Source organism: Pseudoalteromonas sp. TP27, from assembly GCF_056470645.1.
The window spans coordinates 1-57,671 of record NZ_JARDAK010000017.1; the positions used below are offsets into that span (position 1 = coordinate 1).

Annotated in this window: 53 protein-coding genes, 1 tRNA gene and 1 pseudogene (1 of these 55 running past the window's edge); 28 read left to right on the forward strand and 27 right to left on the reverse strand. The window is 37.3% G+C overall.

Going from position 1 to position 57,671, the window contains the following annotated elements; genetic code table 11:
- Positions 1-134 precede the first annotated feature (134 nt).
- The gene (locus PX700_RS16725; protein ID WP_479521338.1) at positions 135-2,657 is read right to left on the reverse strand and encodes a P-loop NTPase fold protein; all 2,523 of its coding nucleotides are present in this window, start codon (positions 2,655-2,657) and stop codon (positions 135-137) included.
- A 1,029-nt stretch (positions 2,658-3,686) separates the two neighbouring features.
- On the opposite strand from PX700_RS16725, the gene PX700_RS16730 reads away from it, so the two are divergent.
- The 3 genes from PX700_RS16730 to PX700_RS16740 all read left to right on the forward strand — a co-directional run bounded on the left by PX700_RS16730 (position 3,687) and on the right by PX700_RS16740 (position 5,499).
- Positions 3,687-4,208 carry a hypothetical protein gene (locus PX700_RS16730; RefSeq protein ID WP_479521339.1) on the forward strand — a complete coding sequence of 174 codons (522 nt, stop codon included), beginning with the start codon at positions 3,687-3,689 and terminating at the stop codon, positions 4,206-4,208.
- 154 nt (positions 4,209-4,362) lie between these two features.
- Entirely contained in the window at positions 4,363-5,004 is a 642-nt protein-coding gene (locus tag PX700_RS16735; RefSeq protein ID WP_479521340.1) for a hypothetical protein, read from the forward strand.
- A 153-nt stretch (positions 5,005-5,157) separates the two neighbouring features.
- Positions 5,158-5,499 carry a hypothetical protein gene (locus tag PX700_RS16740; RefSeq protein WP_479521341.1) on the forward strand — a complete coding sequence of 114 codons (342 nt, stop codon included), beginning with the start codon at positions 5,158-5,160 and terminating at the stop codon, positions 5,497-5,499.
- Positions 5,500-5,749: 250 nt separating this feature from the next.
- On the opposite strand, the gene PX700_RS16745 is transcribed toward PX700_RS16740, so the two are convergent.
- From PX700_RS16745 to PX700_RS16760, 4 genes are all read right to left on the reverse strand, one after another.
- Positions 5,750-6,898 (reverse strand): hypothetical protein, encoded by a 1,149-nt coding sequence (locus PX700_RS16745; protein ID WP_479521342.1) that lies wholly within the window; start codon positions 6,896-6,898, stop codon positions 5,750-5,752.
- A 279-nt stretch (positions 6,899-7,177) separates the two neighbouring features.
- Positions 7,178-7,486 carry a hypothetical protein gene (locus tag PX700_RS16750; RefSeq protein WP_479521343.1) on the reverse strand — a complete coding sequence of 103 codons (309 nt, stop codon included), beginning with the start codon at positions 7,484-7,486 and terminating at the stop codon, positions 7,178-7,180.
- 389 nt (positions 7,487-7,875) lie between these two features.
- Positions 7,876-8,121: a DUF4235 domain-containing protein gene (locus tag PX700_RS16755; protein WP_024593336.1), complete on the reverse strand. Its 246-nt coding sequence runs from the start codon at positions 8,119-8,121 to the stop codon at positions 7,876-7,878.
- A gap of 242 nt (positions 8,122-8,363) precedes the next feature.
- Positions 8,364-8,747, reverse strand: a complete 384-nt coding sequence (locus PX700_RS16760) for a hypothetical protein (protein WP_479521344.1) — start codon at positions 8,745-8,747, stop codon at positions 8,364-8,366.
- Between the two features lie 459 nt (positions 8,748-9,206).
- On the opposite strand from PX700_RS16760, the gene PX700_RS16765 reads away from it, so the two are divergent.
- From PX700_RS16765 to PX700_RS16780, 4 genes are all read left to right on the forward strand, one after another.
- On the forward strand, positions 9,207-9,512 hold the full coding sequence (locus PX700_RS16765) for a helix-turn-helix domain-containing protein (protein ID WP_166377973.1): 306 nt from the start codon (positions 9,207-9,209) through the stop codon (positions 9,510-9,512).
- Positions 9,502-10,812 (forward strand): type II toxin-antitoxin system HipA family toxin, encoded by a 1,311-nt coding sequence (locus PX700_RS16770; RefSeq protein WP_415636654.1) that lies wholly within the window; start codon positions 9,502-9,504, stop codon positions 10,810-10,812. The genes PX700_RS16765 and PX700_RS16770 overlap by 11 nt, the downstream gene beginning before the upstream one ends.
- Positions 10,813-11,066: 254 nt before the next feature.
- Entirely contained in the window at positions 11,067-11,561 is a 495-nt protein-coding gene (locus tag PX700_RS16775; protein ID WP_166377977.1) for a hypothetical protein, read from the forward strand.
- Positions 11,562-11,725: 164 nt separating this feature from the next.
- The gene (locus tag PX700_RS16780) at positions 11,726-12,322 is read left to right on the forward strand and encodes an acyl carrier protein phosphodiesterase (protein ID WP_415636653.1); all 597 of its coding nucleotides are present in this window, start codon (positions 11,726-11,728) and stop codon (positions 12,320-12,322) included.
- A 409-nt stretch (positions 12,323-12,731) separates the two neighbouring features.
- Here PX700_RS16780 and PX700_RS16785 read toward each other — a convergent pair whose 3' ends face one another.
- On the reverse strand, positions 12,732-13,208 hold the full coding sequence (locus PX700_RS16785; RefSeq protein WP_007581432.1) for a YqhA family protein: 477 nt from the start codon (positions 13,206-13,208) through the stop codon (positions 12,732-12,734).
- Positions 13,209-13,352: 144 nt separating this feature from the next.
- Between PX700_RS16785 and PX700_RS16790 the strand changes: the two genes are divergently transcribed.
- Positions 13,353-13,694 (forward strand): YajD family HNH nuclease, encoded by a 342-nt coding sequence (locus PX700_RS16790; protein WP_166421284.1) that lies wholly within the window; start codon positions 13,353-13,355, stop codon positions 13,692-13,694.
- A gap of 70 nt (positions 13,695-13,764) precedes the next feature.
- On the opposite strand, the gene PX700_RS16795 is transcribed toward PX700_RS16790, so the two are convergent.
- The gene (locus PX700_RS16795) at positions 13,765-15,123 is read right to left on the reverse strand and encodes a serine hydrolase domain-containing protein (protein WP_479521345.1); all 1,359 of its coding nucleotides are present in this window, start codon (positions 15,121-15,123) and stop codon (positions 13,765-13,767) included.
- 209 nt (positions 15,124-15,332) lie between these two features.
- Positions 15,333-17,513, reverse strand: coding sequence for a GAF domain-containing hybrid sensor histidine kinase/response regulator (locus PX700_RS16800; RefSeq protein ID WP_479521346.1), 2,181 nt, complete (start codon positions 17,511-17,513; stop codon positions 15,333-15,335).
- 374 nt (positions 17,514-17,887) lie between these two features.
- Between PX700_RS16800 and PX700_RS16805 the strand changes: the two genes are divergently transcribed.
- Positions 17,888-18,565 (forward strand): glutathione S-transferase family protein, encoded by a 678-nt coding sequence (locus PX700_RS16805; protein WP_479521347.1) that lies wholly within the window; start codon positions 17,888-17,890, stop codon positions 18,563-18,565.
- 215 nt (positions 18,566-18,780) lie between these two features.
- On the opposite strand, the gene PX700_RS16810 is transcribed toward PX700_RS16805, so the two are convergent.
- The gene (locus PX700_RS16810) at positions 18,781-20,520 is read right to left on the reverse strand and encodes a SulP family inorganic anion transporter (RefSeq protein ID WP_479521348.1); all 1,740 of its coding nucleotides are present in this window, start codon (positions 20,518-20,520) and stop codon (positions 18,781-18,783) included.
- A 585-nt stretch (positions 20,521-21,105) separates the two neighbouring features.
- Between PX700_RS16810 and PX700_RS16815 the strand changes: the two genes are divergently transcribed.
- The gene (locus tag PX700_RS16815) at positions 21,106-21,672 is read left to right on the forward strand and encodes a DUF4879 domain-containing protein (RefSeq protein ID WP_479521349.1); all 567 of its coding nucleotides are present in this window, start codon (positions 21,106-21,108) and stop codon (positions 21,670-21,672) included.
- Between the two features lie 36 nt (positions 21,673-21,708).
- Here the strand turns inward: PX700_RS16815 and PX700_RS16820 are convergent, their stop codons facing one another.
- A complete protein-coding gene (locus PX700_RS16820; protein ID WP_415636646.1) occupies positions 21,709-22,110 on the reverse strand; it encodes a hypothetical protein in 402 nt (133 codons plus the stop codon).
- A gap of 104 nt (positions 22,111-22,214) precedes the next feature.
- Positions 22,215-22,592: a hypothetical protein gene (locus tag PX700_RS16825; RefSeq protein ID WP_479521350.1), complete on the reverse strand. Its 378-nt coding sequence runs from the start codon at positions 22,590-22,592 to the stop codon at positions 22,215-22,217.
- Positions 22,593-22,868: 276 nt separating this feature from the next.
- Between PX700_RS16825 and PX700_RS16830 the strand changes: the two genes are divergently transcribed.
- Positions 22,869-23,111 carry a type II toxin-antitoxin system RelB/DinJ family antitoxin gene (locus PX700_RS16830; RefSeq protein ID WP_479521351.1) on the forward strand — a complete coding sequence of 81 codons (243 nt, stop codon included), beginning with the start codon at positions 22,869-22,871 and terminating at the stop codon, positions 23,109-23,111.
- Complete coding sequence (locus tag PX700_RS16835) at positions 23,101-23,385, forward strand: type II toxin-antitoxin system RelE family toxin (RefSeq protein WP_479521352.1); 285 nt, start codon at positions 23,101-23,103, stop codon at positions 23,383-23,385. The genes PX700_RS16830 and PX700_RS16835 overlap by 11 nt, the downstream gene beginning before the upstream one ends.
- Here PX700_RS16835 and PX700_RS16840 read toward each other — a convergent pair whose 3' ends face one another.
- From PX700_RS16840 to dps, 3 genes are all read right to left on the reverse strand, one after another.
- Complete coding sequence (locus PX700_RS16840; protein WP_479521353.1) at positions 23,386-24,099, reverse strand: replication initiation protein; 714 nt, start codon at positions 24,097-24,099, stop codon at positions 23,386-23,388.
- Between the two features lie 444 nt (positions 24,100-24,543).
- Positions 24,544-27,483, reverse strand: coding sequence for a TonB-dependent receptor (locus PX700_RS16845; RefSeq protein WP_479521354.1), 2,940 nt, complete (start codon positions 27,481-27,483; stop codon positions 24,544-24,546).
- 623 nt (positions 27,484-28,106) lie between these two features.
- Positions 28,107-28,622, reverse strand: a complete 516-nt coding sequence (gene dps / locus PX700_RS16850) for a DNA starvation/stationary phase protection protein Dps (protein WP_415636642.1) — start codon at positions 28,620-28,622, stop codon at positions 28,107-28,109.
- Between the two features lie 366 nt (positions 28,623-28,988).
- Here dps and PX700_RS16855 point away from each other — a divergent pair, with 366 nt between their 5' ends.
- Positions 28,989-29,768 (forward strand): nucleoside-binding protein, encoded by a 780-nt coding sequence (locus tag PX700_RS16855; protein ID WP_479521355.1) that lies wholly within the window; start codon positions 28,989-28,991, stop codon positions 29,766-29,768.
- Positions 29,769-29,819: 51 nt separating this feature from the next.
- Here PX700_RS16855 and PX700_RS16860 read toward each other — a convergent pair whose 3' ends face one another.
- Positions 29,820-29,990, reverse strand: coding sequence for a hypothetical protein (locus PX700_RS16860; protein ID WP_415636640.1), 171 nt, complete (start codon positions 29,988-29,990; stop codon positions 29,820-29,822).
- 366 nt (positions 29,991-30,356) lie between these two features.
- On the opposite strand from PX700_RS16860, the gene PX700_RS16865 reads away from it, so the two are divergent.
- Positions 30,357-32,423 carry a catalase gene (locus PX700_RS16865; RefSeq protein WP_479521356.1) on the forward strand — a complete coding sequence of 689 codons (2,067 nt, stop codon included), beginning with the start codon at positions 30,357-30,359 and terminating at the stop codon, positions 32,421-32,423.
- Positions 32,424-32,534: 111 nt separating this feature from the next.
- Here the strand turns inward: PX700_RS16865 and PX700_RS16870 are convergent, their stop codons facing one another.
- On the reverse strand, positions 32,535-34,130 hold the full coding sequence (locus PX700_RS16870) for a nicotinate phosphoribosyltransferase (protein ID WP_415636638.1): 1,596 nt from the start codon (positions 34,128-34,130) through the stop codon (positions 32,535-32,537).
- 10 nt (positions 34,131-34,140) lie between these two features.
- Positions 34,141-34,995 (reverse strand): ribose-phosphate diphosphokinase, encoded by an 855-nt coding sequence (prs, locus tag PX700_RS16875; protein ID WP_479521357.1) that lies wholly within the window; start codon positions 34,993-34,995, stop codon positions 34,141-34,143.
- Between the two features lie 186 nt (positions 34,996-35,181).
- Here prs and PX700_RS16880 point away from each other — a divergent pair, with 186 nt between their 5' ends.
- The 3 genes from PX700_RS16880 to PX700_RS16890 all read left to right on the forward strand — a co-directional run bounded on the left by PX700_RS16880 (position 35,182) and on the right by PX700_RS16890 (position 39,295).
- Entirely contained in the window at positions 35,182-35,880 is a 699-nt protein-coding gene (locus tag PX700_RS16880; protein WP_479521358.1) for an NUDIX domain-containing protein, read from the forward strand.
- Positions 35,881-35,899: 19 nt separating this feature from the next.
- Complete coding sequence (locus PX700_RS16885) at positions 35,900-38,596, forward strand: DEAD/DEAH box helicase (RefSeq protein WP_479521359.1); 2,697 nt, start codon at positions 35,900-35,902, stop codon at positions 38,594-38,596.
- A gap of 228 nt (positions 38,597-38,824) precedes the next feature.
- Positions 38,825-39,295, forward strand: coding sequence for a GFA family protein (locus tag PX700_RS16890; protein ID WP_197179329.1), 471 nt, complete (start codon positions 38,825-38,827; stop codon positions 39,293-39,295).
- 300 nt (positions 39,296-39,595) lie between these two features.
- Here the strand turns inward: PX700_RS16890 and PX700_RS16895 are convergent.
- A tRNA-Leu gene (locus tag PX700_RS16895) sits at positions 39,596-39,680 on the reverse strand.
- Positions 39,681-40,070: 390 nt separating this feature from the next.
- On the opposite strand from PX700_RS16895, the gene PX700_RS16900 reads away from it, so the two are divergent.
- The 3 genes from PX700_RS16900 to PX700_RS16910 all read left to right on the forward strand — a co-directional run bounded on the left by PX700_RS16900 (position 40,071) and on the right by PX700_RS16910 (position 42,088).
- Complete coding sequence (locus PX700_RS16900) at positions 40,071-41,060, forward strand: fatty acid desaturase (protein WP_479521360.1); 990 nt, start codon at positions 40,071-40,073, stop codon at positions 41,058-41,060.
- A gap of 283 nt (positions 41,061-41,343) precedes the next feature.
- The gene (locus PX700_RS16905; protein ID WP_479521361.1) at positions 41,344-41,757 is read left to right on the forward strand and encodes a GFA family protein; all 414 of its coding nucleotides are present in this window, start codon (positions 41,344-41,346) and stop codon (positions 41,755-41,757) included.
- A 109-nt stretch (positions 41,758-41,866) separates the two neighbouring features.
- Positions 41,867-42,088, forward strand: coding sequence for a hypothetical protein (locus PX700_RS16910; RefSeq protein WP_479521362.1), 222 nt, complete (start codon positions 41,867-41,869; stop codon positions 42,086-42,088).
- Here the strand turns inward: PX700_RS16910 and PX700_RS16915 are convergent.
- Positions 42,077-43,273, reverse strand: a complete 1,197-nt coding sequence (locus tag PX700_RS16915; protein WP_479521363.1) for an MFS transporter — start codon at positions 43,271-43,273, stop codon at positions 42,077-42,079. The genes PX700_RS16910 and PX700_RS16915 overlap by 12 nt on opposite strands.
- 117 nt (positions 43,274-43,390) lie before the next feature.
- On the opposite strand from PX700_RS16915, the gene PX700_RS16920 reads away from it, so the two are divergent.
- Positions 43,391-44,173, forward strand: a complete 783-nt coding sequence (locus PX700_RS16920) for an AraC family transcriptional regulator (RefSeq protein WP_479521364.1) — start codon at positions 43,391-43,393, stop codon at positions 44,171-44,173.
- Positions 44,174-44,225: 52 nt separating this feature from the next.
- Here the strand turns inward: PX700_RS16920 and PX700_RS16925 are convergent, their stop codons facing one another.
- From PX700_RS16925 to PX700_RS16935, 3 genes are all read right to left on the reverse strand, one after another.
- On the reverse strand, positions 44,226-46,286 hold the full coding sequence (locus tag PX700_RS16925; RefSeq protein ID WP_479521365.1) for a TonB-dependent receptor: 2,061 nt from the start codon (positions 46,284-46,286) through the stop codon (positions 44,226-44,228).
- Positions 46,287-46,360: 74 nt separating this feature from the next.
- Entirely contained in the window at positions 46,361-47,017 is a 657-nt protein-coding gene (locus PX700_RS16930) for a YoaK family protein (protein ID WP_479521366.1), read from the reverse strand.
- Between the two features lie 28 nt (positions 47,018-47,045).
- Complete coding sequence (locus tag PX700_RS16935; protein WP_479521396.1) at positions 47,046-47,732, reverse strand: substrate-binding periplasmic protein; 687 nt, start codon at positions 47,730-47,732, stop codon at positions 47,046-47,048.
- 123 nt (positions 47,733-47,855) lie between these two features.
- Between PX700_RS16935 and PX700_RS16940 the strand changes: the two genes are divergently transcribed.
- The 3 genes and pseudogenes from PX700_RS16940 (at position 47,856) to PX700_RS16950 (ending at position 49,644) form a co-directional block, all read left to right on the forward strand.
- Positions 47,856-48,104, forward strand: coding sequence for a TIGR03643 family protein (locus tag PX700_RS16940; protein ID WP_024612353.1), 249 nt, complete (start codon positions 47,856-47,858; stop codon positions 48,102-48,104).
- Positions 48,105-48,175: 71 nt separating this feature from the next.
- Positions 48,176-48,538 (forward strand): annotated as a pseudogene (locus tag PX700_RS16945) (hypothetical protein).
- 23 nt (positions 48,539-48,561) lie between these two features.
- On the forward strand, positions 48,562-49,644 hold the full coding sequence (locus PX700_RS16950) for an endonuclease/exonuclease/phosphatase family protein (RefSeq protein ID WP_479521367.1): 1,083 nt from the start codon (positions 48,562-48,564) through the stop codon (positions 49,642-49,644).
- Between the two features lie 196 nt (positions 49,645-49,840).
- On the opposite strand, the gene PX700_RS16955 is transcribed toward PX700_RS16950, so the two are convergent.
- The 3 genes from PX700_RS16955 to PX700_RS16965 all read right to left on the reverse strand — a co-directional run bounded on the left by PX700_RS16955 (position 49,841) and on the right by PX700_RS16965 (position 52,162).
- A complete protein-coding gene (locus PX700_RS16955; RefSeq protein WP_479521368.1) occupies positions 49,841-50,740 on the reverse strand; it encodes a radical SAM family protein in 900 nt (299 codons plus the stop codon).
- Positions 50,741-51,463, reverse strand: a complete 723-nt coding sequence (locus PX700_RS16960; protein WP_213608934.1) for a hypothetical protein — start codon at positions 51,461-51,463, stop codon at positions 50,741-50,743. It lies immediately after the preceding gene.
- A 111-nt stretch (positions 51,464-51,574) separates the two neighbouring features.
- Complete coding sequence (locus PX700_RS16965) at positions 51,575-52,162, reverse strand: SLATT domain-containing protein (protein WP_290172017.1); 588 nt, start codon at positions 52,160-52,162, stop codon at positions 51,575-51,577.
- Positions 52,163-52,519: 357 nt separating this feature from the next.
- Between PX700_RS16965 and PX700_RS16970 the strand changes: the two genes are divergently transcribed.
- Complete coding sequence (locus PX700_RS16970; protein ID WP_165727630.1) at positions 52,520-52,867, forward strand: hypothetical protein; 348 nt, start codon at positions 52,520-52,522, stop codon at positions 52,865-52,867.
- A 152-nt stretch (positions 52,868-53,019) separates the two neighbouring features.
- Here the strand turns inward: PX700_RS16970 and PX700_RS16975 are convergent, their stop codons facing one another.
- Complete coding sequence (locus PX700_RS16975) at positions 53,020-54,396, reverse strand: NAD-dependent succinate-semialdehyde dehydrogenase (protein ID WP_415636622.1); 1,377 nt, start codon at positions 54,394-54,396, stop codon at positions 53,020-53,022.
- Between the two features lie 364 nt (positions 54,397-54,760).
- Here PX700_RS16975 and PX700_RS16980 point away from each other — a divergent pair, with 364 nt between their 5' ends.
- Both PX700_RS16980 and PX700_RS16985 read left to right on the forward strand, forming a co-directional pair.
- On the forward strand, positions 54,761-55,327 hold the full coding sequence (locus PX700_RS16980; RefSeq protein WP_479521369.1) for a Crp/Fnr family transcriptional regulator: 567 nt from the start codon (positions 54,761-54,763) through the stop codon (positions 55,325-55,327).
- 49 nt (positions 55,328-55,376) lie between these two features.
- Complete coding sequence (locus PX700_RS16985; RefSeq protein WP_415636620.1) at positions 55,377-55,871, forward strand: YgjV family protein; 495 nt, start codon at positions 55,377-55,379, stop codon at positions 55,869-55,871.
- A 39-nt stretch (positions 55,872-55,910) separates the two neighbouring features.
- Here PX700_RS16985 and PX700_RS16990 read toward each other — a convergent pair whose 3' ends face one another.
- Positions 55,911-56,426: an NUDIX hydrolase gene (locus PX700_RS16990; RefSeq protein WP_165727626.1), complete on the reverse strand. Its 516-nt coding sequence runs from the start codon at positions 56,424-56,426 to the stop codon at positions 55,911-55,913.
- Between the two features lie 232 nt (positions 56,427-56,658).
- Between PX700_RS16990 and PX700_RS16995 the strand changes: the two genes are divergently transcribed.
- Positions 56,659-57,671 carry the 5' portion of a sigma-54-dependent transcriptional regulator gene (locus PX700_RS16995; RefSeq protein WP_479521370.1) on the forward strand. Its footprint extends 328 nt past the window's final position, so only the first 1,013 of its 1,341 coding nucleotides appear in the window; it begins with the start codon at positions 56,659-56,661; its stop codon lies beyond the right edge, outside the window.

Sequence of the window (57,671 nt, forward strand, 5' to 3'; positions counted from 1 at the left end):
AACGCGAGGTTATAGATTTTCAGACTTAACTCTGCTGCAAGTAATCCATCTTTGAAGCTGGGTTACTCTCGGCATCCATGTCTTCACTTCCTCATACTGCGAAGCTGCGCTTATATTTTTAATTATACCTGTACTTACTTTTTTGAAGGATTAAAAACTAACTCGGCATTCTGAATTGCTTGTTTCTTTTCTTTATTAAAGCTGATTCGTATGTTTTGCATTAGATTAATTATTTCAGAATTAAAGATATCTTTTCTTTCTCTGAAACTAAGATTTTGAAATTCAGAATATAAGTAGTCTAGAAAAGATTCAGTTAGCTCGATCCTTTTTTTAACTCTGTTATATCTATCCTGTGGTGTTTTACCCAAAATTTTATTTAATTCTCCGTATAGACGATTCATTTTATCAAAGCTTTTCTTGTTACCAATTGGTGTATCGTAGAGTACTATTTCTAAGTATGGAAAAGTCATAACTAGATTTTCTAAATAGTATTTACCGGAACTTGTAACTCGGACATATTTGCTACTTTTCGTATCATCTTTTATTGAGGTTTCAGTTTCTATTATCCTTCTACGATTTAAATTACTAGTAATAGATAAAACAGTATCAGGTAATAAGCCTACAGAAGAGCAGTCACTGACCAAGTCCTCAATAGCTATATAACCTATGCCTACTTGTGATTTGATGCTTTTAGCATGAAGAATCCTACCTAATACAATAATCCTGTTGAAATTGGTTGTATCCGCAGATCCTGCAGTGTTAAATAAATTTAAAACATCACAGTTAGCTTCTGAGTAAGTTTCATGCTCCCGTAGTATTATTGCATTCAAAAATTCATGAAATGGAACGGGGAAATTACTTGGTTGGGGTTTTCTTTCATCCCTAATTATAGCAGCTAAGTTTGTATGGCCTGATACCATGAAAGCTGCGACCGTATCCAATGCTCTCCTTGTATCTCTTGCTGACATTGAGTCAATATAGTTAATGTAGCGCTTATCAGTTCCTAGTAAAGTCGCGACTAAGCGGTCAAAAACCCTTAATAATTCAACTTTAGATACTTCAAAGTCAGTGCTAATTGACGATAAGATGTTTTTAAAGTCAACTTCTTCCAGTAAGTTTCTAGCATATTTAAATCTTTTCGATAGTACTTGCTCGAAAGTCGCAGGTTGCACATTATAGGCAGTTGTATGGAATGCATTTAAAGGGCCTGCATCTCTGGTTTTCCAGTAACTTTCTTCACGCATTGAAAGCAATGCATAACACCCTATTTCTGTAGAGAGCTTTTCTGAAATTAAGAAGATATCATTTTGAGTTTCAGGGTTTAGTTGATCGGCATTGTCAAAAATTAAAAAAACACTTCTGTTCAATCTATTAGAAGCTGTTTTTAGTAATTTTATTAAATGATTACCTGGTACTGAGGACATCCATTCATCAACTTTATCACCAAATTTTAGGTCGAATTCATTTTCATCTTTATTGAATAAAGGTGCGAATCGGCCTTTTTTCATTTTATTATATTCAGAATGATATACTTGCTTGAGAAATGTCCAATCATGTATTTCTAGATGATCATAATCTTCATTTAATGATTCTTCTATTTGTTTAAATACGAAATCGTCTAACGTTTCTCCAGTATCACTAAAGTGTTTAAAGTTTATATAAATCCATATTCCCTTGTCATCAATTTCCGATTTAGCTAACACCTTTCTAAACCTTTGGATAAAAGTGCTTTTTCCTACACCAACACTTCCCAATAGCAAGATTATCTCTTTATGATTAGTTTTACCTACTTGTAGTGATGTTAGAATTCTTTTTTGAAAATCACCAGCTTCTTTCTTACTAACAATGAGCGGTGATGTTTGAATATCAATAAATGGCGATTTTTTGTCTTGTTTTTTTGGTGAATCTACATAGCAATGTTCTAATATTTCTGAATCAGCTGTCTCTGATGCTAGATCTTGAAATACACGGTAAACAACCTCGCTTATGTAAGGATAAAGCGGGTTTCTATTTATATTTCTAGCTAGAGTTAAATGGTTAACATTTAAAGTATTGAAAGCTGAGGCTGAATCATGATCTTTTTTTGTAAGTCTCAAAGTTTCTTGTAGCTTGCCATTTTCGGAGCTTTCTTTTGATAGCAAACTACAGAAAAAATCAAAGTCTTTTTTTATGTCCTCAATCCCTCTAAAGATAATAGCTGAATGATCAATCCACTCAACACCTTGCTGGTTTTGAGAACGAAAGAAAACAAACTCTCTCCCATTAGTAACACAACAAAAGGATATACCTTTTGAAATTGCGTAATTTTTGGCTTGCAGCATAGCATCGACTAAAACCTTACAATTAGCTAATACCCCCCCAACTTTAAAGTATTTTTGAGATGTTGATTTAGGTAACTCAAATTTTATTGAGGACTTTTTAGCTTCAATTATCATAACCGGTAAATTGGTAGACAATTTATAATCAAGGTACGTACCCGATTCTCTGCAGCACTCTTCACGTTTTATATTTTCTTCTGACCATCCAAGGATGTCGATTAAGAGTCTATCTATGAGTTTGCTTCTTGTATCTGATTCAGATAGGTTTTCTAAATCACATTTAAAATCCATTTTCTTAAGTCGCGTTAATGCTGTATCTAAGTTCCATTTATTACTCATAACTTCTCTTATAGTATTGAAATAAAATAATATTTATAACTTAAACTAAAAGTTTTATTTAGGATAGTATTTAACCGAAAAAACTAGAAGAAAGAGGGTTAACCGAAGAAAACATCGTTTCAATATTGAAGGAGAACCAAAGGGGTCACCCATTAGAAAGTGCCGGTCAAGCAGAACGCTTTTTTCTTAATCTTTTTATTCAAAAACCAAGTGTTCTTATTATTTAACTCAATTTAAATATGACTATGCACCTAGTAATAACGTCGATTGATGTGAATATACACCATGGCTTGAATAAAGAACGCCATATGAGTTTAAGCGTTTTAATTGAGCATCATTGATGTTTAATTAAGGCTCTTGGCTTGCGTCTCGGTCATCGTTTAGCGCCAATACCAGCCTAAACTACAAATATCTTGAAATTATACTTTTAAGCTCTATAATTACGCGTAACAACACCCCTCCCGCTACCCGTAAGCTCAGCGCCCTGCGAGGGGTTAATTATTTCTATAGCATGATAAAAGGATTTAGCCTTCATGCAGTTCCCTAAAGCCCCCATAATAACTGTGCAGCAAGTCGACTTTCTATTAGAACCAAAGGCACTAAATTTTTATTACACATCAAATACCTAGCTTTTTAGTTTATTGTTCATAGAGTTAATTACTGTATCTAGACCACGGCGAATAGAATATGAGAATGCGTTTACCATGTGATTAACCGTGGGAGAGTGCGTGAGAAAATAAAGGGCAATGTTATTGCCCTTTTTTATGCGCTTAAATTGGTAGTTATAAACTATAGGGAAACCAAAGGGGTCACCCCCCTGTTGATTTTCTGACGAATCCAAGCATAAGATTATTTTCCTAGGATAAAAGATACTAGATGTGGCATAGGCTTTTTTTATGAGTTATTTACGTGTACTAGGTTATTAGGTACACTAATGTTGTATAAAAAATTAGCTGTCTGACCTAATGTAAATACCTCTATTTAGGTCTCAGGAAAATAAAATTATAAGTAAATGGAGTTTAAGTTCATATGGAAGTTCATTTTTATCCAGGTCAGGACCTTTTGGTTATAAAGCAAAATGGTTTGAAATTCGCTCAATTTGAAGCGATGGGAGGCCCTCCACAAATTGGTAATGATCCCAATATGGCCGAAGAGCCGACTACGGCAGGTCATTATATAATAGACAAAACAGAAGCTTATAGAACACCTACTTGGCCTACATCAAAACTAACTTGGGGTACTAAGTTGAAAGATATGCCTGCAAAAGGAGATATTTGGTATGCCTTACCAAGTGGTAAGTGGGGAAGTCTAAATCAGTTATATAAACTACCTGTACGTAGTGCGATTATGGAAATGCATAAAGAATTGTATGGAGAAGAGGTGGTACCTGACAAGTGGGTGTTCAATGATTTCGGGCCTACTGCTATTCGTTGGTTTAAAGATATTAATGGGAATAAAATACTTGATGGAAAAGAGCGTCTATCAGGGCAAATGTTTCACACTACGCCAGAGAACGAAGCCGAAAAAATAACAGGTTCAACAGTTCGATAGGTACCTTCACATGGGTGTATTCATTTAAAACCTAACGATAGAGATCGCTTATTCACCATAGGTGCTTTTAAAAGAGGCACTTCATTTACGGTACATAAATATCATGAACGTTATAAATCAAATTAATAAAAGTATCTGCATTTTATCAGTGACGATGAGTGCTTTTTTTTTATTTAGTAATAACCTGCTTGCTGCAAGTATGTACTTGCTGCCTAACGGTAATGAAGTATCTATTGAACTTGATAGCGTATCTACCGTTTTTGACTCAGATAATGGCTGGTTACTTGGAGGTTATAAAATAATAAATGGTAGTAACGCTTCATATGTAAGTTTTATTCCCTATAACAAGGATCCAATAAAATACTGGCCTTTAATAAGGGGTTATGTATCACAATTTTTCAAAGCTAATAATAACTTTTATGTTATTAGTTCAGCAGGAGATGCTCTTCAAATTGAAGACGATGGTCTAACCTCAACAGACTTTAAAGTTAAGCCTAAGTCTACAGTGGTAGCTGTAAAACCTTATTTAATTGCTTGCCATCCACGCGGGTGGGCAAAGCTTAGCTCTATGAATACAGGTAGTTGCTATAGGCTGGATGGTACATGGGACATTGAATTATCGTGGACTCAAATAAATATTCCACCAAAGCTGTGTAAGGGGAACTTAAAAGTATTAATAACAACCAATAAAAACCAAAATTGGGATGTTATAACCCTTGATACAGAAACAGGAAAAACGCTAACAAGTAAAAAAATAGCAAAACCAAAACATGAAATGTCGTTGTGTGAGCTATAGAAGTTAATAGGTTAAAATACTGTATCTATTTTTAATGACCTAATTATCTTGGATTTTGGCGTATTGAGCCCTTTGCTTTATGCGGGTTATAAAAAGGGCAATGTTATTGCCCTTTTTATGCCCTTTAACCCTATATTTAAAAAGGAATTTTAAATGATGCTTAGCTTTTTTCTAATCGCTTCGCTAAGTGCTGACTTTCATCTTGCTGGAAAAACTTCGGCAGGTTTAATACTTTGTGAAAATTTAAATAATAAAGCCACCCTCGAAAAAATAAAAGAATATAGCAAGTTACATAATGAGCTCAATAGTTATTTAAGCTCTGAGTTGGAGTCAAACTCTGATTTAAGTAATCGATTTTATAGTGCGCAGGTTGATTTTATTAATTCATTTGAAAATGCAGATAAAGATAAATCTTTAGATGAAAGCTTATTAACTAAAGAAAAGTGCCAAATACATATAAATAATGCAAATCAGTTGATAAGAAAGTTTCAGTGAAATGTTTTATCTCAGGCTTTTAATTCGATTATGAGTAATTATAGCATTCGGCAGAGGTCTTTCTTTCTGCTTTTTGTGATTAAGGAAAAATGCAAAACCAGCCGCTAGTAACTTTGTTTAAAAAAGAATTTGATGAAGAAGCTAAAAAGAGTATTTCTCCATCTAACTACCTAAAAGCTGATTTTCAGCTGGTTATAATAAAGGGCAATGTTATTGCCCTTTATTATGCGCTTAAATTGGTAGTTATAAACTATAGCGCCACTAAGCTTTGCTCTAGCATTGCCTTTATTTGTTTTACTATTTTAGCTTCTGTTTCAGGTTCGAATTGTTGTATACGTGGGGTATGAATATGTCCTGTAGGTATACTTGAATTAAGCGCATCGCGCAGGCGAATACTTCGGTACGATATTTCGTTAGACAAGTAACCACCGCCGCCGCCATTTACCGCAATACTATTTTTAAGCTCGCCGTACGAAGGCGCTTTATAGGTTTTTTCAAGCGTGGTGACTTCGTGATTGTCGATAACTTTATAAGGGCCTTTGGCTTGTTGCATGTAACTTACAGGCAAGCTAAATTTTACAAACTCGTTGCCCGGGAGTGGTCGGCCATTAAGCTTTGGTATTACTGGGCTTGTTTGCGTTCCACCAAACACAATATTGGCATTATCGGGGGCGGTTACACTGCGACGTTTACCCGGGAAGTGCTCTAAATCAAATTCTGTTCTGCCCATACTTACGGTTACTACCATGTCTACATTATTAAGTGCGTAGTAGGGGGCAAGTAGTGACTCTATTATACCTTGATCGAAGTCTTCGTAGCGTACAGGCACCATAACGGTATTAATTTCTGCGCTCACGCCGTTGTAATTAACAACTTGGCCGTCGAGTAATAATGCTGCAACACCTGAGGGGTTACTTTGGTTTATGTTTCTATCGAGTAAAAATGGGTCAAAGCCCGTAAGTAATATTTTTTTAGTGCTACCTGATGAAAAAGCAAGGTCGGTACGGCCTCTGCTGCCTTCCTCAAGTAGGGTTAGTAAAGTATTTAGTTGAGCCGGCGTAATTGAAAATTTAGGCGATGTTGTGCGTATTACTTTACTCGAAAGCAGGCGTGCCCAGTAAAGCTCTCGGTCGTCGTAGTTACTGGTTTTTACAATGCGTTGTTTTGCGTTTTCCCACAGTTCAAAGCTAAAGCTTTGTACTAATATTTTTGCACTTTTAAAGTCGTTTAATTCTTTAAATTGTTGCTCAAAAGCTGATACTTGTGGGGTGAATGCATTTAAAATATTTGGCATTGCCGATTGGGCTTTGTTGATACGCTGTTCTTCAACAGTTAAAGGATTACTTAAAGCAGCGAATGAAGAGGCAATTAAGCTGGTCGCTAATAATACTTTGATCATAATATTCCTAATATAGGGCTATTTTTTATATGTAATTTACTATCCTACGATTGTTAACTTAGAGCAACCAATTAACGTTGAATCGACTGATATTTGCTTTTGCCGAGTATTGGTATTGTTTAACAGGCCAATTAGCATTATCGGCTAATAAAAATCCCTGAGTCTAAATTGATCTTTATGGGTTCTACTTTAAGTTTTAATAAAAAGTAAAAAGCCGTAGCAGCAATGCAACGGCTTTTTTATGGCGTTAGCCCGAAGTAACCTTTGAACACCTTCGCTTTATTCATCAGGCCCTTTGAGCGTAAATTTTAAATGTTTACGCATATCTTTTAAAATAACGCCTTTTTTAAGCATTGCGCCGCTTAAACGCTTTTGCCATTTTAATAAATCAGGCTCTGCGGCTGCTAAGGCTTGCTCGTTTTCAAACTGAAAGCACAGCAGTAGTGTACTTGGAAATAAGTGATATTGAACATCAAACCAGCATTGCAGCATACCTGAGAGCTCAGCGCGGCCTTGTTCTTCTAATTTTTCAGCAGTATTGAGTACAAGTGCTTGCTGCTTTATTTGCACTGCAGAGAGTTTTTTCATTATTAAAATCCAAGTTAGCGGCTAATAAATGCAGCCGGAATGCAGGCATTATACGCAAGCTTGTGTGCAGGCAACAACTTTGAAAGGGAGTTAATGTTTAATAGAGTGTATCTGCTTAAAATTTAGGAGTGCATGCCGCAAGGCGCCTTGGCTTTTCTAACTTACGTAGGTCGGATAAGCGGCGCAGCCGTGCCATCCGACATTTCAAATTTTATTACAGAGCCTTAATTTGGATATTAATACTAACGTGTTTTTACTCAATGGTTAAATAACCTTGTTTGAGGTTTTTTTAAGTTGCTTGCGACAACTAAGGAGTAGCTGTCGCAAGCCATCTTTTGAGCCTCATCGTATTACGTTTAATACTTATAAGAGGTATCAATCGGGACGGTTTATTTAGATCGGCGCTTGTCTAGTACATAACGAACGGCCATTCTTGCAGCGCCCGCACCAATGCCCGAAACTACCGCCCATGTAACGGCCTCTTTAAGATCTGTTTCTTCGCTTGGTCTATCTTTTGGGGCTGGTTCGTTGGTAACCTTTTCCCACGATTTTTGTAAAGTTTTCCTTGTTAACATACCTGCAGATGCAGCGGCGAGACCTATACCTATCGTCGTAATTAGCTGTTTATTACTCATAATGTTCTCCTTTTTATAAATAACGGCAGCGTTATTTATGTGTAACTCTTTAAGTAAGAACAGTAGTACCAGCAATTTATATACCGATAGATGTTTGGGTAATAAGCACAGCTATATAAAAAACTCACTCAAAGTTTTACAAATTTAAGCGTAAAACTTTAAGCATAAAAATCTGAGTAAGATTACGGCAAGAGTCAGAGCGTTTAACTGAAAGAGTATTCGACTCACGCTTAGGAAGTTTATTAAGCGTGTGCTTCATTTCCTAGTAAGGCGTCAATGTAGGCGAGTTCTTCGCTAAAAATACCGTTCAAAAGAGCATTTTGCTCAATTATTACAGCGTCATTAGGTTGGGCTTTGTATTCTTGTTGGCATCTTGCAAGCTCGGTGGCTAGCCATTGGCAGGCGTTGTTAACTGTGTTTATTGCTGTTTTTAAGAATGATGACCATTTTATTTTTTGTAAATTAAAGCGATAAAGCGCGACAGCAATAATACTATAAGCCTGCTGCTCAGGTGTTGGCATGTTGTCAGAATTTATTGAAGTGCTGTTTAAAAGCTTGGTATTGACCATCGCTTGTTGCAGTGCAGCTTGCTGTGATTGACATAGAAAGTAGTTTTCGTAATCCATGGGTGGCCTATATCTGCTGATAGCAGGGCAATATAAAAAGGAAATTTAGCACAGTGTTTTACGATTCATGCGCACCGAAAAATGAGCCGTAGTGATAACAAAATTAGACTGACTCTTTACTGAATTAATAAAACACAATTGTAACTGGGTAGGGGGTTGAAGAGGGCAAGCGTCTTTGTTTTAACCTTTAAAGCACATGAAAAATAATGCTCTGTTGGTGTTTTTAATTTTTAGCCTTATTTTTAATGTTAGTTTGCTTTGGCATACTTTTTTTGATTAAGTTTGCTATTGTATACTTTGATTGTGGTTTTAATAGCTTATTTTACATTTGCATACTTTTTCTCATTTAAGTTTATTACAGTGTACTTTTTTGGTTTTCTATTTACTTTAGTGTATTATAATATACTTATTGTTATTTTAGTTCGCTTTAGCGAACTTGTGATTTAAGAGCTGAGTATAATGAGCAACTTATATAATTTGAAACAACAGGTTTTAACACTCTTAAAAGAAATAGAGCGGATAGAGTCCTTACAATCGAGCGATAGTGAAACCTTTCCTTTATCTGAGTTAAAGCAGCGTGTACATCAATATTGCAAAGAGAATGGCATCACTATAGATACTTTTTGCGAGCTTGCCACTATTAGTAAAGCGACGCTTTATAAAGCATATAACAGTCCAAAGTCGGCCAAGCGATCAACTATTGAATCTATTCTTAGCGTATTAGGAGACTATCAGTTACTGGTAGCAAGATGTAATGGAAATTAATCGTAGGGCGACAGTTTTTGCAAACAGTATTAGGGCAGGAGATCTGATTGAATATAGAGATCAGAGCCTATCGGGTAAAGAAGAATATATTTTTATTTACGATAGAAACTACCTCATTAGTGGCGATCCAATAGGGCATCACTTTCCACTAAAAAGTGAACCATTTAGTTTTGATATTTTGCCTCCATTTTTTACAAACTTATTATCTGAAGGCTGGTTGCGTAAACATCATGCAGAAAAATCAAGGCTAGATAAAAATGATGAATTTGGTTTATTGTGCGCTAATGGTAACGAGTTAATAGGAGCCATTTCCGTTGTTGCAGGTAAAGTAGCTACTTTAACAGGCCGTCAACCGGTTGCCGTTCCTATTCCTGCCTCTAAAACGCTGGTACAACAAGGGGTGACTATTATTGGCTCCCCTGATGACTTTAACGAATACGCTGTTGATCATGCTAATGGACAGTCGATATCGGGTGTGCAGCGTAAGCTACTCATGAAGTTAGAAGGTAAGCAGCTCATTCCTACTGGATCTGGAGGACAATATATTGTTAAACCAGCGCCAGAAGTTGCTCCTCATCTACCAGAAAACGAGTTTTTTATTATGCAATTAGCTAAAAAAGTTGGCTTTGATGTTGCCGATTGCGGACTTATTCCTTTTGAGTCTGGAGAGCTTGCGTATATAACTAAGCGCTTTGATATTATTGATGAACAGCAGCGTTATTTTATTGAAGATGGAGCGTCGCTATATCAAGTTCATCCGAAAAACAAAGATAGTGATGCATTGAGTTACGAGAACGTACTATTGAAGTTATCTCGTTGTGCAGGTAACAGTAAAGCCGTCACGCTCAAATTGTTTCTACAAGTTGTATTCAGTCACATTGTCGGTAACAACGATTTGCATTTAAAAAACTTTTCTATGCAAAGAAAACTTCATAAAAGTAATCGCATTATGGACTTAGTTACGCCCATGTACGATATGCTGAGCTTAGCACCTTACTCTACATTCGACAGAGCATGTTTTATGTCTTTTGGGGTACTTGCTATAGAAGAGGGTGACGAAGGTGACTTTAGTGATGCTTATAATATATTTGGATTTTATACTAAAGAAGATTTCGTTCAGCTTGGTGTAAATATAGGCTTACCTAAATTAATGGTTGAAAAGCAGATACAAGTGCTTAAAAGTAAAGTGCTTAAGGTAATCGAAGATGGCTTTCGTACGCAGATGCCTGAGCATATATATGAAGCTATTGTTAAACGTATTCGCGAGCGTTGTCGTACGTTAGAGTTGAGCTACCCTTAACTATTATTTTTAATTTTTTTGGTAAACACGGTAATAACCATTAACAAGAGGGTGATAAAAATCTCCCTTTATTTCGCAAGGCATTTTGTTTTTTGCAGGTAGGAGTTTTTTACAAAATTTAGCAACTTTTACTCTAATAATAAAAGGATTAGTTAGAGATTTTGTTTTATCTTATTGATTTAAGTTAATAATTTTTTTGGTTTGAGTTTTGCTTAGTAGTAAGTGTATTTTCTTAAATAAATAAAGGAGTTATTATGAGTACCGTTATTACTGGGTTATTCGAAAGTGCATCACAAGCAACACTCGCAATTTATAGATTAGAAGCTTTAGGTATTAATGAAGCTGATATAAGCATTGTAGCCAACGACTCATACGCAAAGGAAGATTTTGCTGTAGACGAAGGTACTAAAGCTTCTGAAGGCGGCCTTATTGGCGCGGCTTCGGGTGGTATTCTTGCTGCAATTATTGGCGGTTTCACTGCCGTAGGGACTGTAGCAACAGGCGGTACGGGCTTATTAGTTGCCGGACCATTAGTCGCTGCATTTGCTGCTGGTGGCGCAGGCGCTGCAGTAGGTGGTACTTTAGGTGCTGCAATTGGTGCGTTTATCCCTGAGCACGAAATTAAGTATTATGAAGATGCCATTGAAAAAGGCTCTATATTAGTTGGTGTTAAGTACGATAGTGATAATAAAAACGCTATTGAAGAAATACTTAACAACGCAGGCGCAAGTAACGTTTCTACGGCGTAGCACCGGCTAGTTAATTAAAAACTATTTATTAGTTAATAAAAAAGGTGAAACTTAGTTTCACCTTTTTTATGCTATTTTTTTGATTAGGCATAAAATCTAACTTTAAGTAGCGCTTACAATTAAGTTATTATTTTAACTGTATTAATACCAAACCCGAGAATACTTTGAATTATTTAGCTCACCTTTATTTAGCACAACCTACAGCCGATTCTCACTTTGGGAACTTGTTGGGTGACTTTGGTGGTAAAAGGCACGTAGATCAATTGCCAAATGCGGTTATAAATGGGCTCGATAACCATTATTTAGTCGATAGATTTACCGACTCCCACCGCGCAGTAAAACACGCTAAACAGTACTTTTCACCCGAGCGTAAGCGCTTTGCTGCTGTGGCTATTGATGTGGTGTTTGATCATTTTTTAATTGTGCATTGGCAACGATTTAGCAAGCAACCTTTAAGTGATTTTAAGTACAGCAGTTATCAGCTTTTAAATAACCGTATACCTGTTATGCCACAACGAATGCAGCATGTTGTAACAAGCATGACTAAAAACGATTGGTTTAAAGAATACGAAACCGTTGAGGGAATAGGGTTAGCGCTCGATAACATAGCCAAGCGCATTCGCTTTGCTAACACTTTTGCGGGCGCTGCTGATGATATAGCGCGCAACTACGACGAACTAGAGGCTACTTTTTTAGAATTCTTCCCAGAGCTAGTTAAGCATGTAAGTGAGTTTGCTCTTGAAGGTAGTAACAAAGGTTAGGGTAGAAGTATTGTTTGGTGTCTATATATATCTTTTTATAGTTTGGAGGTTAAGTAATTATAACCGCTTATAATTACTTAAAATCAATATGTTTAGTTAGGGCGTGTTGATCTTTGGTGGGTGAACTTGCAGCAGTATGTTTGGTTTTTAGGCAAGGCGGAGCCTATGTAGTGTGGTTATTCCCCATGAATAGGCGATAACGCAGCATAAATACCAAACATGCGCTGCCCTTTGGGTTCTTTCTAGGGACGATTAACTCTTTGTTGCCTACATGGATGTCGGTAAGGGGCGTGAGCAGGACGCGGAAGCTTTGCTCGGTTTTTACTTAGCCCACTAGGTTACAAACCTCGCGCCGCGATTAAATCGCCCCTAGATTGAACAAATTTCAATCCACAAAGATCAACACGCCCTAGTCTTTCATTGAGCGCCATGCAAATGTAGATGCTGCAATAACGATCGCAATGGCAATACCTAAATAGAGTGTCTCTATTGTGCCGCCGAACTCAACTGCGTGCTCTAAAAACAATATTACCAGTACCACTGAGGTTACTTGTACTAGGGTTATTTTTAAATCGTGAAAGTCTTTAATATTAAAAGCAGCTAAAAATTTACTTTCCTCAGGCTTAGATGGTGTTATAAATAGTCGGTACAAGCTAATAGCAATCACTTGTAAGGTAATTCCGATTAGTAGCAAATCAAGAATTTTCAGTAGTTCAACTATTAGGGCTTTACCGGCTTTAGCTGAATCAGGCAGGTCAAATAGCGTTGTTATTACTATATTAGCTACAATATTAATGCATGAAACATAAACGAGTAATGATGATATTGCAGCGGTAATAACGGCGATTACAACCAAAAACCGACTTGTTTGGAATATATTTTCCATGTTGCTCAACTTTATAATTAGACCTGACTTATACGAAACGTAGCTTAAGTTAGATCCCTTACGAACTTTTTACTTTTATATTTGCTTTAACATATTGGCTATTTACTTGTTAAGCATAGAAATAACAAATTTAACTGGAATATTATGAGTAAGAATCTTAATGAACCTCAGGCTTACGTGAAGCAAGAAGAAGGTTACCGAATAAAAGCTTTAAGACTGTACCCTTGGGTATGTGGGCGTTGTGCTCGTGAATTTGAGTACTCTAATTTGCGTGAGTTAACGGTGCATCATGTTGATCACAATCACAGTAATAATCCTGAGGATGGCAGTAACTGGGAATTATTGTGTATTTATTGCCACGATAATGAGCACAATAAATATCACGAACACATTATGTATGGCGGGTCGACCACAGAGCGAAAAGTAGAGGCTGCAACGCATTCTCCATTTGCCGATTTAAAAGCAATGCTAAATAAATCAAAGTGATGCTTGAGCTAGCTTTATAATAAGACCGAAGTACTTAGTATTTCGGTCTTGAATTTATATAAATCTATTACTAAATTTTAATCGCCTCAGTAGGGATTATTGATAACCCACTAAAGTACTTCATTACTAATTGCCCTTGGCTGTTTTTTTCTATTATTAAGTAGTCATTTGAATTTGTGTAGTAAAAGCTATTTTTAGACATCGTAATAAGTTTTGTTTTATCGCCACCAGTGCGCTGTGAGTACAAAGTATTATTTTCAAAAATTAGGCTGCGTAAAGTGCTTTTATCAATTCGGTAATCTCCTAATACAGGTGTGAGTTGTTGCGCTGTTACATCGGCTTTTTTAAACTCAGGCAGTGCAATACCAAGCGCTTTAGCGGTGAGTTTTTCGTTGATAAAAATAGGGTTTATGTGGTTTGAATTAGCCAGTACAGCTACATATAGCTTTTGCTCTGGAATATAGCGTGCGTGCGCTAAAAAGCCATTTATTCCACCTGTGTGTTTAATTACAGTGTATTCATTCAAAGGCTTAATAATTAATCCATAACCGTAGGATGAAAAGCTGCCGTCGTTGAGTTTAAAAGAGCTGATCATTTTTTCATAACTTGGTTTACTAATTAGCTTGCCAGATGATAACGCACTAAACCAAATGTTTAAGTCGGTTGGGGTAGATATAAGCGCCCCTGCGGCATAGGGCCAATCCATATTAATGTAGCTGGTGTTGATAAAACCTTGCTCTGTTTGCTCATACCCTGATGCACGATGGGCAACAAGTTCTTGTCCTTCGTAACTGCTTTGAGTCATCCCTAGTTTTTTAAATATATTTTGTTCAATAAAGTCTTTATAAGATTGCCCACTCGCTACTTCAATTATTTTACCAAGCAGTGAATAACCGGTATTTGAATAAGCCATCGCTTCGCCAGGTTTAAATACCATTGGGTGCTTGGCAAAACGCGCTAGTGTATCGTCAACGCTGGTGGGTACTTGTATTTCTTTATCGAATAGGTCGTCGTCATCTGTGTAGTTGGCTATGCCCGATGTATGGGTTAATAAGTTTTCGATAGTGACAAGGTTGCCCTCAGTAGGAAAGCTTGCAACATATTTATGAATATCATCTGAGATTGATAACTTACCTTGCTCTTGTAGCATCATAATTGCAGCGGCAGTAAATTGCTTTGAAATAGAACCTAAACGTAAAACGCTGTGCTCGTTAAGTGCAATATTATGCTCAAGGTTGGCAAGCCCGCGCGATCCTTTAAAAAGTACTTTGCCATTTTTGCTAATAATTACCGATACCCCTGGCTCGTTTTCAGCAAGGTTATCGTTAAGAATTTGCTGATACTGCAAAGCTGTTGGCTCTGCTTTTACAAAGTTAGGTATTAATAGCGAGAGGGCTAACAAACAGCTAGCGTAAAATGGCTTAATCATATTCATCCTTTCATTTTACCAAACCGATGAATTGGCTTAGTGTCCCTTATGTATAAAGCGAGTAGCAACTTTAGCTAATATGGCTCTTCATTGGCTTAATATTACACAGCCTAAAAGTAAACGCAATGGATGTGAATAACTGCAAGAAGGCTGAATTTATTTAGGTGCATTTAAATAGCAAGTTAATGCTTTGGCTTATATTTTAGTCGCTACGATGATTTAAGCTGCTTAGATAAAAATAAGGTTGTTACATCAGCTATTTTAATAAGTGACTGTTTATCTGCGTGGCTCCAAGATACTTTGGAGCTTACCCTCTCGCAGCAAATAACCCCTAACGGTTTATTATTAATGAAGTAAATATAATCAAGCAAAGAGTAAATGTTTGAAGGTTCAAAATATACTTTAGTGAAGTCTTTAGTGATTTCATGGTTTCTTGCATCGGATGCATCTAATACTTTGTTATCTAAAATGTAGTTAAAGTACGCTGGAAAATCTTCAGTTTTTAAAACTGAACCATTTATTATTTTATCGTTTTCATCAAGGCAAATTAAACTATTTATGGCTGTAAAGTCGTGGTTAAATAACCAAAGGCTTACACGATTTGCATGCGGAATTAATTTTTTCAGCTCAGTACATATTTGTTTTAATTTATCCTCACTTGTAATATTGGGATTACTTATTTTAGCTGCTAAATTTGTAAGGTTTGTATTTTTTGGATTGTAAACATTAAGCAAACTATTTAAATATTCTTTATTAAAGGGCTTAGTTAAATAGCCATCCATACCAATGTCTAAATAATGCTCAATATCCTCTTTCATGGTGTTGGCTGTCATGGCAATAATAGGTGTTAGCTTACCATTTTGTTGTGATCTAATTATTTTTGTGGCTTGAACCCCATCCATTACTGGCATTTGAATATCCATAAAAACTAAATCAACAGAGTGAGCGTTAAAGTAATTAACGCACTCTTTACCATTTTTAGTAAGTACCACGCGTACATTATGTACTTGTAGCATTTTACTTATTACGAGTTGATTTACTTGGTTATCTTCAGCAATCAAAATAGTACAGCCTTGTAAATCAGTGATTTCTTTCTCTTGCTTTACTAATCCACCGACGACTGATGTTTCAAAGCTTTGTTGGTAAGTAAATATAGAGCCTTCGGCTTCTTTACTTGAGAAGTTAATTTTGCCATTCATCAATTCACTTAGCTTAGTACAAATAGAGAGACCAAGGCCGGTGCCTCCATATTTTCGCGATGTAGACGAGTCGGCTTGATGAAATTCTTGAAATAACTTGCGTTGTGCAGCTTTGCTAATGCCAATACCTGTGTCAATAACCTCAAACACAATATGTTGCGTATTTAGGGAGCAACTTTGCACGGTAACATTGAGTTCTACTCGACCTTGCGGTGTAAATTTAATCGCATTCGAACATAAATTATTTAAGATTTGAGCGATTCTGACCGGATCACCTTTCAAGGCTGTAGCTATTTTTTTGTCTATAGATGAAATAAATATTATGTTTTTATTTGAGGCTTGCTTTATAAGAGGGGCAATTACATTGTTAATGGTTTCAGTTAGGCTAAAGTCAATATTCTCGATATTTAATTTACCAGCTTCAATTTTAGAAAAGTCTAAAATGTCATTTACAATATTTGAAAGCATATCTGCAGAGGTTAAAATACTTTTTAAGGCTTTGTCTTTTTCTATATTTGAGGTTTCTGTTAATCCAAGCTCGGCCAAGTTTAAAATCCCATGCAATGGGGTTCTTAACTCGTGCGACATATTGGCTAAAAAACGACCCTTTAGAGTATTGGCCGTATCAGCTTCTTTTTTTAGTTCTTCGAGTTTTTTATTATGTATTTTTTGTCGTTCTAATGCGGCGGTCAGTCTTCTATTGTTTAATCTAAGTTCGAGCTGTGCGATAACTTCTTTACCAAGTATGGTCAGCGCATTTATTTGTCTTTGAGTTAGTTTTTTTTGTTTATCGCTAATAACACATAATGTACCAATAGTGCTGCCATCAGGTGTTATTAAAGGCGTGCCTGCATAAAATCGAATATTAGGATTGTCAGTTACTAAAGGGTTATCATAAAATCGCTCATCAAGAAGTGCGTTTTGTATTTCAAACACGTGGTCTTGAAGTATTGCATGAGAGCAAAATGCGATATCTCTGTTGGTGTAGTCTACATCAATGCCATACTTCGACTTGAACCATTGCCTTTGTGGATCAATTAGGCTTATAAGCGATATGGGGGCTTCACAAATATCAGAGGCAAGTTGAGTTAAATCATCAAATACTTTTTCGGTTTTAGTATCCAGTATCTCATACTCATACAAAGCTTTTAATCTAGACTCTTCGTCTTCTGGAATTTGTGCTTTTATCATAGTATCTCTCAATATTTATATAGGTTTACTATAAGAGTTATTCAATAATTATAGCAACTTTTTGTATATATTATTTTTAGAAATAGACTGCGTCTTCTTTGTTTTGTTTATTACCTATTATTTAGCGTATATTGTTGAATTTTTTAATATCAGTAGTGTATTTAATACAATTTTTATATCGGTTATCGTTATTTTAAACAACCTTAGTAGAGCCGTGAGATAGCCGGTATATAGATGTATTGCTTTTTCTCATGCTAATGCGAAAAGCCAAAACTATAATTGTAAGTAACTACTCACGTTACTTATTCAAGGCTTAATTTGAACGTCTGCTCAAGCTGTGCTTTAATCATGTTTCAATTATAGAGGAACGCTACATGATTAAATTTTATTTTCACCATACTCCTAACCCAATGAAGGTTGCACTTTTTTTAGAAGAAACAGGCTTGCCGTTTGAACTAGTTCCTCTCGATACTTTAAAAGGTGAGCAACATACACCTGAATTTAAAGCAATTAACCCAAACGCTAAAGCGCCAGCCATTGTTGATGGTGAAACGCGTGTATTCGATTCGAATGCTATTTTAATGTACCTTTCTGAAAAATATGGAAAGCTTGAAGGAAAACCAGATGACCGCGCTGAAATGTTGTCGTGGTTAATGTTTATCGCATCTGGTTTGGGGCCGTATTCAGGGCAAAGTGTACACTTTAGACACATGGCGCCAGAAGGGCTTGATTACGCAGTTAATCGTTATTTACGTGAAGCGCAGCGCCATTACGAAGTACTTGATACGCACCTTGAAGGTCGTGACTTTATTGTGGGTGATACGTATACCATTACTGATGTTTCTGCTTGGGGCTGGATTGATAAAGCACCGGTTGTATTAGGTGAAGAGGGCTTAGCGCCTTACCCAAATCTTAAGCGTTGGTTTGAAAGCATTAATAACCGCCCAGCAGTTGCACGTGCACGCGCAATTGGCACTGACATCGAATTTAAAAAAGAGTTTGATGAAGACGCTAAAAAAGCGTTTTTCCCTTCAAACTATCCAAAAGTATAAAAGCACTCAATACTAATACCAATTCCATTAAGTATGTGATCTAAATTTTACACCGAAAAAATAATTCAGTTCTAGGCGTAAATTGATGTAAATGGTTGTTCCCTTTGCGAAATTTACAACAAAGAAATGGGTTGTTTTAGCAAGTAAAATAGATCAGCTATTTATTGGAATTGGTATAAACAGCAGATCAGTTAGCTGATCTGCTGTTTAGTATTTTATTGCTGTGTTAGCACTTCTTTATTTTCATCTGCCACGAATAAATTAACTTCCTCTGTGTGCTGGCTTACGCTATTTCTTTTTAGGGCGATGTATAGGTCTGAGTGAATGTATATACCCTCTGTTCCTGACTTCATTCCTGCAATATCAAACCATGAGAGCAGCTGGCGTTTTCTGCCTGCAAGTTCAAGCCTTATATCGCGCTTTTTAAATATAACGTCGAGATCGGCAAGCATGGCCATTACACTTAAATCTAAGTGAGTAAAGCAGGGCACAGCGTCAATTATTACACATTGTGTATCGTCTTTTTGTCTTGCGTATTGTTCTAGTAATCTGCGTTTAAAATAGCTGGCATTAAAGTAAGTTAAAGGTGAATTAAAGCGGTAAATAAACACGCCTTGCACTGCTTTTGCTTTATCTGTGGCGTCTAAACTTCTTACTACGCCTTTAATATCTACGCCGAGAATATTGTCGGTTGGGCGCATAACAGTGCGAATAAATTGAAATAACCCTAGTAATACAGCAAGTGTGATCCCTGGTATAACGCCAATAAATAACACCGCAAGTAAGGTGGCTGAGGCGAGATAAAATGCCTGTTTATCTTTTCGTTTTAATTGCCAAACCGCTTTTAAATCGAGTAAGTGTACAGAGGCAATAATAAGTACAACACCTAGCGCGGCACTTGGAATAAATTCAAGGGGGGCTGTTAAAAATACAGCTATGACCGCAATAATAGATGCTGCTATTATTGATACTAACTGCGTTTTACCACCTGTTGCATCGTTAACAGCGGTGCGTGAGTCGGCGCCACTGACTGCAAAACCTTGCGAAAGAGCTGATGCTATATTTGCTATACCTAACGCTCTAAATTCTTTATCGGCGTCTATGTCGTAGCCATTTTTAGCGGCAAAACTGCGCGCTGTTAGCATCATACTTACAAAGCTAACAATGGCTAAGTTAAGTGCGGGTACTACTAGCTCTCGAATAATCCCTAAGTCAAAAACAGGGGTATTAAAAACAGGAAGCCCGCCAGTTACGGTGCCAATGGTTTTTATATCAAGCTGTTTTAAATCAAAAATCCATACCAAAAGCGCACCAAAGGCAATGGCGAACATAGACGCAGGCCACGTGGGTCTTATGCGTTTCATGGCAAAATAGACCGCCAGTGTAAACAAAGCCATGAGTAAGGTTGGGACATGTGTTTGCGCTAGGTATGTGGGCACACCACCTAGGCGTTCAAGTAAGTAGCGCTCGTCAAAAGTAAAGCCAAATACTTTAGAAAATTGACTCACAATAATAGTAATGGCTACGCCGTTTAGTAATCCCATTAAAATAGGTTTAGATAAAAAGTCGGCTAATACACCTAGCTTAAATTTACTGGCTATAAAGCACCAAAAGCCGGTCATAGCGGTCATGGTGACAACAAGTTGCCAATGTTTAAAACTGTCACCTGCAGCAAGAGGTGTTACTACTGCTGCAATAACGGCGCAGGTGGCGGCATCAGGGCCGACTATTAACTGTTTTGAAGTGCCAAAAAGTGCATATAACATCATTGGCAATATGCAAGAATATAACCCTACGGCAGCATTAACACCGGTTAGCTGTGCGTAAGCAATGGCAACAGGTAAAGCTACGGCAGCTACCGATAGCGCTGCTCTTACATCATCAGCAAACCATTGTCGCTCATAGTGCAGCAATGTATCTAAACCCGGCATAAAATTATATAAACGCGACAGCACTTCAGTATCCTTGCTAATAGTTACAACGTTTTGATAGTAAATTTAATATTCAAATAAGTATAGCTAGGTGGGAGTGTTTTTTACGTAATACCCACTGTATTGAATTAGTTATTTACTATAGCGATGGAAGGTTATTTAACTCGGTAGACGACCACCTTTAACTCGGTAGGCGACCACCTTTCAAATTTATTATTTATAATTTACAATTGCTTAACTAACATCCTAAGTCTTTTAAGTTATACATAAAGTCTTTAAAGGTAAAAGTAGAAGGAAAGTTTTCTATTAATTTAACTTCCCTAATTGCTGTAACCCAATTGATTATAAGTTTAATGAGTTAAGGTAGGGGAGTATTGCAGGATAGGGGCTTGCACCGTAACTGTGATACACCCTAATAGGAAACAATAAACTTTAGCGACTAAAATAAAGTTTCACCGGTGAAACTCAGTCGCTGGATGAAGGTCTTGTGTTCTATTTTCTGCTATCAGTTAATAAATATTAATTATTTATCACTACACTTTCGTTTTTCGATAATTCTAAAGTGTTGAGCTATAAATGCTTTTCAATTGATATTAAAAGGGAAATTAAATGACTTTAAAAACAACACTTCTTTCAACCATTCTTTTATCTACGTCTACCTTCTCAGGTCTCGCTTTAGCCGCTGATGTTGAAGCCGGTGTAGTTAAAAATGTAGTGAGCATTAGTGAGTATGATTCATTTGCTGCTAATCACCCTCTCGACTTATCTCAGCTCAGCATACACAAACAAACCGTTAAAGCTGCCGCTTCCGGTATTCAGTATTTTGAGGTGTACGCTGTTGGTTCAACTAATAAGGGTTTTGAGGATGATATACTTCCTAATCAAACAACTACGAATGAAGATCATGGAGGCTCTCAAATTAGAGTTGCGGTAATTCAATATGGTTATGGAAATATCAACAATGCTACATTTGGCGGGCAAAGTAAGTCTTTTACAGAGTCAGTATATCTATGCGGTACTTTAGGCGTTGATGTACATAACTGCAATCCGGGTGAAACAGTTACCGGTTGGCTTTATTATTTTGATTTTTATGGCCCACAACAAGGTAGTTTCTCAGTTTCATCAAACTCAACTTCGTCTCCTAGCTACTGGAGTGATTCAATTTATATTCAATAAATTTATAATGTTAAAGCATAAAGTAATACACTGTATTTATGCTTTAACATTGATTTTAGGAGACAATTGATACCCATCATATTCATGAAGTACATCAAGGAAGTCTGACCATTGTTTTTCTGATTTTGTATCTCCTATACTTTTTGCAAAATCTCGACTGTTTTTTATTTGAGCAATAAAGTCTTTACTCTCCACGCCAACGAATGAGCCGTTTTCAAATTTAAAGCTATCATATGGGAGAACAAGTAATCGACCATCACCAGTTTCTTTGATAAGTGCATTTAATTCATCCATGCCAATGTTGTGCATGTCTACAGTTCTTGATTCTGTATTTTTTCCTGTAACATCAGGCAATTCATTGCCGTCTTTTTGATTTTCTTTAGGTTGTTGAACTGATTGGTATTGACTGTAAATAGCTGTTTGATTGCCGATAATCATGATGAACATCCCTTTGCTAGTTTTAAGTGTATAAAGTAAGCAATAAAGATGCCGCTTTACAAAGGAAGGAGGTACATTAGAGTGTTCTAACTTATGATCTGAAGTTAAAATAAGGCTTTTAAATAAGTAATATTAAAATGAAATATAGGTATCGAGATTGATACAAAGATGAGGGATATAGAAATTAATATCCATTTCAATTTTTTGAGTTCTTTTAAGTGATTTGCATTTTTAAGCGACTCATTTAGCCGCTGAATATTTAGTTCAACTTCGCGCACTGTCTCCTGAGAGACGTGAGCTAAATTTTCAATACTAGCAACAGAGCTTTTTAAATTTCTCTCTGTTGCTAGTATGTGGGTATCAACGTTCTTACTTTCCAGTGATTTCTTCACATATTCAGATAAAGAAATACCTTCCTTTTGCGCTTCACTATTTAAAGACTCTTTTAATTTATCGTCAATTCGGATGCTTAGAATAGCCATTCTAAAATACCTCGGGTGTATACGGGTGTAAACAAAGCGTATACGCCTATTTTAAAAGGCGCAACAGGTTATTTTAGATGAAAACTGTGTATGACAAAATGAGATAATAGGCACGCCGTCGACTGTCGACAAATTACTACGTAATTTTCTACAGTCGCGTGCAAAGGGGATACCCCTTCAACCCCTTTTAAGCATTAGAATAAAAATAATAGCCCTTGCACTTTTATCTCAATTGAATACAATTAATGTATATACAATTGTAATTACAGGTGTGCTATGGGTACTATTAATATTCGTGTTGATGATGATTTGAAAGTGCGTTCTTATGCAGCATTAGAAAAGTTAGGTATAACTCCCTCTGAACTATTAAGACAAACATTAGAATATGTTGCACAAAGAGAAGCTTTACCATTCAAATCTGTGCTATTAACTAGTGACGACGAGGCGCTAATTGCTGTTGCAAAAGCCCGTTTAGCTGAACCAAAAATAGGGGTAAAGGTTTCGCTAAATGACCTATGAGTTAGAATTTGACCCTCGATCGCTCAAGGAGTGGCATAAATTAGGTGCAACCGTACGTGATCAATTCAAAAAGAAGTTGTCAGAAGTCTTAAAGCACCCTTGGATTGAAGCTAACCGACTAAGAGAGCTGCCAGATTGCTACAAAATTAAGCTGCGTAAAGCAGGGTATCGCTTGATATATCAAGTACAGGATGGAAAGGTTTTGATTCTTGTTTTGGCTATAGGGAAAAGAAACAAGTCAGAAGCTTACAACGATGCAGAGAAACGAGTTTAGCTAAAATCCCTCAAATTTCATTTGGTCATCTACTCGATAAGAGAACCTTAGCTTAGTTGCTTTACGTTGCTTCCTCTCGATGATTTCAACGCTTATATTCTTTATTTCGGTAGTGTCTTTAATCGTCTCTATACTTCGCTTTATGACAAGTTTATTCAAGTCTTTAAATAGAGGGTATGAGTAAAATTTTTCCTTGTTTTTTGTTGTGTATAGTCCTAGTTCGTCTTTTAGCTCATCGACACCTATTTCAAAATAGCGGTCTTTCTTTTCGCTTATTTTCTGGCGTAGGAGTTGATATAAGTTACTTGCGTTTGTGTCTTTTAGCCGTGTGCTCGAGATTAAAACTTGGGTGGTATATTTGCCCTCTATCATGCAAATATACGGCTTCATTTGACGGCTAAAGTTAATGTCTACGTAACCGTCACCGTCCTCATAGTCGCAGTATTCAGTGACGTTAAGCATACGAATACCTTTGCCGCTAGGTTTCCTCCAAGGCTTATCTCCAGAGCGTGGTATGGGTGGTAAAAGCTGATCTTTCGGAATCCCTATTATCTGTTTTTGTAAGTCCAGAGTCGCGGATTTTAGTTGCTCATAGGCTGTGTTCATTTCTAGCTTGGCTATTTTCGCGTATTCACTAGCATAAATTCGGAATACTTGGCCTTGCTTTACTATTTTTTTAGAGTCCAGATGAGCTATGGCCGTAAATAATACCAATCTGCTTATATACGGGGTCTATTTAACGTTAAGAAAATTACGCTAGAACTAGGCAAAAATTTTTGTATCTAGTTGTTCTAAATAAAAAATTTTTAACGACGTTATAGTGAAATTTAATTCGTTAAATTGATCAAAGATTTATGCAGATTGGTATAAAACACGCCTAGATGACAAGGGCATCTTAGTGTTTTGTTGATATCGGTCTTATGCCGAACTTTCGTTTTACTAGATGTGTTTACTAATTCCATAAGGGGTTTTCTTTATTTTTTGCGACCTCCTACAAGTTAAGGGATGGTTTACTTTTAGTTAATACCACCTTTATATTTTTATCCACAAGACTCGGTAGAATAATCATGTTTTTAATAAGGTTTGTATAATATAAAGCTACTTTATTATAGGCGTAAAAAAGCCTGCATAAAAGCAGGCTTTAGTGTCTAGGGGAAATTAAAATTTAGCGCGAATACCAAAACTGAAACGGCGATCAGCTTCAGTGTATTTCCAAGCTCCATCTAGTTCTGATAGGTAAATAGATGGCTCGCCTGTTAAGTTAGTTGCGTTACCTACAAGTGTAACGTTTTCGTTGATATCCCAGCTTGCAGAGAAATCTAACTGGCCTCTGTCGTCACGGTAGTTATTACCGTAAACAGTGCCTTCTGCTGAAATACTGCCGTCTGAGTTAATATTTTCTACGCGTTTTTCGTTTTCAGTATCTAAGAAACTGTCACGGTAGTTATAAGCGATACGAGTAGAGAACCCTTCGTATTCCCAAAATACTTGTAAGTTATATGTATTTTTAGAAATGTCTAATAGTGGGTTGCCGTTTGGTTGTTCGCTGTCTGCATACGTGTAGTTTGCATTAACACCTAAGCCAGAAAATGCACCAGGTAAACTTGTGAAGAACTGTTGGTAGCCCACTTCAAAACCTTGTACTGAGCCGTTTTCACCATTTACATTTTTAACTGTATCGATACCCGTTAGTCCTGCATCGCGCAGACCTGCAACATGGTTAAAGCCATCTGCATCTACTGGGTAGTCAGTCGCATCAGAGTAAACTAGGTTGTCTTGTGAAACACCTGCAACGTCAAGCTGACATACTTGGTTCCATTGAGTTACGTTTTGACCAGTTGAAGTGCTTGAAGAAGCCTGACAGCTGCTTTCGTTACTTAAGAAAGACTCAACATCTTTATAAAATACAGCAAAAGATAGTACGTTACCTTCATCAAAGTAATGCTCTACAGATAAGTCGTATTGTGTTGCGCGGTATGGTTCTAAATCAATAGAGCCTTGCGTTGCGCCTGTAATATCGTTATTAACGTCAAACGCAGGGCTTAGCTCGCTAAAGTCAGCGCGACGCATAACTTTTGCAGCAGCAAAGCGGAATAATGTTTCGTCTGAGTAGTTATACGTAACGTTTAAGCTTGGTAAAAAGTCGCTGTAGTCATTGTCGCCAGTTACTTTTTCGCCGTTAAGGAACACGCTTGATTCTAAATCTGTAGTCACATAACGACCACCCACAATCGCAGTGATGTTATCAAAGTCTAAGTAAGCCGACACATATACAGCGGCTGTATCTTCAACTACGTTACGGTATGCACTTTCTTGAAACTCTTGATTGTCTGAAAGACTCCCTGTTGACGCTAAGTTAGTACCTGCAAGTAACTGCTGAAGTTGAGCATAAGTATTTGCAGGGTTAGATAAACCGTTATAGCTTAAAAATGTCAGTAGATCGTTTTGACCCGAAGTACCTAATTGGTCAAAAGAGTTGTCGTGGCTAACGGTTGTAAAGCTATCTGGAAATGCAGCATTAAAATCATCAACCCATAAAGTAGCTAATGAGCCATCTGAGTCATTAAATGCATTTTTGTAAATGTCTTTAATTTCTACCTTGTATTGCTCGTATTCGTAATCGCGGTTAGTAACACGTACACCTGCTTTTACTTTAGATACCCAGCTTAAGCTGCTGAGAGGTTCAAACATTTCAACATCAAAACGAATAGCCGTTTCGTCATTGTCTGTTCTTTTGTCTTCACTTTTAAACGTACGTAGTGCTAAGTTTTGTGGGTCAGTAAATGCATTTGGATCTGAATGAATGATGCTTGGTAATTTATTACCGTCTTGTGAAAATACACCATCGTATAAATGGTTTACTAAATCAACGCCACCACTTGCTTCAAATGTTGATTTTTCAATTGGACGTAAAGTAAATTCAGAATCAGGTCTAACGCTTTCTGACGACGCAACAGCAATTTCACCAGAGATTTTAATGTTATCAGTCAGGTTCCATTCGGCCCCAAGTGCATTTGAGAACGAGTCAGTTTCGCGAAAGTCACTGTACGTTTTAGGGATACCAAATTCGTTTGTTAGCGTGTAATTATTGACGCCGTTAGCATCTTGAGTTGTATTTGCATCTGTTGATAATGAACCTGCTACACCTAAAATAGAATTACCACTTTGATTACCTGAGCGTTTAGTGCCACTTAAATCAAGATACACCATGCCATTACCAGATTGCGGTGCCCACTGAAGAGATAAATTTACAGCAGTACGCTCACGTTCTTCTACGTATTGTTCAACGCTATGTTCATCACGCACAATAGCATTACCGCTTGAGGTATTGCCTTCTTGACCGTTAATCTCGATGTCTTGAGGTTTTACACGACTAGATGTTTCATCTTGGCGAAGTTCACGATCTTGATATGAAAGCATAACAATGGCACCAAAGGTTCCCATTTCATCAAAATCCCAGTTGTTGCCAATTGAACCACTAAAAATAGGCGCTACGTTTTCAGTTTTATCAGCGTATTCTGCATCTATTGACATGGCTGCCGTTAGTTTATCTAATTCTAATGGGCGGACTGTTCTTAAGCTTACAGTACCGCCTAATGCGCCTTCGATCATATCGGCAGTAGGTGATTTAACAACTTCTACCGTTTTTAAGAAACTTGATGGGAAATCTTGAAGGCTTATACCATCGCGAGAGTCACCAATGGTAGAACGACCATTTAATTCAACACGGTTTTGCGGTAAGCCACGAATAGAAACACTGTCACCCACACCAAAATCAGAGTTAATAGATACACCGGTAATACGTTGTAGCGCTTCTGCAATATTATTATCCGGTAATTTACCTATATCCTCAGCAACAACAGCATCAACAATACGACCATCAGTACGTTTAAGCATTGCTGCTGCTTTCATACTGTTAAGAATGCCTTTTACTTCAATAACTTCTATATTGTCATCAGCTGCGGTTGCAGTGTTTTCTGCTTCTTGCGCAGCTAAAGTAGAAGAAGCCATTAATAAAAGGGCTGCAGCACTGATTGTTGTAGAGCTACTTCTTTTGTGTTTATTAATTAATGTTGAAGTAATTTGATTGAGTTTCATGTATCTCTCCCGTTTGGGTACGACTTACGTCATTGTGTGTATTGTTATCTGGCTTGGTTAACCAATTCAGCTTCTTTTTTCTGCATTGTGTAATACAGGTGGTATGGTTGAAATTAGTCCAATTCAGCTTTTATTACAACCTTTGTTTACCAAAAGTTCACAACTTGTATTACAAAATGCTGTTTTATTTTTCTTATATTTAATAATTTTAATGACTTAGGTTGCTTTTTATTTTTTTGTATTTTGAATGAATTTTATTAAAGTATCTTTACCAAAGGTGTTTTTTTATATTATTTGTACTATTTAATGCGGGTTTAGATGCTATTTTGAGCTTTTGCGATGTAATTTTATACATGTTTAGTTTGCTTTTTAAGTGATGTTAAAAATAATGAGGTATTCATTAAAGGTTGGGTATGGCTTGTAAACTTGCGATGTAGTGAGGAGTATAAAGTCATTCAATTTTATTTTGGTTACTTTTTTGGTAATACCAATTTTCTATTGTTTTTATATGAACTTTGTATTAGAGCTTACTGATACACATCTATATATCATTATAAATAGAGTGATTTTTACGCAAAAAAAAGCCCAGCATATTAATGCTGGGCTTTCTTAGATTAAATATATTAGCTTTTTAGCTCGCCTGTAGATGATTCTAAGTGAGCGCGAATAAACCACTGAAATTGCTCTAAATCGGCTAATTGGCTGGTGATCATATCTTCAGACACCGGATCTAGTTCAGAAAGAGTTTCAATTGCTTTGCGGTGATCGGCATTAACGCCGTTGTATACTTTATCAAGCGCAGCTAAATGTTCGGTTACTAAACCTTTACCTACAGAGTATTCTTTCCATGTGCGGCGATCGACAATTGATTTAGGCGTACCAACGGGCACTCCACCAAGAGTCGCAATTCGCTCTGCAATTGTATCTGTCATTTCGCGAACAATATCAACCTGAGGGTCTATCATTTCGTGCACGCCAATAAAGTTAGGGCCAACTACATTCCAGTGAATATGCTTTAAAGTAAGTTGCAAATCGATTAACGCAACCATGCGATTATCGAGAGTTTCAATAGTGCTTTGCGCGGCTTCATTGTCCATACCTGGTGCAGTAAATTCGGCTACTTTATTTGTATTACTCATAATGTCTCCTGTTATGTGATTTTGTGCCTGTAGTTGAAATAACTCTACAAACATAACTTGAGCTATATAAAGCAATGCTTGTGCCGAATACTGTAATTTAACCTGTAAGCCTTTATTTAAAGGGGATGGCTAAACTCAAGCCCTATTAATTTAAGTACTATCCTGGTTTTTTTTATGAAAAATATGCATTTAATTGTAAAATTTGCACAGAGTCTCATGCTATTAATGGATGGTAAATTTCGATTGATTTTATTTATTTAATTAATTTATTAAAAATCACTCTTTTTAATAACGCCCACTCTTTAGTTAGTAAATGCTCACTGGTATACTCCTGCCGCATTTTAACTGGAGTTATGTTAGCAACTTATGAAATTTATAAACACACTGTTTACTGCATACATACTGCTTTTGTCTCACTCTGTAGTGGCACAAAATTGGAGCGTTACGCAACTGCACACAAATTTTGGCGATGCTTTAAATCCTTTCACAGGGGAGTCGTCTTTTACACGTACTTATACTTTAGAGCATGCATCTGAGCATGACTTAGGCGACAACTACTTTTTTATAGACTTTTTAAACGATAGCCTTACCGATGGTTTTCAAGATACGGGTATTTATGGCGAGTGGTACACAACACTTAGTTTATCTAAAGCACTTGATACTTCATTAAGTTATGGCCCAATAAAAGATACAGGTTTAGTGTTTGGTATTAATGCAGGCGAAGAAGGCTTAATGAAATACACGCCAGGTGTAAAACTAAGTTGGGATGCCCCTGGGTTTGATTTTTTAACCACTACTTTTGCAGGGTACATTGATGCTAACGGCGGTGTACAAAAAGATCAGCTAGCTAAACAAGATAATAGCCTTTTTATAGACCTTGCATGGGGCGCACCTTTTTCGTTTGGTAGCCAAGCATTTTATTTTACCGGCCACGTTGAATATATTTCGGGTCGCGATGATGAGCTTGGTAATAGTGTAAATGAATGGCTTTTAGCGCAACCTGCAGTGCATTGGGATGTAGGGCAAAACCTTAACTTAAACCCACGCGAATTAATGGTGGGGATAGAGTGGCGCTACTGGTATAACAAGCTCGGTACTGAAGAAATTGAAAATCAGCCTTTTTTACACGCTATTTGGGTGTTTTAATACTATTAAAGTGAATAATATCTAAGGCTAGGGCCTGCTTATCTTTCGATATTAGCTTACATGGTTTGAATATAGTGCATTAATTAGCGCTGCTAGGCGTATCGAAGCGATCATTATAATAAGTAGTAATATTGCAAAGCTCCATTCGTTAGCAGTGATTCTAAACATCGACTCGAGTGAATAGGCAAGTGTTGGTTTGTATCCTTTTTTGATCTCCCGCACTACATTGTATAAGCCATAGGCAAACGCTAGGCTGATTGATACAAAGTAACGGTGGCAGGTAGAATAACTAAATTGGTATGAGTACCAGCAAATATAGCGCTATAAACAACAGCGACAGAAATTAAAGTAAAGATTAATCATTTAAATTAAAGGTACTTTTTAAAGCGTCCTTTTTATGATCTTGAAAAACTTACAAGGCTCTGTAAGTTTTTCTATTTTTGACACCACTTATTACTCACTTTTTTACCGTGAATCGCTGTTTTTACTGGCTTGATTAGCTGGTCTTTATTTTGCATTTAGTGAAATTGCTTTTAGCTGTTTAAGCAAAAATTTATCCACTAACTAATTTGTAATGAAGGACTAAACATGGCTGAATCATTTAAATACGCAGGTAATAAAGGAAAAGGCGGCGAGCTACATCAAAGCGCATCAGATGGCTACCCAACAATGACTACAGCGCAAGGTTGCCCTGTGAGCGACGATCAAAACTCGTTAAAGGTAGGTAAGCGTGGCCCAGGTTTAATGGAAGATCAGGTACTTCGCGAAAAGCTTTTTCATTTTGACCACGAGCGCATTCCAGAGCGAGTAGTTCATGCACGAGGTTACGGGGCACATGGGTACTTTGAAACCTATGATTCTCTAGAGGAATTAACTAGCGCCGATATTTTTAAACGTAAAGGTGAAAAAACACCTGTGTTTACGCGCTTTTCTACTGTTGCCGGTAACAAGGGCTCTCCGGATTTAGCACGTGATGTACGCGGTTTTGCCGTTAAATTTTATACTCAAGAAGGTAACTGGGATTTAGTGGGTAACAATATTCCGGTGTTTTTTATTCAAGATGCTATGAAATTTCCTGATTTGGTTCATTCGGCTAAAGCTGAGCCCGACCGAGGCTTTCCGCAAGCGCAAACCGCACACGATAACTTTTGGGATTTTGTAAGTTTATCGCCAGAATCAATGCACATGGTTACATGGGCAATGTCTGATAGGGCTATTCCGCGTTCGTTGCGATTTATGGAAGGTTTTGGGGTTCATACATTTAAGTTTATTAATGGCGAAGGTGATGAAAAATACGTGAAGTTTCATTGGAAACCAAAAGGCGGTATGCAGTCAGTTGTGTGGAACGAGGCACTTAAATTAAATGGCGCAGATCCTGATTTTCATCGCCGCGACATGTGGGAGTCCATTGGTAATGGTGACTACCCAGAGTGGGAATTAGGTGTTCAAGTATTTGATCAGCAGTTTGCTGATGAGTTTGAATTTGATGTGTTCGATGCCACTAAACTCATACCAGAAGAGCAAGTACCCGTTAAAATAGTGGGGAAAATGGTGCTTAACCGTGTAGTTGATAACTTTTTTGCAGAAACAGAGCAAGTTGCATTTTGTACTCAAAACATTGTGCCAGGGCTCGACTTTACTCCAGATCCTCTTTTACAAGGGCGTAATTTTTCATACCTTGATACGCAAACAAAGCGCCTTGGTGGCCCTAACTTTACACAGATCCCGGTTAATGCACCTAAGTGCCCAATGAGACATTTTCAGCAAGATGGTCACATGGCAATGCAAAACCCTAAAGGACGTGTTAATTACGAACCTAACTCATGGAGCGCAAGCGAAAATAATCCTCGTGAATGCCCTGCACATGGGTTCAAAAGTTCATCAGAACAAATGAGTGGTGACAAGCTACGCTATCGCTCAGACACATTTAGTGATCACTACAGTCAAGCTCGTCAGTTTTACTTAAGCCAAACAGAGGTAGAGCAAGTACATATTCAATCTGCGTACGTGTTTGAGCTTTCTAAAGTTGAGCATGTACCAATACGAGAGCGTTTGGTATCGCATTTATTAAATATTGACGAAACCCTCGCAAACAAAGTTGCCGAAGGGCTTGGTTTACAAGAAATGCCAGACCCAGCTGAAGCTGCTATGCCCACACGTAAAGACCTACCTGTATCTGACGCGTTAAGTATTTTGAAAAATGCGCCAAATACATTTAAGGGCCGCAAATTAGGTATTTTAGTGAGTGATGGCTTTAATGCAGAAATTTTTGAATCGGTTACTAATACACTTAAAAGCGAAGGCGCAAACTTTGAAATTATTGCCCCACAAGTTGGCGGTGCTAAATGCAGCAAGGGTAAGCACTTTGAAGCCGATCAGGTTATAAATGGTGGACCATCGGTTTTATACGATGCGGTACTTGTACTCACCACTGAAGAGGGAGCTGAAAAACTAGCAGCTATTGCAGAAGCTAAAGACTTTGTAAGTGATGCGTACGCACATATGAAATATATAGGCTTTACAAGTGAAGCTAAGCCATTATTTAAAGCAGCAGGCCTTGATGGAAAAGCGGATGATGGTTGGATTGATTTAGCTAAAATATCGGGTGAGACATTTATTGAGTCACTACGTAATCTACGTTTTTGGCAGCGATAAGTATTTATTCGGAATATTATTTCTAAATCTATCTAGCGTTAATTTACTCTTAAAATTAAAAGCCGTTGTATTGCTACAACGGCTTTCATTTATTGTGCCAATAGATAAGCTTTAAATTTGCTTATCTATTACGCTTCTTATTTCACTTAGCGTGGTTTCTTTAATTATTTTACCATCTTCAAAAACAACTTCTAATAGACCTTGTGCTTCTTCTTGCTCGGTTACGTCATCAAATAAAGTGAGTTCGCCATTTACTCTGTCTATTTTTAAGAGTCCTTTAGCTGATTTTTTCTTTGAATCAGTTTTTGGGTCTTTAAAAATAGCTAAACGTTCACCCGCTTTAACTACACTTGTTGCTTTTACTGCTGAGCCGTGAGTATCACGCGTTACATATTGATAGCTGTATGAACCAATACCAAGTACTACTTTTGAAGCGAAGCCTTTATCCATTAAGCGTTGTAAAATTTGGCGTTGGCGAGTTAGTGTTATTGCGTCACCATAAATAGCACCAATATGATCATCAAGCAGTTTATAGCCTTTAGATGTTGTTGTGCCGCCAAATGTTTCCCAAAGACATTCTATAAGCCCTTTAACTTCACATTCCATCAGTTCAATAGTGTTGTTATCTTCAAATCCAAAACATTGACCGTTAAAGTAATACGCTTCATAACCTTTATTAATAACGTCAGCTTGAGCTTCTTTTTGTGTTTCAAATAACTCATTGTAATCAGATACCGGTGAAACTTTGTAACCTGTTAATACTTTAACAGGGTCGCCTGAGTCGGGGCGTATAACTAAGGTGCCATCGCGCGCCATTATTTCGCTTTTTAACTGAGGTAAGTAGTCAGTAACAAGTGTCCAAAAGTCCCATGTGTCAGACACAACACTTAAAATCCCTTTCGGTGATTGCTCTTTCATTAAGTATTTAAAAAACTCAATTTCACCTTCCATTATCCATGAGCAAGTTACTGAGTGTTCAGTTGCATCTACAGAGCAACCAACAAGTTCGTTATCTACATTTGCCCCATAATATTTTTCAGCAAATAAAACAGCAGGAATGGTATCTGTGCCTACGAGCCCTGATGCTAAGTGGCCAAAACCACTCATTGCTGCAGCATGTTTGCCAAACATACCTCTAAAGCTAAAGTCATGTCCCTGAAATGGTACAAACTCCATAGGCATCCCTGTTTTTTGTGCAAATTCTTTGAATACTTTTAAATATGCAACAGAGGTTGTAGTGCTGGTTTGTATTGGCCAGTTTTCGCAGCTCAATACAGTTTCAATCATATTCGTTAGCCATTGAAAGCCAGCTTTAGTATTTACTATCGTCATAGGCGGAACTAAATAAGGGACTAATGTTCCTTCTGGCAACGCTTTAATTTTTAACGGTAAGTAACCTAAATCATGTAAGTCTTCTAAATACTTCACATCAACTGTATAGCCAAGCATTGAGCTCATTATACGTTTATGGTTAGCAACGGCAGTTGCTTTATCTACTTTAAAAAACTCATCCCATTCTTCTAAAAGGTAGCTTTTAATAAAGTATTGAAGGCCAACAAATGCTACTTTATTGTTGTTTTCTATGTTGCTAAGTTTTCCGCTTCTTGATGTAAAGTTCGCATATACTTCACTTACATCAGGGTGATAAGCACGGCTATGAAATTCTTTATAAACATCTTTTTGCATACTTGCAGCTGTAATAGTCATGGTGTTTTCCTTACATCTCAATTATTTGTAAATTAATGGTGTTACTACTTTTAAACTCGTTAGCCGGTTTAAACGAATCAGTTGTATAAATACGCTCTATTAGGCCTTCAAAAACATCAAGCCCCTTTGAAAAAATGCCATGAGTTATAAAAAGAGAAATTTCAGCAGCGCCGTTGCTTTTTAGTACCTTCGCAAGTTCGATAAACGTTCTGCCGCCATCACAAATGTCATCAGCAATAAGTACGTTTTTGCCTTTAACATCGCCAATAATTTCTGTTTTTATTATTTCGCCTGTTTTTAAGTTTCTTACTTTTTGAGCTTGAATAACGTTAGGTACACCATTGAATTTTTCTGAAATTTTAATCGTTTTTTTACTTGCCCCAGCGTCAGGAGAAATAAGCGTTAGTTCGCCTTTTGCTAAACGTTGGCTAAGCTCTTCACAGCGTCCAAGTAATGAAATTTGCTCAATATTAGTTACTCTATTAATTAAAGCAGGGGATACATCACTATGCGCATCCCAAATAGTTACTTTTGAAAAGTGTAAGCTATTAATAAAGTTTGCCATAACAGCTGCGCCTAACGCTTCTCCTTCAACGCATACTCGGTCTTGGCGTGCGTAAGGAAAATAAGGAATAACAAGTTCGATTGGCGTACTTTCATTTGTTAATCTTTTTAACGCATCAACAGCAATCATTAATCTAACCATTTTTGAAGAATTGGTTAGTCGTTCAAAAATCTCTATTTTGATAGAGTCTGAAAAATTAGCAGTGTTGAATCTGACATGCTCTTCACCACCTGAAAAAGCAAAGTGATCATAATCAACTAACGATTTACTTCCTGTTGAGTCATAGCTAAATACTTTCATTTTTTGTCCTTTTAATGTTTGTGTCCTAGTGACACAATTAAGTTATCAAATGTACCTATAGTAATCAAGCTATTTTTTAAACTAACTCACTGAACTTATGTAATGTCTGTAATTTTACTGTAGGTTGAAATTGAGATGTGTTTAATTTATTGTGTCATTAAGACCTTAACTTAATGTGAGAACGCTGTGACTAACCATTACGATATTACTGAATACAAAAACCCATTATTTACAGTCGATAGTGTGTTATTTACTGTTAAGAACGATGCTCTAAAAGTACTGATGGTTAAGCGTGCAAATGAGCCATTTAAAGGTCGTTGGGGGCTACCTGGTGGGTTTGTTGATGTAGATATTGACGATAGCGTAAGTATGACGGCGCTTAGAAAGCTTAAAGAGAAAACCAGTGTTGCGCCTCACTATTTAGAGCAGTTGCAAACATACTCAGGTATTAATCGTGATCCGCGAGGGTTTAGTGTCACTTTAGTGTACTTTGCATTAATAGCAGAGGCACAAGTATCAACCCATATAGAAACGGTTGATGATGCAAAGTGGATAGATATAGATGAAGTAAATAATTTGCCTGTGGCTTTTGATCACAAGTATATTATTGAACAAGCTAAAGCGCGTTTAAAACAAAAAGCGTTGTACTCAATGGCGCCGGTTTATTGTTTGCCAGAGCATTTTACCGTAGGGCAATTTAAGTCAGTCATTGAAACCATTATAGGTAAACCTGTTCAGCGTAAAAGTATAATAAGGCGCATTGAAGCTGCTGATATGTTTGAAAAATTAGATAAAAAAGTTAAATCTGGCGGTCGCTTAGCACAGTTATACAAAGTAAAAGCCGGCGTTGATATTGTAAATTTCGAACGTAATTTAAGTGTCTAACTTTAAATGGAATTAAATTTTGAGTAGTAAAAACGTCCTGTCGTATTATCGCGATTGCTACAAAGAAGATAGCGCGGATTTAAATTTATGGAATTTAAATAAATTAAAAAAAGAGGATCGCCTAGTACTTGAAGGGCGAGATGATTTAGGCTCAGGTTTTTTACCACGCACTCCAATCCCAACAGAATTTGCTGAGCAAATGATGAAACGCGTTGAGGTGTATCAGCGAGAACGAGTATTACTTTATGCTCGCTTTATGTTCGTTGGCAACATAGAAGTTAAAGGTGAGGTAAAACAGGTTGTTTCGCCTATTTTATTTAATGAAGCCGTTATTGAAAAAGATCAGGGTGATTATTATTTTTCACTACATCAGCCACATCCTGATATTAATGAATCACTTACTCAACTTTTAATGCCAGAGGTTAATAAGCTTGCAAATATTGATGAAACGACTGATATTCAGTCAGCTTATTTTTGGACTTCACTATTAAAAGAAAGCCCGTTAGGGCTCAATGTATTTGAGCTTTTAAACTACCCTGAACTTGCTAATTATAACGAAATAAAAAAAGCCTTAAAAAGTAAAACCCCAACACTTTTACCTGCTTCTATGCTGGTTTTTGTTGAGCGCTCAAATAGTAGCCGAGGTGTTCTGCATGAGCTAGAAGAAATCATTGAATCAGATGAACTATCACCGCCTATTAACGGTTTAATTGACACTTTGAAGCCTTCAATTAAAAATAAAAACTTGAAGTACGATTATTTGCCTGGGCTATTATCAGCTTCGCAAAAGAAAGTTATCTCAATTGCCGCAAATATTAATTTAGGCTGTGTTTCTGGGCCGCCAGGTACGGGGAAAAGCTACACCATTGCAGCGATTGCAGCCGAGCATATGGCCCGAGGAGAGTCGGTGCTTATTGTTGCAAACAACAACCCGGCACTTGATGTAATAGTTGATAAACTTGATGAAAACTTTGGGCTAAGTGACGTATCTATACGCGCCGGACAAAAAGAATTCTTAAAAAATTTAAAAGACTATATTGCTGATTTATTAGCTGGATATTTAGCTGACGAACACGACAACTCTGTGCTTATTGAGTCTGAGCTAAACAAGCTAAATACCTCATTAAATGAATTAGAGTTACGTTTTAGCCAATTTTGTCAACGAGCAATAATCAGAGGGAAAAGGCTCAAGAATCTCGAAGAGAAAGAGATTAGATGGCTTACAAATTTATATATTCGGTTTGCGCGACGCGGTATTCAAAAATTAGCAAAGCAATGGTCTTCGTTAGAGCAAATAAATACGCAGCAAATTAAAAGGGAAAAGCTGGCGAGTAGTTATTTAAACGCGTTAAAAAATAAAAACCTCAAAGCACTAATTGATACTCAGCGTAAATCGTTAAACGCATTTAACCAAGCTATTCGTAGTCGCACATCTAAAAGACAATTTGAGCTTTTTGATAGTATAGAATACGAGGCTTTATTATTGGCTTTTCCGGTGTGGCTCGTAAGTTTAAATACCTTGTATAGAGTACTACCGTTAAAAGCCGAAATGTTCGACTTAGTTATTATTGATGAAGCCACGCAATGTAATATCAGTAGTTGTATACCTGCACTTTATCGTGCAAAAAGAGCGATGATTGTGGGCGACACTAAACAGTTAAGACATTATTCTTTTTTGGCAAAAAGTAAAGAATCTCAACTGATGGTTAAAAATAATGTGAGCCTTAGCGATGGCGGCATTATGAGCTATCGTGATAACTCTATTTTAGATCTGACCTTAAATGCATTAAACGATAATAAGCAACTGGCATTTTTAGATGAACATTTTAGAAGCAAGCCTGAGTTAATTAATTTTAGTAACGAACATTTTTATCAATCAAAGTTAAAAATAATGCAGCACAGACCCTGTACAAGTACGGGTAACTTACTGGTACAACGCGTTAATGGAACTCGAGATAGTTCAGGTATTAATCATCTTGAGGCGGGCAGTATTATAAACACGATTAAGCAACAAATTGATGACGATAAAAGCGCAGGGATCAGCCATAGCATTGGGGTTGTTTCGCCTTTTAGAAACCAGGCTGACTATATTGCTAAAGAAATAGAAGTTCACTTTAGTGACGCTGAAATAATAAAGCACAACATTAGAGTGGCGACCCCATTTGGCTTTCAAGGAGAAGAGCGAGATATTATACTTATCTCTTTTGCGGTTGATAATAATGCAAAAAGAGCGGCCGCTTATATAAATAAAGCGGATGTGTTTAATGTGTGCATTACACGGGCAAGGCAAAAGCAATACGTATTTTTATCAATAAATGAAACACAATTACCAGAGCATTATTTACTCAGGCGCTATTTAAGTTCAATAACACAGTTTAAAGCGATTCATAATATTACATCGGAAATAGATGAGTTTCAGCAATGTGTTATTGATGAGCTAACACGCTTAAAAATAGAAACGTGGGCTGGTTATACAATAGCTGGAACGGATGTTGATATTTTGTGCCGCCACAATGGTCAATACCTCGCGATTAATTTAATCGGCTTTCCTGGACCGTGGGCTGACTTTTTTGAGCTCGATACCTATAAATTATTTAGCCGCGCTAATATAGAAATACTACCAATTAGTTATGGATTATGGATTGTCGATAAAGGTACATGTATACAACATATTGTTAGTAAGCTTAAAGTACAGTCGTCAATAACTTTACTATAAAATAACAACGTACCTTCAAAGGTTCTAATAAAGAACAGCTACATGGTAATTTAAATAGCTATATAACGTTTTTTGTATTATGTGTTTAATTTACTTACGGGGGACGAGTTACCATAAAAGTCTATAGCATGCCTATTTATAGAGAGCGAATCACTACTTTTAAATTCAACTTCGAAAGATAGACGTGTTCTATAATAGTTTACTCACAAATACAAAATTGGATTTATTATGAAGTTAAACGGCTCTTGCCACTGTGGTAAAGTAGAATTTACCGTCAACTCAAAGCACCCTTATCCTTACAATTTATGCTATTGCTCTGTATGCCGTAAAACCGCAGGTAGCGGAGGTTTTGTTATTAATTTAAGCGCAGAGTATAAAACGCTTGAAGTGCAAGGGCGTGAACACATTACCATTTATCATGCAAAAATAGGTGATAAAACCAGTCCGGCAGAGCGCCATTTTTGTAAGCATTGCAGTACAAACTTGTGGCTATACGATGCACGCTGGCCTGAGCAAGTTCATCCGTTTGCAGGTGCTATTGATAGTGAGTTACCCATACCGCCAGAGCGCACTCATTTAATGCTTGGTAGTAAAGCAAATTGGGTAAATGCGGCCATTAACGAAGGTGATAAGCAATTTGAAGAGTACCCTGATGAAAGTATCGCTGCTTGGCATCAGCGCTTAAACTTAGAACAATAAAATAGGTATGACCTAAAATGCTGCGCTTTTAGCTTTGTAGCCATGAGTTATTGGATTGATAGTTATACCAATTCCAATAAATAGCTGATCTATTTTACTTGCTAAAACAACCCATTTCTTTGTTGTAAATTTCGCAAAGGGAACAACCATTTACATCAATTTACGCCTAGAACTGAATTGTTTTTTCGGCGTAAAATTAAGATCACATACTTAATGGAATTGGTATAAGCAGATTGGTATTACTAGCCAAATTCTAGACATAAAAAAACCTCAGCCAATAATTAGCTGAGGTTCAAAAAGTGGTACCAGCGGCCGGACTCGAACCGGCACTCCTTTCGGAAGGGGATTTTGAATCCCCCATGTCTACCAATTTCATCACGCTGGCATAATTTTTCTTTAATCTTTTAAATATAAAAAATAAAGAAAAACCACTTAAAATAAAAAGGATACTTATATACCTCTTATTCTGTATCCGCATTATACAAACAATAGAGGGAGCAGCAAGCATTTTCTTTTGTTTGTAATAACAACTGGTTGATAATTAATCGTTTGTAGCAAGGAGACTCCATTGGTAAATTTTTTAAGTCTTTTTGGCTGATATATAAAGCGAATACTTTGGGTTATGAGTGCTATTAAATTTGTTATGCGATTGAATAAATAAATAATTGAACTATTGGTAATAGTTAATCGTAATATAATAATTATTTCCGCTTTATTCCGATATTGCGCTTAATTCAGGTATTATTTGCGCAACAAGGTTTTTAAGACATTATATATGACTCAATTAAGTGCCAAACAGAACATTCAAGCGATTGTTAAAGCTATCAAGGCAGAAGAGGCATTACTTCGCCAAAAGCATTCATTACTTGCACATCAAAATACCTTAGGGTTAATCATTTTATTGCTGTCGCTGAGTGCTCTTATTGGCGTTGGGGTTTTATATTATTTAGCCATAATACCTGCTTGGGTGTGCATAGTGCTTGCGGCTATTGCTGCGTCTATTTCCCATGAGTTAGAACACGATCTTATACATAAACAATATTTTAGTAACCAGCCGTTCATGCATAATTTTATGATGCTAACAGTATGGTTAATGCGGCCAAATACTATTAGCCCATGGTACCGACGTAAAATGCATTTACACCATCACAAAACCTCAGGCACACAACAAGACTTAGAAGAGCGCTTGGTGGGCAATGGTATTAAAAATCCATTTATGCGTGCGCTAGTTATTATGGATGGGCTATTAGGGTTAGTTATTTCTACTAAACGTTTTAGAAAAGAAATTAATGGCTTTAGTTTTTCGAGTGTTTTTAATGCGGGGTTTCCGATAGCTACTGCGTACTTTACTGTTTTATACAGCGTTATTGTGTTTCATATCGTGGATTTATTTATACCACTTTCGCTAAATTCACCTAGCTGGGTACTAAGCACAATGAACGTGTTTGAATTTTTAATGGTCGTGCTTGTTGTGCCTAATATTATTCGCTCAAGTTCACTTAATTTTGTTACCTCAAGCATGCATTACTATGGCGGCGTTAATAATATGCTTGAACAAACACATGTACTAACGAGTCGTTTATTTATGCCGTTTCACTTGTTTTGTTTTAATTTTGGTAAAACGCATACCATCCATCACTTTGTACCAAATCAGCCGTTTTATTTACGCCAAATGCTAAGTGAAAAAATACTTAAAGTGATGCAACAACATAACGTGCGCTTTAACGATTTTGACAGCATTAAAAATGCCAATGCATTTAAATAATTACCTCCAACATTAGGGGAGGTTTTACATTGCTACTCTTATTTTATAATTTGAACGCACCACGTTACGCTATTAGCTTAACGTGGTATTGCTGTTTTATTTAAAACATCGCATCATGTTTGTAGCACTTGCTCAACTTTGAAAAATCACGCCAAAGAATTAAACATCTAACCGAACATACCAATGAACCGGCGAGCAGTTTTTTTATATTTTAAAAATAATGAATCGATACTGCCGGTCTTATATCCCGATTCAATCTTCATAAGCATTAAGGATTTAAATAATGAAAATTACTGGAAGCTGTTACTGTGGTGAAATTAAATACCAAGCAGAATCTCAAAACAATAATGCACTTGTTTGCCATTGTAGCGATTGCCAACGTATGTCGAGCGGCCCATTTAGAGCAGTTATAATTGCAGAGCCAAATTCGGTTGTGTTTACCCAAGGAGAGCCAAAAGAGTTTGTTAAAACAGCGCAAAGCGGTAACAAGCGTGCGCAAGGTTTTTGTGGCACATGTGGTACAACGCTTTACGCAACTAACGAAGCTAAAGCTGACCGTGTATATGGCTTGCGTATTGGTGCGGTTGATCAGCGTGATGAGTTTACGCCAACAGCACAAATTTGGGCTAAATCAACATTGAGCTGGTTGGGTGGCTTACACGAAGTACCTGCGTTTGATACAACCCCACAAAACTAGTTAGTTGGGTTATTAGTAATACTGATAAAAAATCACTTTTTAGCAAGCGGTTTGAAATTTATTTAACCAAATGACTGTCTACTTATAAGTCAGTCATTTGGAGAATAATATGTGTAGTTCACCTAAAAGCAGCCGTGCGGTAAAAAAAACAGCCATTAGTTTTAATGATGAGCTTACTCAAGAACAGCGCCTACGTTTTGCTGCAAAAGCTAATTTAGCACAAGAGCGCCGCGCACAGCGCGAAGTAACTAATAAACGCTACGAGCAAAAGCATACTAGCGGTAAGCCTGCATCTGGTTTTTTTTCGTGGTTACAACAGCTAGTTAACTGATTTAGCTAACGTGGTGTTTTTACCACTACCTAAGCCGCATAGCGCGCATAATACGCCTGCAATAGCACATAGCCATAATGGCGCAGCCCAACTTCCCGTAGTCGTATGTAATGCACCTGCAAGCATTGGCCCTACAGCGGCGAGTAAATAACCTACACTTTGCGACATACCCGAAAGCGATGCTGCTTGTTGTGAATCATCAGTTCGTAAACTAATAAACGACAGCCCCAATATAAAACATGCTCCAGAGCAAAAGCCCAGCATTAAGGTCCACACAAAGGCATAGTTAGGCATGTAAAGCAGCCCCAATGCACTAAGTGCACTGAGCATAGCTAAAATAAAGCTAAGCGCGCTTTGATCTTTTAATTTTGCCAATAGGGGGATTAATATTAAACCCGGTAATGCAGTCGCAATTTGAAAAGCCCCATGATAAGCACCCGCTTGCGTAGCACTTTGGCCTGCTTCGGTTAATATGCTGGGCAACCACGTAATAATTATATAATTTAAAAAGGAGTTTAAACCCAACAGCAGGGTAATTTGCCACGCTAGTACATAACGCCATACACTTTTTGACGTGTCAGCGTGCTGAGCAATACTGGCAGGTTTTGTGTGTTTACTTAATTGCGACATCCATACAATAATACTCGCCAGTGTAATAAGGGCTGATGAGCCCAGCGCAAGTTGCCAGCCTAACCCGTTTAACTGACTCAGCGGAAATACTAAGGTAGAAAACCCGCCCGATACAACGCCCATTGTAAGCACGTAGGCCGAGGTCATTAACGCAATTTTCCCTGGAAAATCGCGTTTAATTAAGCTCGGTAATAATACGTTTGCTACAGCAATACCCACACCAATAATAGCGGTACCTACAAACAACATAGCTGAGGTATTTATTACTCGCGCCGCAACGCCTGCAAGTATAAATAGCAAAGCTACAAATAAGGTGCGCTCAAGACCCTGTTTCTTAGCAAGGGTTGCCGCCATTGGCGATACAACCGCAAAGGCAATGAGTGGCAATGTTGTTAAAAATCCAGCTTGCGAAGCACTTAACCCAAAGTGATTAATAATTTGTTCAAGCACAGGTGCAATACCTGTAAATGTGGCGCGTAAGTTTGCGGCAATAAGTAATATGCCAAGCACAAGTAATATGCCAGCAAAACGTGATTTAGGTGTGTTATTTAACAAAAGAGAAGGCCATTAAAGTTGAGTTGTTACTAATACTTAATGGGCGCTAGTATAAAGGCTTAGTAAAAACTATAATTTAGAGATAATGACATTAAATAACTAAAAACAGACAAAACTATGTTTGAACCGATTGGCTGGGATGAAATCAGAGATTTTGAAACTATGGCGCAACCCATTATTGCCAAAATAGAGGACACCCAAGCGAGTCACGAAATTCCCCTGCATACTCATCCAAAAGGGCAATTAATTTTAGCGCTGCATGGTTATGTAACATGTGAAGTGTCGGCAAAAATGTGGATGGTGCCTACGCACAGTGCAATTTGGATCCCCGCAAAAAAGATTCACAGTAATAGAGCGTCTGATAACGCAAAGCTTTGTCATTTATTTATTGATAGTAGTAAAAACGGTATGCCATTAAATACCTGTACGTTAGCCATTACGCCGCTGGTTAAAGAGCTAATGTGCGAACTAGCAACACATAATCAGTACTATGCTTTAAACAGTAAAACGGCACGTTTAGCGCAGGTATTATTTGATCAACTTATCGATATGCCAGTACAACCCCTGGACTTTGTTTTATCTAATAACGAGGTAATTCAAGCCATGAGCGATCAGCTTATAAACAAGCCAAATAATCGAAAAACGCTGCCACAATGGGCCAAGCAATTTGCATTAACTGAGCGCACGTTAGCGCGGTTAATTAAAAAAGAAACCGGCATGACATTTGGAAAATGGCGTACACAATTACATATAATTACAGCCTTAAAGGCGCTTTCTGATAAGCAAAGTGTGCAGCAGGTGTCTGAGTTATTGGGGTATGAGTCGGTGAGTGCATTTATTACTATGTTTAAAAAGGTGATGGGTAAATCGCCCATGAAATACATGAGCGATTTAAATTAGCTTAACCCTTAAATTAACGCATTACCATGTGTAAGTTGCCGAAAGCATCGCATTACCATGTGTAAGTTGCCGAAAGCATCGCGTTACGTGGTTTGCCAGGAAAGTATCTGTCGCCGGTAAAACTGGTGTAGTCGGCACGCTCTGCATAAGCTTCGTCGGTTAAATTAATAATACGTGCAAGTACCTCAATATTACTCGTAACCTGCCACTGCGCGCGCAAGCTTAAAACATCGTGCCCTTGGTATTTATTTAAATTTTCTGGGTCGGTGTAGTAGTTACCAACACGATGCCACTGCAAAGCAAATTGCGCATTGCTAAGCGCCTGCCATGTTAAATCGAGATTTGCAATATTACGTGGCGCGGTATCTATATCGTTGCCGTTTATATTTAAACCGTTGAGTATTTGGTTGTTAGTATAAGTATGCTTTGCGTGGGTACCTGCAAAGTTAAGCGCAAGCGACTTTGTGAGTTGATAATCAAGTTCAAGCTCAATACCACGATGACGAGAGCTGCCATTATTTACCGTAAAAAAGTCGCTATCGCGGTAAATCGTATTGTGTTTACTCATAGCGTAAACCGATATGCCATAACGTAGTTTTTCGTAAATTCCTTTAATACCCAGTTCTGCATTATTGGCTATTTCGGCGCTTAAATTAGCGGTAGTTTGCTCGCGTTGTAATTGGTATAGCTCAGCGGCTTGTGGTGCTCTGTAACCACGAGAAAAGTTCGCATAAAGTGTGTTATTTGTATTGTACTGATAACTTACGCCAAGCTTTGGCGATAAATTACTAAAACTATTATTATCGCTTGCTGGGCGGCTATAACGGCAACCACCAAATGCGCACTCTGTACCATCGTCTTTGGTTCTGCCTACCAACATATTATTGGTGTAGTCGTACTGCATATGCTCGTAGCGCACACCGGCGGTAAGTAACCATTTATTTAATTGCCAATCAACCGATGCAAAAGGGGCATAAAGCGTGGCGTTTACATCGTAATCGTAATGCTTACCTTGTGGTACGGTGGCCACTAAAAATGCAGAGCCTTGAGTGGGCTCACTTTGGCTTTGAGTAAAATCGGCTTGCGTGTATTCGCCATCAAGCCCTAGGTTTACTTTTATATTGCTTTGTAAGTTATGTTGATAAAGCGATTGCACGCCAAAGCCTGTTTGACTGTTTTTTTCAAGCGGTGTGCCGGGCAAAAAGTGCTTAAAAAAGTCCATACTTTGGTCGCGAAAATATAACGTAGTTGAGAGCATATCATTGTTATTTAATTGCCATTTTGCGTTGCTCCATGCTCTAAACGCGCGTGCTTTTCTAAATGCATCTGGGTCAAAGTTTTTTTGCGCGAGATCTTCGTTTTTATAGCTTTCAAAGCCTGTAATAAATCCCGCTGTTTGCTGATCGAGGTTTGTGTAAGTAAGCCCTGATGTCAGTAGTAAATTATCATTTGAATAGCGGTGGCGAATATTTACTTTTTGTTGCTCTACGCTTTCGTCGTCGCGGTAACCGCTGTCGTCGGTAATGCTTGCGTTAATGCCTATACCACTGTTGCCGTAATCTTGCCCTGCGCGTAATTTATAACGAGCATAACCGTATGAGCCGTAATCAATGCCAACTAAGCCGCCGCCTTGTGTGGTGTCGGGCGTTATTACATTAATAACACCGTGCACAGCGTTTGAGCCATAAAGTGCAGAGCCAGGACCTTTTAATACTTCAATGCGCTGCGCCATTTCGCTGTGCGCTTCAAATAGCTCGTTTATGTTACAAAACCCAGCGGCTCTAAGTGGTATGCCATCCTCCAAAGTCAATATGCCACCACATGCTCCAGCGCCCGAAAGTACCGGCGAGCGAAGGGCGGGTAAATATTCTTGGCCGTTTCCGCGTTGAATATTAGCGCCAGCTACTCGTTGTAGTGCTTCTTCAATATGGGTAGGCGCTATGCTTTTTAGCTGCGCTTCACTTAGTGTACTTATTGAAAGAGGCAGTGGGGTAGATAGTGCTTCAACGCGCGATGCAGTGGTTGTTATGGTTTCTATTGAATCGTTATTTTGATTATTGGCAAGCGCAGTGTAGCTAAAGGGTAATAACAGCGGCAAAAAATAAGGTTTCATACATTCCTTTAAAGTAATCTATATTGCATTGCCTCTATAATATGCGGTTTTAATGTGCATTTAAACTTGTTGCGTTAAAGCGTACGTAGCCTGTAAACCCGATATGTAATTGATAAAACAAAACAAGCTGCAGCAGGAAACACCAAAGTAAGCACTTGGTAGTGTTCAAATAAAATAAAGCCGATTACACCACCTAATAAAAAGCCCGCAATAATAAGTAAAAACATAACGCCTTTACGCGTATCAAATTGCTCACCTTTAAGCGCTTTGCCTAGCATTAAACCAAGATCGGTAAAAATACCCGTTAGGTGCGTAGTACGAACAACTGCGCCACTGTAATTAGTCGCTAACGCGTTTTGTAAACCACATGCTGCTGATGCAAGCGTAATTGCATAAACATAAGATTGATTAAGTAGGTAGGCACTTGCTAACAGTAGAGCGCCTTCAATAAATAAGAGCGTGTCGTAATGGCGGCCGAGTTTTAATGATCGCCCAGCAAGTAAAAAGCCAGAAAGTGCCGAGCCCAACATAAAGCTAATGAGTATGCTAAATAACAGCAAAGCGGCTGACGTGCTGCTCATTAGCTTAATACCCAACAAAGTGACAGAGCCTGACAAGTGCGAAATAGCTTGATGCTCAAATCCTAATAAGCCTACAGCGTTTACTATGCCCGCTATAAATGCCAGCGTAAACGCGCCATATTCAACCCATTTTGGTAGTTTTGTAAACATTAGCTATCTCGCAATGTAGAGGGAGTTATTATTTTTGTGCTTTAAACTGCTTAATTTTTTCATCAACTAGTTTTGTATCTATTACGCCACGTTTAAAAGCAATATAAACGGGAAACGAATAGTCATTTAATTGCCGAGCATAAATATTTTTATATTTTTTTGAGTACCACAAACCAGCCTGATAGTTGGTTATTGCATATTGCACACGGTTTTTTTCTAGTAGCTCAAAAGTGGCTTCAGTAGAAAGTGAACGAAGTAAGATATTTTCATTAATTGTGTATTTTGTAGCGATAATTTCGGGAAGAATAACACCGCGTAGCATAGCTATTGGGGTATTTGATAAATCGTCAGTGAGCAGTTTATCTTTGTTTAAAGTAAATAAACCATACTTAGTAGTATGCAAAGGTTCGCTTGTAAAATCTAAATACTTTGCACGTTCCTCTGTATTGGCCAAAGAGAAATAACAGTCGTAGTAACCCAGCGCCATTTCTTTTTTAACGCGCGCCCAAGGTAAATGAACAACGTCAATCTTGAGGTTTAAGTTTTTTTCAATAAACTTTATGTAATCAATATCTAAACCTGTAAATGTATCGGCTTTTTCATCGTAAATAGTAAAAGGAGGATAGTGCGTTGTAACGCAGCGCAAAGTTTTACTTGGCGCTGCAAGTAATAACGAGGGAAAAGTTAAAGCTAAAAACAGTAATATTGCGCGCATAAATATAAATTCGATACCATTTAAATACATAATCTGAATGCTAATTATACAGTTACTGAGCTTAAATTGCATTGATCTAAGTATTTTTACCTAGCGTATAAGTTAAATTTTGTGAGAAACATCATGTTTAACCCAGAGCAGCAGTCACGTATTATCGAAATGGCGTGGGAAGATAGAACCCCTTATGAGGCAATAGAGCAGCTATACGGATTAAAATACCCGCAGCTGGTGGTATTTATGCGAGACAATGTTTCAAAAGGGAGTTTTAAAGTGTGGCGCAAGCGCCATGCAGGGCGTAAAACAAAACACTTAAAATTACGCGATCCCGCTATTATGCGCAGCCATTGTAAAACTCAATATAAACAACGCTAAACGAGGGGGTTTCATACGATGTTCATCCATGTTTGTTAATCTTTAGCTACTAATTACGCTAGAGATTATTTATGAGAGCAGTAATATACACAGCACTAATAGCATTGGGTTTATGTTCAATAAGCGCAGACGCAAAACCGCATAAAGATAAACATGGTCATAAACACGGCCATAAAAAGCATCATTCGCATAAACATAACGACAATGACTACCTTTCTAAAAAAGAGGCAAAGTAGTTAATTCGCGCAGGTTGGACGCCACCAGGGCTAAGTAAAAGCTACCACCGAGGCGACTTTTTAGAGCGCGATTTATACAAACGAGGTAGAGTTATTGAACGCTCTAGAGATAATGGTACAGTAAGTATTGAAATAGACCGTACAGTTATCCATATGGTGCACGACACCCGAGAAATACTTTCAATTTTAAGTCGTTAAATTAACTTTATAAGGATATTAAAATGCTCATTACGCTGGCTATAATTATTGGCTTTTTTTTACTGGTTACCTTATTACCTATGTCGTACAGCCAACACTATTTAGTGCGTAGCTGTGATTTTGTGCGTTTACAGGTATTTTATATTGCCAGTTTTGTAGCTGTTGCCTCATTAATTTTATTATGGCAAAGCGGTGAAATAAGCTATGTATTTATAGCCTTAACCTCATTACTTATAATGATTTTACAAGGCAAATGGATTTACCCGTATACGTGGCTTGCTAAAAAAGAAGTGCAAAGCGCACCAAAGCATATAGATCATAGCGTACGAATTATGTCGGCAAATGTACTTATGTCGAATCATAAAAGTGAGGAGTTAATTAGCTTGGTTAACGAGCACCAACCCGACTTACTTATCACGCTTGAAAGCGACAGCTGGTGGGAAAATAAATTATCAGTACTTAAAAAAGACTACCCGTATTTTATAGAATGCCCTAAAGACAATCGCTACGGCATGCACTTATACAGTAAATTTAAAATACTCGATGCCCAAATATGTGAGTTAATAGAGGACGATATTCCTTCTATTCATATACTGTTTGAAAACGATGAAGGTCTGAAAATGCAGGGGCACTTTATTCACCCCGCACCGCCAAGCCCAACTGAAGAAGACTCATCGCGCCCGCGCGACAGCGAGCTAATAATGGTGGCTAAAGCACTTAAAAACCCTACACGGCCTACCATAGTTGCCGGTGATTTAAACGATGTAGCGTGGTCGCGCAGCACGCGTTTATTTATGCAAATAAGTGGCTTTTTAGATCCTCGTAAAGGTCGTGGGTTTTATAATACCTTTCATGCAAGCTACTTCTTTATGCGCTGGCCACTTGATCACTTATTTCATAGCGAAGGCTTTAAAGTAAAGCGTATTAAGCGCTTAGCTAAATATGGCTCAGATCACTTTGCGCTACTCACTGAGCTTTCTTTTGAGAATGCCAATCAGGAATCACTAGAAGATAAATCCGATGTTCTAAAGCATGAAGAAATCCAAGAGCTAGCTATGAGCAAGGCAGATAAGCGAAAAGTGCCAAGGTTTGAGGAAACGTTATAGCTATTAGACAGTGTAGGTCGGATAAGCGAAACGCCATCCGACACAGTAAAATACCTTGCCAATTATAATCAGTATTTTATGTTGTCGAGTGGCTGGAGAGTGCCATAAGCGGTCATTGGTAATACCTCAATAATAAGTTGTTAGTAAAGGTTGGCTAGAATGAGTTGCGCCTTGCCAACCGCAACTTATTTCTTTGCTATTTTTTTTCGCATACACCACACTTAATACAGTAGCCATGTGGGTCTTCATTTATATAATCAGCAGGATTTGGGATATTAAGGATGTATGAATTAACACAACTAGACTTTTTAAATGCCTTGATGCCAGACTTTTCAAGTAGAGAAGAAAACTCTAGCATCTTACGTGAAATATTAATTTCGTAAGATTCACCAGAAGTACAATCTAAAACCTGTTTATCACCACTAATCTCTATTTCCAAAGAGGCATCAGGCAACTTAAAAAGCTGAGCTTTAATTATTTCATCAACGAATAGATCACCAACCACACAATGCTCTACGCCAAATTTATTAAAAACCTTAATAAAACTATTAATCTCAAGATCAGTAATACCTGATAAGAATGGTTTGACCATTACATTTGTTGATACTCCGTTATCTCTTAATTTTTTTATACTCTTGAGCCTTAATTCAGGCTTATCAGCATAAGGCTCAATTTCCCTGCTTCTACTAAGAGTGCTAACAGACGTTGAATCAAGTATTTGCCCAGCATAAGAATTACATTTCACAATACCCTCGACAACATCATCACTCAGCTCATATCGACTCATTATTTGTATTGGATTTTTTAGCTTTGCTAGCTCGCTTAGACATTGCAACGTATGACTACACGAATGTTTACTATAACGAAGGAAAGGATCTCCCCATGCTCCAATCGATATGATTGAACCATTAACTCCTGTTTTAAACTTTTCATGAGAATGTAAGAAAATAATTGTCTCTTCTAGATCAAATTCATTTCTAGAAACTTTAGTCTTATACCCTTTTGAATAAATATAACAAAATGAACACCTAGCATTGCACCCTAAGATAGGACTTATGAAAAAGCGCCCATTTTCATAATCCGGTTTTCTTAGCATTTACGAATTCCACTGAGTATTAAAGTAATTTACCCAGTACTTATAGCCCTCACCTAGTGTAAATTCATAAGAAATGGTTTGTTGACTAGATATTCCCTTAAGATAAGGACCAACATATACATGATCATCAATTCTGAAGTAAAAATCTAGCGGTAAACAATCATAAAATTTTATCTCAATACAAGGTTTTTTTATGGCTTTGTTTAAGTCTTCACACCACTTTACCAAATCTTGTATAGTTTTTTTTGTAGCACCTTTGAGTTGTCCTTCACGCTCATCAACTAATTCTAAGTTTTTTGATTCAGGGTTCAATGTTAAAATTTTAATTGTTACTTTTTTATTAATCAGCCTTTTAATTTCTTCCGTTTGTGTTTCACGAAATCCTTTTAAACCGAATGCAATAATTTCAATTTCATCCTTGCACTTTGACAATGCAACATTGGTCGATGAATTCATTTCAGCCCTAGTTTTGTAAATAGCCTCAACACCCCACTTATCGATAATATCAGTTCGCCTTTTACTTCTTAGCATAAATTCAGATGTTAAATACATAATTAAATTACTGGCTAATATTGAACATGCCACACTAATTTGAATGTTCTTCCAATCATCATATTCTGCTGGAAAAAACATTGAACTGACTATCAAAACAACTGATACAAGAAATGTAATAGTCATTATTGTTTTGGTATTCCAACGTTCACGCGTTGTAGGACTGATCATGGGTATATTCCAATAAAATATTACGCCCAGATAATCGGCGTAAAATGTTGACTAAAATTAGTGAGGAATGAAACTTAGCTATTATTTGCACCACTTGAGTAGGTTGTATACCTAAACTACGCCGAATAAAACAGCGACCCAACTCGCACCAGCTAACAGTATAATAATGTATAACCAAAACTCAGATAAGTAGCGAAGGAAGAAAACTGGGCGATACCAAAATGGTGGTTGGTAATATTGAGACATATCTAGTTTAGTTCTCATAAAATCGACTTTGGTATGATTTTCATAACGACGAAGAATTTCATCGTATTCTTTATTTATATCTTTATATTCAGCATCTTCTGACGTTGAAGTTATTTTAGGATAAATACGTCTGGCTAACCCGTTAAGTTCCATTCCGCAGTTATGAATTCTTTCACCACGAACAGCAAAATTTGCAGTACTTAATATAATCGAAACAGCTAAAATAACGACCGTAAGAAGAATTTGAACAAAATCAATTAAAGTTTCATCTTGAGTGAGAGTCAGTCCAAAACCTTGCGCTAGAGGAGTTATTAACAAAAAAATTGAGGATAAAGTTATAGTCCACAAAACAGCTTTATTATGGTGTTCCAATCTTCTTTGAGCAGCAAATCTATTTTTTGTTGTTTTATTCACTCGATCGTAGAGCTCTAGATAAGGCTTACTTTCCGTCATAAAAACTTCCATTTAAATTATTATAATTAAAAACGAGCAACAGATTCGTTTTTTCTAACTCAAATCGTTTCCTTGTTCATAGTACACTTTTATCATTTATCTTAACTAATTGCTATTACTGTACATTACGTCAATTTAAAGAGTTTATCTTAAAAAAGCGAGAGCGAATCGCTCCAATAGCGAGAAGCTAGTAAATAGTTAGCTTAAACTCAACTTAGTGGGGCGTCCACTCATCGCTCATTGTTGCCTGCCAGGTTAAGTCTAGTGAAATAGATTGCATTGTATAGTTTAAGTTTTTATATTGTTCTGCAATATTTTATTAGGTGTTAATAAAGCACTACGTGCAAAGGAAAGCATGTGAATTATAAAAAAATGTACTACCCAGTTAAGGCGCTTGCTGCTTTATCTTTAGTTGCTGTCGCTATTAAGTACTGGATGCCAACTGAAATTGGCTTTGCGTTTATGCTATTACCTTATTTGGTTTTATATTTTTTAGCGAATGCTAATAACTACCAAAATAAACGTCTCTTTTTTATTCGAATTTTAGCTGCATTATTTACTATTATTTTAGCGCCAGTACTCATTTTTGGTATTGAGCCTGACCCTCAAGCTGGAATTGGGATTATGTTTTTGCTGATTATGCAGCTAGCTGCAATCAGTGCTTCTGAATTTGTTATATTATTCTTTTATGTTGATAATGATTAAAAAGCAAAATGCTCATTTACATTAGTGTGCGCTTGCGTTGCGGTTTAGACTTAGTAGGTAGTAGGCTCTTCTATAATCTAATTTTGAAGTTAAAAAAACCTAAAAGCGGTTACCCACTTTTAGGTTTTTTATGTATTACTTTTAAAACTAAATTAGCTGGCGATCATAATGCTTTTAACATTCACAAATTCGCGCATACCAAAGCCGCCGTGTTCTCGGCCATAGCCACTGCCTTTAACACCACCAAACGGTAAGTTAGGCTGTGCTAAACCATAACCGTTAATGTTGATCATGCCGGTGTCGAAGTGCTTTTTAGCAAGCTCAATAGCTTTTTTCTCATCTTTAGAGAAAATACCACCGCCTAAACCGTAGCGAGAGTCGTTGGCGATGCGCATTGCATCGTCGTTGTCTTTCGCTTTTATTAGCGAAGCGACAGGGCCAAATAGTTCGTCATCGTACGCAGGCATACCAGGCGATAAGTTATCTAGTAGCGTTGGTGGGTAGTAGTAACCTGTTTGCGATGGAATTTCGCCACCTGTTACTATGTTTGCACCGGCTTCAACTGATTGCATAACTTGGTCATGAATGCCGTCACGTAAATCTTCACGTGCCATTGGACCTAGGTCTGTATCATCTGCCATTGGATCGCCCATTTTCATGGCTTCAAATTGCTCTTTTATTTGCGCTTTAAAGTCATCATAAAGAGACTCAACCACTACATAACGTTTGGCTGAAACACAGGTTTCGCCGTTGTTAATCATACGGCCTGTTACACAGGTTTTAACTGCTAGCTCTAAATCTGCGTCATCAAGTACTAAGTAGGCATCGTTACTACCAAGCTCAAGTACCGTCTTTTTAGCATGCTTGCCAGCTTCTTCAGCTACTTTTTTACCTGTAGCATCACTACCTGTAAAGGTTACGCCGCTAATTGCTTTGTGCGCGATTAATGAACTTGCTGTTTTACCATCAATAAGTAAGTTGCTAAAGCAATGCTCAGGAAAGCCTGCTTGTTTAAATAAGGTGTCGATTTTTTCAGCCATGCCAAATACGTTACCAGCATGCTTTAATACTGTTGTGTTACCTGCCATGATGTTGGCAGCACTGTAGCGAATTACCTGATAAAGCGGGAAGTTCCAAGGTTGAATACCTAATAAAACGCCCGTTGGTTGGTAGCTAATAATTGCACGGCCACCTTCCATATCACGTTCTTCGTCGGCAAGTACTTGTGGGCCGTTTTCGGCGGTGTAACGACAAATAGCTGCACACAGCTCAACCTCTTGAAAGCCTTGCTCGTAAACTTTACCCATTTCTTCGGTCATTAGTTTTGCAATAGCTTCTTTTTGATCTTCAAATAGCGATGCTAATTTATTTAAATGCTTAGCACGTTCGGTAAATGAGGTTAAACGCCATTTTAAATATGTTTCGTGAGATTTTTCGATTACCTGCTCAGCTTCCTTTTGAGAAAGTAGTGTGTAGGTATTAATGGTTTGCTCAGTTGCCGGATTAATCGTTTTAACTGTGTTACTCATTTCTATCTCCTTACAAATTAATTATCTATAAGGGTGCAAAACAAAAGCCAGTTAGTAGTCATTAATAAATTACTTATAACTGTATGTAATATTTGAGTTTTTATTTTTACTTTTTATAAAAGTATAATTTTTATTTGAAATGCTTTCTGATATGTTCTGTAAATAATGCAATTAGCAGAAAAAGTTACATAGAGATAAAAATGATACGTTTTTTCTAATCTTCACTTACTACTTACTACTTTTGATTACTGATGGTTACTGCGCACGTATAAAGCTTAGTGCAGCGCTGATAATATAAGGTTGTTTACTCAATATGCTAATACGAGTGCAGCTAAAATTCGCAAATGATTAAAATGGCAAATAAATGAGTCAAACATATGTATTTGAACTGGGCGATAGTTATGCCGAGCTTACACACGTTTTAAAACTAAAGCTGGCAGGGCAATACTCAGTTAAGCAATTTTCCCGAGATACAGTGCTATTACAACAAGGCGAAACGCAGCGTTATGGTTATTTAATTATTGACGGTGTACTTGGCGCTTTGCACTCTACAATTGATGGAGGGCAAAGGTGTAAGGAGTTTTATTTTAAAGATGAATTTGCGCTATTGTTTGCTAATTGGCTTACAGACACAGAGGCTTTTTATCAGTTAAAGGTTATAAAGGCTGCCACAGTTATCGTTGTCCCATTACATATATTTGATAACAGTGAATGGGTCGACATTAAAAACCAGCTTGTTGCTCAGCAGCTTATATTTAAAGAGGCAAAGGAGGCTTTTTTACTACTTAATAGTCCTGAGCAGCGTTATCGTTATTTGTTACTAAAAAAGCCGCACTGGCTTGCACAGTTAAGCTTAACCGAAGTGGCTATGTATATTGGTATATCGGCTATTTCGTTATCACGAATTCGTAAACGACTTAACTTAAGTTAAGGGTAAAAATAGTAAAGCTGGTTAGACTGCTGTTTTTTCAGGAGTCACTATGTTTTTATTTGCTCAGTGCTTGGTAGCCATCGCTACTTTATTAGATTTAGCTTCTTTTCAGTTTAAGTCTCGTTCGCTTATTTTAATGTGTTTATTTAGTTCTGTTTTACTTACGTCAGTTCATTTTTTTATGCTTGGCCATGCCAGTGCGGGTAGCCTAATGTTAATTGCAGCAATACGTTATTTATATTGTGTATTTGCGCGAAAAACATGGGTCATGTTGGCGTTTATGTTACTTAGTTGCTTAGCAGTTTATTTTACTTGGTATAGCTGGCTAAGTGGTTTGGCACTTGCTGCAACACTTATTCAGACTTTTGCCTCGTTTCAAAAAAATGATCTGTATTTACGCTTAATTATGGTGGTGGGTACATCGCTTTGGATAAGTCATAATATATTAGTAGGCTCGCCGATAGCTGTATTAATGGAAAGCCTATTTATGGCCAGTAATTTAGTAGGACTATATCGGTTTTATACCCCTAAAAAATTAGCTTAGGGGTCGGTATATTTCGTTTTTTAAACAGGTAAGTAGACGTTAAAAAAGCTGTTCAGCAATCTTTTTAAGTAAGTAGGTTTCTCGCAAAATAGAAAGCCCTTGTTTTTCGCTGTTGGCAAGCGTGCGCTCGTTATGTGCAATTGCATCATTAATATTAACCCATTTAGCAGTCATGCCATTTTGTTGCTCGTAATGCTCAAGCTGGGCTTTACCAAGTTCGTCGGCAATATTACATACGTAGCAATACGATTTTATATGGATAATGTCAAAATCGTCTTTATACCAAGGACGATACTCTTCGTAGAGTCCAAAGGCTTTTACTACACTTATTTGCTGTGCACCGGTTTCCTCATTTAGTTCGCGTATTAAGCCTTGCTCAATGCTTTCGCCTTCATCCACGCCACCACCAGGCAAGCTGTAATCTTCATAGCGGTTTGTGTACATTAAAAGTATTTTACTATTTTTAATTACAATGGCACGGCCTGTTATGCGAGTAAATTGAGTGCCTTGGTCGATATTAATACCTGAATGAATCAGGGTTTTTAATTGCTGCATTTTACCTCCTTTTTTTAGGGTTTAAATAATAACAATTGGCACCATTCTATAAATGGGAACGATTTTAATTATTTTTATATTTTATGATCGATTTTTTTAAGCTTACGTAAATATTGAGTTGGTAACATAAATGGTATTGAATCACTTAAATTAACTTAGAAATAGATTCTATACACGCCTTTAAATTAGTATTTATGATGCGTAGAATAACAAAAAAGCATAGGGATTTATCATGTTAGACATACTTTTAGTAGACGATGACGTTGAATTTAGTGACGTTGTTTGCCACATAGTCGAATTCCTCGGCCACAATATAAGCACCGCAACCAGTTTAAAAGAAGCGCATCAATGGTTTGAAAATAATACCTTTGACCATGTGCTGTTAGATTTTATGTTACCAGATGGCAGCGGTCTGCATTTACTCGATCATTTAAAAATGATTGGGCAATCTCCAAAAATTACACTTATTTCGGGCCACCCTTCAGTTAAGGGTATTTTAGCTGAAATGTGTGAGCCAAATGTAGGGCATTTATTAAAGCCATTACAACGCGAAGATTTAGAACTGGTTTTAAATGGCCCTAAAAAAGCAGTTAAAAAAGCAAAGTCGAGTGGTATAACGCGTCACTTTGGTGGCTTAATTGGCGAATCAGAGGTAATGCACAAGCTTTACAACATGATTGAACGCGTTGCTAAAACAAATGCTAACGTGATGCTCATGGGTGAAAGTGGTGCAGGTAAAGAAGTAGTTGCTCAAGCTATCCATAACGCCAGCCAATGTGAAGGCCCGTTAGTGGCGAGTAACTGTGGTGCGCTTTCAAAAGAGTTAATTGGTAGTGAATTATTTGGCCATGAAAAAGGTGCCTTTACCGGTGCTATAGCGCGTAAAGAAGGGGTATTTGAGCAATCAAATAACGGTACTTTATTTTTAGATGAAGTAACCGAAATGCCAATTGATATGCAGCCAAATTTACTGCGAGTGCTTGAAACTAAAAAAGTAACGCGCGTAGGTGGTAACAGAGAAATACCAACAAATTGCCGTGTTATTTCAGCCACTAACCGCTCGCTTACCGATTTAGCGCAAAATAATATTATTCGTGAAGATATTTACTTTAGGCTAGCGGTTTTTCCTATTGATATACCGCCACTTCGCGATAGAAAAGAAGATATTCCTTTATTAGCTAAAGCGTTTTTAGATCAACTTAATGACGAAAATGGCACTGCCTTTAGTTGGACGCCAGCGCAGCT

What these genes read in the sequence shown, in the direction of transcription:
- PX700_RS16725 (WP_479521338.1), bottom strand. Translation starts at nt 2,657, where the DNA reads ATGAGTAATAAATGGAACTTAGATACAGCATTAACGCGACTTAAGAAA.
- PX700_RS16730 (WP_479521339.1), top strand. Translation starts at nt 3,687, where the DNA reads ATGGAAGTTCATTTTTATCCAGGTCAGGACCTTTTGGTTATAAAGCAA.
- PX700_RS16735 (WP_479521340.1), top strand. Translation starts at nt 4,363, where the DNA reads ATGAGTGCTTTTTTTTTATTTAGTAATAACCTGCTTGCTGCAAGTATG.
- PX700_RS16740 (WP_479521341.1), top strand. Translation starts at nt 5,158, where the DNA reads ATGATGCTTAGCTTTTTTCTAATCGCTTCGCTAAGTGCTGACTTTCAT.
- PX700_RS16745 (WP_479521342.1), bottom strand. Translation starts at nt 6,898, where the DNA reads ATGATCAAAGTATTATTAGCGACCAGCTTAATTGCCTCTTCATTCGCT.
- PX700_RS16750 (WP_479521343.1), bottom strand. Translation starts at nt 7,486, where the DNA reads ATGAAAAAACTCTCTGCAGTGCAAATAAAGCAGCAAGCACTTGTACTC.
- PX700_RS16755 (WP_024593336.1), bottom strand. Translation starts at nt 8,121, where the DNA reads ATGAGTAATAAACAGCTAATTACGACGATAGGTATAGGTCTCGCCGCT.
- PX700_RS16760 (WP_479521344.1), bottom strand. Translation starts at nt 8,747, where the DNA reads ATGGATTACGAAAACTACTTTCTATGTCAATCACAGCAAGCTGCACTG.
- PX700_RS16765 (WP_166377973.1), top strand. Translation starts at nt 9,207, where the DNA reads ATGAGCAACTTATATAATTTGAAACAACAGGTTTTAACACTCTTAAAA.
- PX700_RS16770 (WP_415636654.1), top strand. Translation starts at nt 9,502, where the DNA reads ATGGAAATTAATCGTAGGGCGACAGTTTTTGCAAACAGTATTAGGGCA.
- PX700_RS16775 (WP_166377977.1), top strand. Translation starts at nt 11,067, where the DNA reads ATGAGTACCGTTATTACTGGGTTATTCGAAAGTGCATCACAAGCAACA.
- PX700_RS16785 (WP_007581432.1), bottom strand. Translation starts at nt 13,208, where the DNA reads ATGGAAAATATATTCCAAACAAGTCGGTTTTTGGTTGTAATCGCCGTT.
- PX700_RS16790 (WP_166421284.1), top strand. Translation starts at nt 13,353, where the DNA reads ATGAGTAAGAATCTTAATGAACCTCAGGCTTACGTGAAGCAAGAAGAA.
- PX700_RS16795 (WP_479521345.1), bottom strand. Translation starts at nt 15,123, where the DNA reads ATGATTAAGCCATTTTACGCTAGCTGTTTGTTAGCCCTCTCGCTATTA.
- PX700_RS16800 (WP_479521346.1), bottom strand. Translation starts at nt 17,513, where the DNA reads ATGATAAAAGCACAAATTCCAGAAGACGAAGAGTCTAGATTAAAAGCT.
- PX700_RS16805 (WP_479521347.1), top strand. Translation starts at nt 17,888, where the DNA reads ATGATTAAATTTTATTTTCACCATACTCCTAACCCAATGAAGGTTGCA.
- PX700_RS16815 (WP_479521349.1), top strand. Translation starts at nt 21,106, where the DNA reads ATGACTTTAAAAACAACACTTCTTTCAACCATTCTTTTATCTACGTCT.
- PX700_RS16820 (WP_415636646.1), bottom strand. Translation starts at nt 22,110, where the DNA reads ATGATTATCGGCAATCAAACAGCTATTTACAGTCAATACCAATCAGTT.
- PX700_RS16825 (WP_479521350.1), bottom strand. Translation starts at nt 22,592, where the DNA reads ATGGCTATTCTAAGCATCCGAATTGACGATAAATTAAAAGAGTCTTTA.
- PX700_RS16830 (WP_479521351.1), top strand. Translation starts at nt 22,869, where the DNA reads ATGGGTACTATTAATATTCGTGTTGATGATGATTTGAAAGTGCGTTCT.
- PX700_RS16835 (WP_479521352.1), top strand. Translation starts at nt 23,101, where the DNA reads ATGACCTATGAGTTAGAATTTGACCCTCGATCGCTCAAGGAGTGGCAT.
- PX700_RS16845 (WP_479521354.1), bottom strand. Translation starts at nt 27,483, where the DNA reads ATGAAACTCAATCAAATTACTTCAACATTAATTAATAAACACAAAAGA.
- dps (WP_415636642.1), bottom strand. Translation starts at nt 28,622, where the DNA reads ATGAGTAATACAAATAAAGTAGCCGAATTTACTGCACCAGGTATGGAC.
- PX700_RS16855 (WP_479521355.1), top strand. Translation starts at nt 28,989, where the DNA reads ATGAAATTTATAAACACACTGTTTACTGCATACATACTGCTTTTGTCT.
- PX700_RS16865 (WP_479521356.1), top strand. Translation starts at nt 30,357, where the DNA reads ATGGCTGAATCATTTAAATACGCAGGTAATAAAGGAAAAGGCGGCGAG.
- PX700_RS16870 (WP_415636638.1), bottom strand. Translation starts at nt 34,130, where the DNA reads ATGACTATTACAGCTGCAAGTATGCAAAAAGATGTTTATAAAGAATTT.
- prs (WP_479521357.1), bottom strand. Translation starts at nt 34,995, where the DNA reads ATGAAAGTATTTAGCTATGACTCAACAGGAAGTAAATCGTTAGTTGAT.
- PX700_RS16890 (WP_197179329.1), top strand. Translation starts at nt 38,825, where the DNA reads ATGAAGTTAAACGGCTCTTGCCACTGTGGTAAAGTAGAATTTACCGTC.
- PX700_RS16900 (WP_479521360.1), top strand. Translation starts at nt 40,071, where the DNA reads ATGACTCAATTAAGTGCCAAACAGAACATTCAAGCGATTGTTAAAGCT.
- PX700_RS16905 (WP_479521361.1), top strand. Translation starts at nt 41,344, where the DNA reads ATGAAAATTACTGGAAGCTGTTACTGTGGTGAAATTAAATACCAAGCA.
- PX700_RS16910 (WP_479521362.1), top strand. Translation starts at nt 41,867, where the DNA reads ATGTGTAGTTCACCTAAAAGCAGCCGTGCGGTAAAAAAAACAGCCATT.
- PX700_RS16920 (WP_479521364.1), top strand. Translation starts at nt 43,391, where the DNA reads ATGTTTGAACCGATTGGCTGGGATGAAATCAGAGATTTTGAAACTATG.
- PX700_RS16925 (WP_479521365.1), bottom strand. Translation starts at nt 46,286, where the DNA reads ATGAAACCTTATTTTTTGCCGCTGTTATTACCCTTTAGCTACACTGCG.
- PX700_RS16930 (WP_479521366.1), bottom strand. Translation starts at nt 47,017, where the DNA reads ATGTTTACAAAACTACCAAAATGGGTTGAATATGGCGCGTTTACGCTG.
- PX700_RS16935 (WP_479521396.1), bottom strand. Translation starts at nt 47,732, where the DNA reads ATGCGCGCAATATTACTGTTTTTAGCTTTAACTTTTCCCTCGTTATTA.
- PX700_RS16940 (WP_024612353.1), top strand. Translation starts at nt 47,856, where the DNA reads ATGTTTAACCCAGAGCAGCAGTCACGTATTATCGAAATGGCGTGGGAA.
- PX700_RS16950 (WP_479521367.1), top strand. Translation starts at nt 48,562, where the DNA reads ATGCTCATTACGCTGGCTATAATTATTGGCTTTTTTTTACTGGTTACC.
- PX700_RS16955 (WP_479521368.1), bottom strand. Translation starts at nt 50,740, where the DNA reads ATGCTAAGAAAACCGGATTATGAAAATGGGCGCTTTTTCATAAGTCCT.
- PX700_RS16960 (WP_213608934.1), bottom strand. Translation starts at nt 51,463, where the DNA reads ATGATCAGTCCTACAACGCGTGAACGTTGGAATACCAAAACAATAATG.
- PX700_RS16965 (WP_290172017.1), bottom strand. Translation starts at nt 52,162, where the DNA reads ATGACGGAAAGTAAGCCTTATCTAGAGCTCTACGATCGAGTGAATAAA.
- PX700_RS16975 (WP_415636622.1), bottom strand. Translation starts at nt 54,396, where the DNA reads ATGAGTAACACAGTTAAAACGATTAATCCGGCAACTGAGCAAACCATT.
- PX700_RS16980 (WP_479521369.1), top strand. Translation starts at nt 54,761, where the DNA reads ATGAGTCAAACATATGTATTTGAACTGGGCGATAGTTATGCCGAGCTT.
- PX700_RS16985 (WP_415636620.1), top strand. Translation starts at nt 55,377, where the DNA reads ATGTTTTTATTTGCTCAGTGCTTGGTAGCCATCGCTACTTTATTAGAT.
- PX700_RS16990 (WP_165727626.1), bottom strand. Translation starts at nt 56,426, where the DNA reads ATGCAGCAATTAAAAACCCTGATTCATTCAGGTATTAATATCGACCAA.